52 protein-coding genes (2 of these 52 only partly in view) are annotated in these 56,527 nt (G+C 71.7%); 37 read left to right on the plus strand and 15 right to left on the minus strand.

What is annotated here, in order from left to right:
* The 4 genes in view from zwf to tkt are tightly spaced (at most 5 nt apart) and all read right to left on the minus strand, a layout consistent with a single transcriptional unit that may run on beyond the window.
* Nucleotides 1-1,031 carry the 5' portion of a glucose-6-phosphate dehydrogenase gene (zwf, locus tag BM085_RS14110; protein ID WP_245789312.1) on the minus strand. 700 nt of this gene lie to the left of the window's left edge, so 1,031 of the gene's 1,731 nt are visible here — the first part of the coding sequence; its start codon is at nt 1,029-1,031; the stop codon falls past the left edge of the window.
* Nucleotides 1,032-2,660, minus strand: coding sequence for a glucose-6-phosphate isomerase (locus BM085_RS14115; protein ID WP_093887459.1), 1,629 nt, complete (start codon nt 2,658-2,660; stop codon nt 1,032-1,034). It lies immediately after the preceding gene.
* 5 nt (nt 2,661-2,665) lie between these two features.
* The gene (gene tal, locus BM085_RS14120) at nt 2,666-3,769 is read right to left on the minus strand and encodes a transaldolase (RefSeq protein WP_093887460.1); all 1,104 of its coding nucleotides are present in this window, start codon (nt 3,767-3,769) and stop codon (nt 2,666-2,668) included.
* 2 nt (nt 3,770-3,771) lie between these two features.
* Nucleotides 3,772-5,805, minus strand: a complete 2,034-nt coding sequence (gene tkt, locus BM085_RS14125; protein ID WP_245789330.1) for a transketolase — start codon at nt 5,803-5,805, stop codon at nt 3,772-3,774.
* Nucleotides 5,806-6,190: 385 nt separating this feature from the next.
* Here tkt and BM085_RS14130 point away from each other — a divergent pair, with 385 nt between their 5' ends.
* Nucleotides 6,191-7,144, plus strand: coding sequence for a heme o synthase (locus BM085_RS14130; RefSeq protein ID WP_093887462.1), 954 nt, complete (start codon nt 6,191-6,193; stop codon nt 7,142-7,144).
* Between the two features lie 167 nt (nt 7,145-7,311).
* The gene (locus tag BM085_RS14135; RefSeq protein WP_177245103.1) at nt 7,312-8,529 is read left to right on the plus strand and encodes a PrsW family intramembrane metalloprotease; all 1,218 of its coding nucleotides are present in this window, start codon (nt 7,312-7,314) and stop codon (nt 8,527-8,529) included.
* Nucleotides 8,530-8,533: 4 nt separating this feature from the next.
* Here BM085_RS14135 and BM085_RS14140 read toward each other — a convergent pair whose 3' ends face one another.
* Both BM085_RS14140 and BM085_RS14145 read right to left on the minus strand, forming a co-directional pair.
* A complete protein-coding gene (locus BM085_RS14140) occupies nt 8,534-8,866 on the minus strand; it encodes an ElyC/SanA/YdcF family protein (RefSeq protein WP_093887464.1) in 333 nt (110 codons plus the stop codon).
* Nucleotides 8,867-8,881: 15 nt separating this feature from the next.
* Nucleotides 8,882-9,871, minus strand: coding sequence for a COX15/CtaA family protein (locus tag BM085_RS14145; RefSeq protein ID WP_093887465.1), 990 nt, complete (start codon nt 9,869-9,871; stop codon nt 8,882-8,884).
* Between the two features lie 209 nt (nt 9,872-10,080).
* On the opposite strand from BM085_RS14145, the gene BM085_RS14150 reads away from it, so the two are divergent.
* The 14 genes from BM085_RS14150 (at nt 10,081) to BM085_RS14215 (ending at nt 23,651) form a co-directional block, all read left to right on the plus strand.
* A complete protein-coding gene (locus BM085_RS14150) occupies nt 10,081-11,220 on the plus strand; it encodes an NAD(P)/FAD-dependent oxidoreductase (RefSeq protein WP_093887466.1) in 1,140 nt (379 codons plus the stop codon).
* Nucleotides 11,217-11,585, plus strand: coding sequence for a (2Fe-2S)-binding protein (locus BM085_RS14155; protein ID WP_051865150.1), 369 nt, complete (start codon nt 11,217-11,219; stop codon nt 11,583-11,585). The genes BM085_RS14150 and BM085_RS14155 overlap by 4 nt, the downstream gene beginning before the upstream one ends.
* Nucleotides 11,582-12,955 carry an FAD/NAD(P)-dependent oxidoreductase gene (locus BM085_RS14160; RefSeq protein ID WP_093887467.1) on the plus strand — a complete coding sequence of 458 codons (1,374 nt, stop codon included), beginning with the start codon at nt 11,582-11,584 and terminating at the stop codon, nt 12,953-12,955. Before BM085_RS14155 ends, BM085_RS14160 begins: the two co-directional genes overlap by 4 nt.
* 4 nt (nt 12,956-12,959) lie before the next feature.
* Entirely contained in the window at nt 12,960-13,853 is an 894-nt protein-coding gene (locus tag BM085_RS14165; protein ID WP_093887468.1) for a dihydrodipicolinate synthase family protein, read from the plus strand.
* Nucleotides 13,854-13,949: 96 nt separating this feature from the next.
* A complete protein-coding gene (locus tag BM085_RS14170) occupies nt 13,950-14,951 on the plus strand; it encodes a proline racemase family protein (RefSeq protein WP_093887469.1) in 1,002 nt (333 codons plus the stop codon).
* A gap of 5 nt (nt 14,952-14,956) precedes the next feature.
* The gene (locus tag BM085_RS14175) at nt 14,957-16,339 is read left to right on the plus strand and encodes an aldehyde dehydrogenase family protein (protein ID WP_245789331.1); all 1,383 of its coding nucleotides are present in this window, start codon (nt 14,957-14,959) and stop codon (nt 16,337-16,339) included.
* A gap of 168 nt (nt 16,340-16,507) precedes the next feature.
* Entirely contained in the window at nt 16,508-17,677 is a 1,170-nt protein-coding gene (locus tag BM085_RS14180) for a branched-chain amino acid ABC transporter substrate-binding protein (RefSeq protein ID WP_093887471.1), read from the plus strand.
* Nucleotides 17,674-18,567, plus strand: a complete 894-nt coding sequence (locus BM085_RS14185; protein ID WP_093887472.1) for a branched-chain amino acid ABC transporter permease — start codon at nt 17,674-17,676, stop codon at nt 18,565-18,567. Before BM085_RS14180 ends, BM085_RS14185 begins: the two co-directional genes overlap by 4 nt.
* On the plus strand, nt 18,564-19,529 hold the full coding sequence (locus BM085_RS14190) for a branched-chain amino acid ABC transporter permease (protein ID WP_093887473.1): 966 nt from the start codon (nt 18,564-18,566) through the stop codon (nt 19,527-19,529). The genes BM085_RS14185 and BM085_RS14190 overlap by 4 nt, the downstream gene beginning before the upstream one ends.
* Nucleotides 19,526-20,293, plus strand: coding sequence for an ABC transporter ATP-binding protein (locus BM085_RS14195; RefSeq protein ID WP_031167110.1), 768 nt, complete (start codon nt 19,526-19,528; stop codon nt 20,291-20,293). Before BM085_RS14190 ends, BM085_RS14195 begins: the two co-directional genes overlap by 4 nt.
* A complete protein-coding gene (locus BM085_RS14200; protein WP_093887474.1) occupies nt 20,286-20,993 on the plus strand; it encodes an ABC transporter ATP-binding protein in 708 nt (235 codons plus the stop codon). The genes BM085_RS14195 and BM085_RS14200 overlap by 8 nt, the downstream gene beginning before the upstream one ends.
* 26 nt (nt 20,994-21,019) lie before the next feature.
* On the plus strand, nt 21,020-22,036 hold the full coding sequence (locus BM085_RS14205; RefSeq protein WP_093887475.1) for a proline racemase family protein: 1,017 nt from the start codon (nt 21,020-21,022) through the stop codon (nt 22,034-22,036).
* Nucleotides 22,033-22,959 (plus strand): ornithine cyclodeaminase family protein, encoded by a 927-nt coding sequence (locus BM085_RS14210; RefSeq protein WP_093887476.1) that lies wholly within the window; start codon nt 22,033-22,035, stop codon nt 22,957-22,959. Before BM085_RS14205 ends, BM085_RS14210 begins: the two co-directional genes overlap by 4 nt.
* Nucleotides 22,960-22,970: 11 nt before the next feature.
* Nucleotides 22,971-23,651, plus strand: a complete 681-nt coding sequence (locus tag BM085_RS14215; RefSeq protein ID WP_093887477.1) for a GntR family transcriptional regulator — start codon at nt 22,971-22,973, stop codon at nt 23,649-23,651.
* A gap of 13 nt (nt 23,652-23,664) precedes the next feature.
* Here BM085_RS14215 and BM085_RS14220 read toward each other — a convergent pair whose 3' ends face one another.
* From BM085_RS14220 to BM085_RS14235, 4 genes are all read right to left on the minus strand, one after another.
* Nucleotides 23,665-24,582, minus strand: coding sequence for an EamA family transporter (locus BM085_RS14220; protein ID WP_177245104.1), 918 nt, complete (start codon nt 24,580-24,582; stop codon nt 23,665-23,667).
* Nucleotides 24,583-24,673: 91 nt separating this feature from the next.
* Nucleotides 24,674-26,119, minus strand: coding sequence for a glycosyltransferase family 39 protein (locus BM085_RS14225; protein WP_093887478.1), 1,446 nt, complete (start codon nt 26,117-26,119; stop codon nt 24,674-24,676).
* 81 nt (nt 26,120-26,200) lie between these two features.
* Nucleotides 26,201-26,917, minus strand: a complete 717-nt coding sequence (locus tag BM085_RS14230) for an ABC transporter permease (protein WP_093887630.1) — start codon at nt 26,915-26,917, stop codon at nt 26,201-26,203.
* 94 nt (nt 26,918-27,011) lie between these two features.
* A complete protein-coding gene (locus tag BM085_RS14235) occupies nt 27,012-27,920 on the minus strand; it encodes an ABC transporter ATP-binding protein (protein WP_093887631.1) in 909 nt (302 codons plus the stop codon).
* Nucleotides 27,921-28,323: 403 nt separating this feature from the next.
* Between BM085_RS14235 and BM085_RS14240 the strand changes: the two genes are divergently transcribed.
* From BM085_RS14240 to hisG, 12 genes are all read left to right on the plus strand, one after another.
* A complete protein-coding gene (locus BM085_RS14240) occupies nt 28,324-29,559 on the plus strand; it encodes a multidrug effflux MFS transporter (RefSeq protein WP_093887479.1) in 1,236 nt (411 codons plus the stop codon).
* Nucleotides 29,560-29,663: 104 nt separating this feature from the next.
* Complete coding sequence (locus BM085_RS14245) at nt 29,664-30,458, plus strand: helix-turn-helix transcriptional regulator (RefSeq protein ID WP_245789332.1); 795 nt, start codon at nt 29,664-29,666, stop codon at nt 30,456-30,458.
* Nucleotides 30,455-31,867, plus strand: a complete 1,413-nt coding sequence (gene sufB, locus BM085_RS14250; protein ID WP_093887481.1) for a Fe-S cluster assembly protein SufB — start codon at nt 30,455-30,457, stop codon at nt 31,865-31,867. The genes BM085_RS14245 and sufB overlap by 4 nt, the downstream gene beginning before the upstream one ends.
* A complete protein-coding gene (gene sufD, locus BM085_RS14255; protein ID WP_093887482.1) occupies nt 31,867-32,985 on the plus strand; it encodes a Fe-S cluster assembly protein SufD in 1,119 nt (372 codons plus the stop codon). Before sufB ends, sufD begins: the two co-directional genes overlap by 1 nt.
* On the plus strand, nt 32,982-33,299 hold the full coding sequence (locus tag BM085_RS14260; RefSeq protein ID WP_012892454.1) for a Rieske (2Fe-2S) protein: 318 nt from the start codon (nt 32,982-32,984) through the stop codon (nt 33,297-33,299). The genes sufD and BM085_RS14260 overlap by 4 nt, the downstream gene beginning before the upstream one ends.
* A 44-nt stretch (nt 33,300-33,343) precedes the next feature.
* Nucleotides 33,344-34,075: a Fe-S cluster assembly ATPase SufC gene (gene sufC / locus BM085_RS14265; RefSeq protein ID WP_218158721.1), complete on the plus strand. Its 732-nt coding sequence runs from the start codon at nt 33,344-33,346 to the stop codon at nt 34,073-34,075.
* Nucleotides 34,075-35,334 carry a cysteine desulfurase gene (locus tag BM085_RS14270; RefSeq protein ID WP_093887484.1) on the plus strand — a complete coding sequence of 420 codons (1,260 nt, stop codon included), beginning with the start codon at nt 34,075-34,077 and terminating at the stop codon, nt 35,332-35,334. The genes sufC and BM085_RS14270 overlap by 1 nt, the downstream gene beginning before the upstream one ends.
* Before the next feature lie 19 nt (nt 35,335-35,353).
* Nucleotides 35,354-35,791, plus strand: coding sequence for a Fe-S cluster assembly sulfur transfer protein SufU (gene sufU, locus BM085_RS14275; RefSeq protein WP_031172982.1), 438 nt, complete (start codon nt 35,354-35,356; stop codon nt 35,789-35,791).
* Nucleotides 35,788-36,153 carry a metal-sulfur cluster assembly factor gene (locus BM085_RS14280; protein WP_012892450.1) on the plus strand — a complete coding sequence of 122 codons (366 nt, stop codon included), beginning with the start codon at nt 35,788-35,790 and terminating at the stop codon, nt 36,151-36,153. Before sufU ends, BM085_RS14280 begins: the two co-directional genes overlap by 4 nt.
* 365 nt (nt 36,154-36,518) lie before the next feature.
* A complete protein-coding gene (locus BM085_RS14285) occupies nt 36,519-38,219 on the plus strand; it encodes a DEAD/DEAH box helicase (RefSeq protein ID WP_093887632.1) in 1,701 nt (566 codons plus the stop codon).
* A 560-nt stretch (nt 38,220-38,779) separates the two neighbouring features.
* On the plus strand, nt 38,780-39,043 hold the full coding sequence (locus BM085_RS14290; protein ID WP_012892448.1) for a phosphoribosyl-ATP diphosphatase: 264 nt from the start codon (nt 38,780-38,782) through the stop codon (nt 39,041-39,043).
* Between the two features lie 59 nt (nt 39,044-39,102).
* On the plus strand, nt 39,103-39,948 hold the full coding sequence (gene hisG / locus BM085_RS14295; RefSeq protein WP_093887485.1) for an ATP phosphoribosyltransferase: 846 nt from the start codon (nt 39,103-39,105) through the stop codon (nt 39,946-39,948).
* A gap of 83 nt (nt 39,949-40,031) precedes the next feature.
* On the opposite strand, the gene BM085_RS14300 is transcribed toward hisG, so the two are convergent.
* Nucleotides 40,032-40,874 carry a siderophore-interacting protein gene (locus BM085_RS14300; RefSeq protein ID WP_093887486.1) on the minus strand — a complete coding sequence of 281 codons (843 nt, stop codon included), beginning with the start codon at nt 40,872-40,874 and terminating at the stop codon, nt 40,032-40,034.
* 149 nt (nt 40,875-41,023) lie between these two features.
* Here BM085_RS14300 and BM085_RS14305 point away from each other — a divergent pair, with 149 nt between their 5' ends.
* Complete coding sequence (locus BM085_RS14305) at nt 41,024-41,422, plus strand: nuclear transport factor 2 family protein (protein WP_093887487.1); 399 nt, start codon at nt 41,024-41,026, stop codon at nt 41,420-41,422.
* Between the two features lie 306 nt (nt 41,423-41,728).
* On the opposite strand, the gene BM085_RS14310 is transcribed toward BM085_RS14305, so the two are convergent.
* Nucleotides 41,729-42,823, minus strand: coding sequence for an EAL domain-containing protein (locus BM085_RS14310; RefSeq protein ID WP_245789313.1), 1,095 nt, complete (start codon nt 42,821-42,823; stop codon nt 41,729-41,731).
* Nucleotides 42,824-42,957: 134 nt separating this feature from the next.
* Here BM085_RS14310 and BM085_RS14315 point away from each other — a divergent pair, with 134 nt between their 5' ends.
* From BM085_RS14315 to BM085_RS14335, 5 genes are all read left to right on the plus strand, one after another.
* A complete protein-coding gene (locus BM085_RS14315; protein WP_093887489.1) occupies nt 42,958-43,614 on the plus strand; it encodes an acVLRF1 family peptidyl-tRNA hydrolase in 657 nt (218 codons plus the stop codon).
* A 174-nt stretch (nt 43,615-43,788) separates the two neighbouring features.
* Nucleotides 43,789-45,387 carry an ABC-F family ATP-binding cassette domain-containing protein gene (locus tag BM085_RS14320; protein WP_031161665.1) on the plus strand — a complete coding sequence of 533 codons (1,599 nt, stop codon included), beginning with the start codon at nt 43,789-43,791 and terminating at the stop codon, nt 45,385-45,387.
* A gap of 114 nt (nt 45,388-45,501) precedes the next feature.
* A complete protein-coding gene (locus BM085_RS14325) occupies nt 45,502-45,717 on the plus strand; it encodes a helix-turn-helix domain-containing protein (protein WP_012892441.1) in 216 nt (71 codons plus the stop codon).
* A 131-nt stretch (nt 45,718-45,848) separates the two neighbouring features.
* A complete protein-coding gene (locus BM085_RS14330) occupies nt 45,849-46,658 on the plus strand; it encodes an enoyl-CoA hydratase/isomerase family protein (protein WP_093887490.1) in 810 nt (269 codons plus the stop codon).
* Nucleotides 46,659-46,709: 51 nt separating this feature from the next.
* Nucleotides 46,710-48,584, plus strand: a complete 1,875-nt coding sequence (locus BM085_RS14335; protein ID WP_093887491.1) for an ABC transporter ATP-binding protein — start codon at nt 46,710-46,712, stop codon at nt 48,582-48,584.
* 10 nt (nt 48,585-48,594) lie between these two features.
* On the opposite strand, the gene BM085_RS14340 is transcribed toward BM085_RS14335, so the two are convergent.
* The gene (locus BM085_RS14340) at nt 48,595-49,476 is read right to left on the minus strand and encodes a sulfotransferase family protein (RefSeq protein ID WP_093887492.1); all 882 of its coding nucleotides are present in this window, start codon (nt 49,474-49,476) and stop codon (nt 48,595-48,597) included.
* 72 nt (nt 49,477-49,548) lie between these two features.
* Here BM085_RS14340 and BM085_RS14345 point away from each other — a divergent pair, with 72 nt between their 5' ends.
* The 3 genes from BM085_RS14345 to BM085_RS14355 all read left to right on the plus strand — a co-directional run bounded on the left by BM085_RS14345 (nt 49,549) and on the right by BM085_RS14355 (nt 54,118).
* The gene (locus BM085_RS14345; protein ID WP_093887493.1) at nt 49,549-50,454 is read left to right on the plus strand and encodes a S66 peptidase family protein; all 906 of its coding nucleotides are present in this window, start codon (nt 49,549-49,551) and stop codon (nt 50,452-50,454) included.
* A gap of 39 nt (nt 50,455-50,493) precedes the next feature.
* Entirely contained in the window at nt 50,494-51,450 is a 957-nt protein-coding gene (locus BM085_RS14350) for a hypothetical protein (protein ID WP_093887494.1), read from the plus strand.
* A 256-nt stretch (nt 51,451-51,706) separates the two neighbouring features.
* Nucleotides 51,707-54,118 (plus strand): Hsp70 family protein, encoded by a 2,412-nt coding sequence (locus BM085_RS14355; RefSeq protein WP_093887495.1) that lies wholly within the window; start codon nt 51,707-51,709, stop codon nt 54,116-54,118.
* Between the two features lie 176 nt (nt 54,119-54,294).
* On the opposite strand, the gene BM085_RS14360 is transcribed toward BM085_RS14355, so the two are convergent.
* Together BM085_RS14360 and BM085_RS14365 are read right to left on the minus strand one after the other, a co-directional pair.
* Nucleotides 54,295-56,220: a dynamin family protein gene (locus BM085_RS14360; protein WP_093887496.1), complete on the minus strand. Its 1,926-nt coding sequence runs from the start codon at nt 56,218-56,220 to the stop codon at nt 54,295-54,297.
* Nucleotides 56,221-56,279: 59 nt separating this feature from the next.
* Nucleotides 56,280-56,527 carry the final stretch of a dynamin family protein gene (locus tag BM085_RS14365; protein ID WP_093887497.1) on the minus strand. Its footprint extends 1,585 nt past the window's final position, so the window shows 248 of its 1,833 coding nt (coding positions 1,586-1,833); its start codon lies off the right edge, out of view; its stop codon occupies nt 56,280-56,282.

A 56,527-nucleotide genomic window follows, 5' to 3' on the forward strand; every position in this document is an offset into this window, starting at 1 on the left:
GTCGGGTCCTCCATCGCCACCAGCGCCAGCAGCTGGAGCAGGTGGTTCTGGATCACGTCCCGGGCCGCGCCGATGCCGTCGTAGTAACCCGCCCGGCCGCCGATGCCGATGTCCTCGGCCATCGTGATCTGGACGTGGTCGACGTAACCCCGGTTCCAGATCGGCTCGAACAGGTTGTTGGCGAACCGCAGCGCCAGGATGTTCTGGACGGTCTCCTTGCCCAGGTAGTGGTCGATGCGGAACACCGAGCTCTCCGGGAAGACCGCGCTGGTGATCGCGTTGAGCTCCTGGGCGCTCTTCAGGTCGTGCCCGAAGGGCTTCTCGATCACCACCCGGCGCCAGGACCCCTCGGGTCCGTGCGCCAGGCCGGTCCGCTTGAGCTGCTCGACCACGACGGGGAAGAACTTCGGCGGCACCGAGAGGTAGAAGCCGTAGTTGCCGCCGGTGCCCCGGGTCTGGTCGATCTCCTTGAGCATCATGGCCAGGGCGTCGAACGCGCCGTCGTCGGTGAACTCGCCCGGGCAGAAGAAGATGCCCTCCGACAACTGCTTCCAGACCTCCTCACGGAAGGGCGTCCGCGCGTGCTCCTTGACGGCGTCATGGGTGAGCTGTGCGAAGTCCTGGTCCTGCCAGTCGCGGCGGGCGAAGCCGACCAGGGAGAAACCCGGGGGCAGCAGCCCCCGGTTCGCCAGGTCGTAGATCGCCGGCAGCAGCTTCTTGCGCGCCAGGTCGCCGGTCACGCCGAACAGCACCAGCACACAGGGCCCCGCCACACGCGGCAGGCGCTTGTCGCCCGGGTCGCGCAACGGGTTGGCGGCCACCACCTCGTCGGTGATGGAGGCGGTCGCGGCCGCCGAGGCGGCGGCCACGGGCTCCTCGGCATGCGCCCCGGCGGTGTGGTGCGCGCCGTCGGAGCGCACCGGGCCGGCCTGCGCCGCGTCACTCTGCGCGGCGTCACTCTGCTCGGCGTCGCCCTGCGCGGGCTCGGCCCGCACCGCGTCGGCCCGCACCACGGAGCGTTCCTTGCTCATTCAGACCTCCCGCGCTGCCGCGAGCAGACGTGCGACACCGGCCGCACGATCGGTCAGGTGCAGCCGTACGGTGGGACGCCCGCGGCTGGCCAGCGCGCCCTGGTCTCCCAGGGCCTGCGCGAGCTGGAGACGGCCCAGGGTGTACGGCTTGCCGGGCACCTCGACGTCCTCTTCCACGGCCCCGGTGATCTGCAGGAACACGCCGTTCTGCGGGCCGCCCTTGTGGTACTGGCCGGTGGAGTGCAGGAACCGGGGGCCCCACCCGAAGGTGATCGGCCGCTCGGTCCGGACCGCGAGCTGCGCGCGCAGCGTGGCCGGGTCGGCCGCGCTCCACGCCTCGGTCATCTCCTCGAACGAGGCTCCCTCGGCGTGGGGCGCGTCGAACGCCGCCTCCCGGTCGAGGTAGGCCATGATCGCGAGATAGCCGTCGGAGGGGATGGCCTCCAGCAGCCGGGTGAACACGTCGGACAGGTCCTTGGGGGCCTCCGAGCCGGGCAGCTCGCCGTACACCTCGACCGGGCCGTCGACCAGGATCGGCGTGCCGACCGGCAGCTCCGGCCGGTCGAGCAGCTTGCCGGTGTTCTCCTTGGACTCGGCCACGTTCGGCTGGTCGAACGGGTCGATGCCGAGGACGCGGCCGGCGACGGCCGTGGCGTACTCCCAGACGAGGAACTGCGCGCCCAGCGGGCCGCTGACGGTCAGGGCGCCGTCGGAGTCGATCCCGGCGACCAGCTCGTCCTCGGCCTCGCCCGGCTCGGCGCCGACGACCGGCAGGATGCCCTTGCCCTGCTTGCCGGTGGACTCGGCGACCAGCTGCTCGATCCAGTCGGGCAGGCCGTTGATCTCCGAGAGGCTGTCCTCCAGCACGAGCTTGTCGCGGCCGGAGAGCGCGGCGGCGCCGAGGGCGGCGCCGAGCTCCAGGCCGGGGTTGCCCTCGGCCTGCGACAGCAGCGGCTGCACGGCGGCGGCGTCGTCGAGCAGCCGCTCCACGTCGGCCCCGGCGAGCGCGCTGGGCACCAGGCCGAACGCCGTCAGGGCGCTGTAGCGGCCGCCCACGTTGGGGTCGGCCAGGAAGACCCGGTATCCCGCGTCCCTGGCGGTCTGCTCCAGCGGCGACTCCGGGTCGGTGACCACGATGATCCGCTCGGCCGGGTCGATTCCCGCGTCGCGGAAGGCCTTCTCGTAGATCCGCCGGTGGCTGTCGGTCTCGACCGTGCCGCCGCTCTTGCTGGCGACCACCAGGATCGTACGGTCCAGCCGGTCGTCGAGCGCGCGGCGCACCTGGCCGGGGTCGGTGGTGTCGAGCACGGTCAACGGCACGTCGGCGGTGGCGGTGATGACCTCGGGGGCGAGCGAGGAGCCGCCCATGCCCGCCAGGACCACGTGGTCCAGGCCCTCGGCGCGGACCCGTTCGACGAGCTTGCCGAGCTCGGGCAGCAGCTCCCTGCTGGTCTGGGGGAGGGTAAGCCAGCCGAGGCGGATCGCCGCCTCGGGCTCGGCCTCCGGACCCCACAGGGCGGGATCACCGGCGGCCAGGGCCTCGTGGACCCCTTCGGCCACGAGCCGCCCGGCCGTCTCCGCGGCCTGCTCGGCCGGCCTCTCCTCGCCGAACGTTACGGACACTGACATGGGGTTCACGCCTTCCGCAGCTCGGCGGAGACGGTGGCCAGGAGCTCTTTCCAGGACGCTTCGAACTTCTCCACGCCCTCCTCCTCCAGCACCCTCACCACGTCGTCGTAGTCGATGCCGGCCTCCTTGAGCGCGGCCATGGTGTTCCAGGCGTCCTCGTAGGAGGGGCGGATGGTGTCGCCGGTGATCCGGCCGTGGCCGGCCACGGCGTCGAGGGTCTTCTCCGGCATCGTGTTGACCGTGTCCGCGGTCACGAGCTCGTCGACGTAGAGGGTGTCGGGGTAGCTCGGGTCCTTGGTGCCGGTGGAGGCCCACAGCGGGCGCTGCGGGCGGGCTCCGGCCGCGGCCAGGGCCTGCCAGCGCGGGGAGTTGACCACGTCTTCGAAGGCGGCGTAGGCGAGGCGGGCGTTGGCGACCGCCGCCTTGCCCTTGAGGGCCTTGGCCTCCGGGGTGCCGATCTTCTCCAGACGCTTGTCGATCTCGCTGTCGACGCGGCTGACGAAGAAGGAGGCCACCGACTCGATGCCGGCCAGGTTCAGGCCGTTGGCCCGCGCGCGCTCCAGGCCCGTCAGCCAGGCGTCCATCACGGCGCGGTAGCGCTCAAGGGAGAAGATCAGCGTGACGTTGACGCTGATGCCCTCGGAGATCGCCTGGGTGATCGCGGGCAGGCCCTCGACCGTGGCCGGGATCTTGATGAGCAGGTTGGGCCGGTCGACCATCCACCACAGCGCGCGCGCCTCGGCGATGGTCTTGTCGGTGTCCTTGGCCAGACGCGGGTCCACCTCGATCGAGACCCGGCCGTCCACGCCGCCGGTGGCGTCGTAGACCGGCCTGAGCACGTCGGCGGCCCAGCGGATGTCGTAGGTGGTGATGGCGCGCACCGCCTCCTCCACGTCCACGCCGCGCACGGAGAGGTCGTGGAGCTGGGTGTCGTAGGCGTCGCCCTTGCTCAGCGCGGAGGCGAAGATCGTCGGGTTGGAGGTGACGCCGACCACGTACTTCTCGCGGATCAGCGACTCCAGGTTGCCGGTGCGCAGGCGCTCGCGGCTGATGTCGTCCAGCCAGATGGATACGCCGTGCTCGGAAAGGCTCTTCAGGATCTCGCTCATGATCAGTTTCCTGTCGTCTCGCCCTTGTCGGCCCCGGTCCGCGCGAGGCTGGCCTTAGCGGCGGCAGCCACCCGCTCGGCGGTGAGGCCGAACTGCTCGTAAAGGGTCTTGTAGGGGGCCGAGGCACCGAAGTGCTCCAGGCTCACCACTTCCCCTTCATCTCCCACGAACTGCCGCCAGCCCAGCGAGATTCCCGCTTCGACGGCGACGCGCGCGCGGACCGCCGGGGGCAGCACCGTCTGCCGGTAGGCCGAGTCCTGGGCCTGGAACCACTCCACGCACGGCATCGACACGACCCGGGCCGGGATGCCCTCGGCCTCCAGCAGCTCACGGGCCTGCACGGCCAGCTCGACCTCGGAGCCGGTGCCGATCAGGACCACCGCGGGCTGGCCGTTGGAGGCCTCCTCCAGGACGTAGGCGCCCCGGGCCACCTTCCCGGCGTCGGCGGTGCCGGCGTAGACCGGGAGGTTCTGCCGGGTCAGCGCGAGCGCGGCCGGGCGGTCGCCGTGCTCCAGCACGGTCCGCCACGCCGCGGCCGTCTCGTTGGCGTCGGCCGGGCGGACGACGTCCAGGCCCGGGATGGCGCGCAGCGCCCACAGGTGCTCGACCGGCTGGTGGGTCGGGCCGTCCTCGCCCAGGCCGATGGAGTCGTGGGTCCACACGTAGGTGACCGGCAGCTTCATCAGCGCCGCGAGCCGCACGGCCGGGCGCATGTAGTCGCTGAAGACCAGGAACGTGCCGCCGTAGGGCCGGGTGCCGTTGTGCAGGGCGATGCCGTTGAGGATCGACCCCATGCCGTGCTCGCGGATGCCGAAGTGCAGCGTGCGGCCGTAGCGGTTGCCGGGGAACTCCTTGGTCTGGTACTCCTCCGGGATGAAGGACGGCTCGCCCTTCATCGTGGTGTTGTTGGACTCGGCCAGGTCGGCCGAGCCGCCCCACAGCTCGGGCAGCACGGGCGCGAGGCTGTTGAGCACCTCGCCGGAGGCCTTGCGGGTGGCGACGGAGGCGCCGGTCTCGAAGACCGGCAGCGCCTCGGTCCAGCCGGTCGGCAGCTGCCGCGCGCTGATCCGGTCGAACTCGGCGGCGCGCTCGGGGTTGGCCGACCGCCAGCTCTGGTATGCCTTCTCCCACTCGGCGCGGGCGGCCCGGCCGCGGCCGACGACCTCGCGGGCGTGCTCCAGGACCTCGGCCGGCACGTCGAAGCTCTTGGCCGGGTCCTGACCCATGACGGTCTTGGTGGCGGCGATCTCCTCGGCGCCCAGCGCCGAGCCGTGGGCCTTGCCGGTGTTCTGCTTGTTCGGCGCCGGCCAGCCGATGATGGTGCGCAGGCGGATGAACGACGGCCGGTCGGTCTCGGCGCGGGCGGCCTCCAGGGCCTGGTGCAGCGCCTCGACGTCCTCGGAGTAGTCGCCGTTCTTGGTCCAGTCGACGGTCTGGACGTGCCAGCCGTACGCCTCGTAGCGCTTGGCGATGTCCTCGCTCAGCGCGATCTGGGTGTCGTCCTCGATGGAGATGTGGTTGCTGTCGAAGACGACGACCAGGTTGCCCAGCTTCTGGTGGCCGGCGATGGCGCTGACCTCGTGGCTGACGCCCTCCTCGATGTCACCCTCGGAGGCGATGCACCAGATCATGTGGTCGAAGGGGCTGGCGCCCGGCGCCGCGTCCGGGTCGAACAGCCCCCGCTCGCGGCGGGCGGCCATGGCCATGCCGACGGCGTTGCCGAGACCCTGGCCGAGCGGGCCGGTGGTGGTCTCCACGCCGATGGTGTGGCCGTGCTCGGGGTGGCCCGGGGTCAGGCTGTCCCACTGGCGCAGGGCCTTGAGGTCGTCCAGGGACAGGCCGTAGCCCGACAGGTACAGCTGGATGTAGAGGGTCAGGCTGGTGTGCCCGGCGGAAAGGACAAACCGGTCCCGACCCGCCCACGTGGGGTCCGACGGGTCGTGCCGCAACGTCTGCTGGAAAAGCAGGTACGCGGCGGGTGCGAGGCTCATCGCGGTGCCGGGGTGGCCCGATCCCGCCTTCTCTACCGCGTCCATCGCCAGGGCCCGTACGACGTCGACCGCCTGACGGTCCAGGTCGCTCCATTCAAGGGCTGGCACGAGTTCGCTGCTCAAGTGCTCGATCTCCGGATCTAGTCGTGTGATGGTGGCGCCGGTTTGGCATTTCCCGCCCACACCGGACCCTAACGGGTCGGCCTTGCTACCGTTGCGTAGGCCGATCCGGGGCGAGCCCGCAGGAGTGATGATCAGCGCGGACAGAACCCCCGTGAGGCGTCCCGTCGTGCCGTCTCCGCACCCCATGCCGGAACCGGCCACCCCAACAACTAGAGTTGAGCATTCAAGGCTGGCTGGTGCCCGCATTCACGGATTCGCTCTAATCAGAGGTTACGCGTTGACCCCGCACGTGCTGGAAGCGCCTTAGATGGTGCTGACCGACAAGCAATCGACGGCCCCGTCCGCGACGGGCACGGCTGACACCGTCACGCCGCGCTCGTTCGGCGACGTCGTGAAGGCCTACGTCGCCCTCACCAAGCCGCGGATCATCGAACTGCTGCTGATCACGACGCTGCCGGTGATGTTCCTGGCAGCCCGTGGCCTGCCACCGCTGTGGATCGCCGTCTCCACCCTGGTCTTCGGCACCCTGTCGGCGGGCAGCGCGAACGCGCTGAACTGCTACATCGACCGTGACATCGACGCCGCGATGCGCCGTACCCGGCGCCGTCCGCTGGCCCGCGACCAGGTCCCGCCGGCCAACGCGCTGATCTTCGGCGTCGTCCTCGGCGTGCTGTCGACTCTTGGCCTGGGCTTGACGGTGAATTGGCTCGCGGCCGGCCTGTCGCTGGCGGCGAACCTGTTCTACGTCCTCGTCTACTCGATGATCCTGAAGCGGCGGACCTCCCAGAACGTGGTGTGGGGAGGCCTGGCGGGGTGCATGCCGGTGCTGATCGGCTGGGCCGGCGTCACGGGCGGCCTCGACTGGGCCCCGGTGGTGCTGTTCGGCGTGGTGTTCTTCTGGACCCCGCCGCACACCTGGACCCTCGCCATGCGCTACAAGGAGGACTACGCCGCGGCGAAGGTCCCCATGCTCCCGGTGGTCGCCACCGAGCGCCGCGTGGTGCTGGAGAGCATCGCCTACACCTGGGCGACGGTGGCCTGCTCGCTGCTGCTGTGGCCGATCGCCGGGACCACCCTGCTCTATCCCGCCGTGGCCGTCGTCCTCGGCGCCGCCTGCCTGTGGGAGGTCTACCGTCTGCTCGGCCGGGTCAACGCGGGCAAGACCGGCGTGGATCTGCGCCCGATGCGCTTCTTCCACTGGTCCAACGCCTACCTGGCGCTGCTCTTCCTCGCCGTCGCCGTCGACTCGATGCTCGTCTGAGCGCTCCAGGTACGGCATGCGCCCGCTGCGGCCCGCCCTTTCCCGGCCCTCCTCCGCGTCCGTGACGCCCGGCCCCCCGATCCGCGCGACGGCGGTGTCCCCGGGTGGCCGCCGGCCGCGGGAGAGGGAGGGGGGACACGTCGTGTTTGATCGGTTACGGTTGCCACATGGCAAGCCGTGATCCTCGGTGGGTGTTCAAGGACCGCCCGTCTGTCGCACTGATCGCCGGTCTTGTCGTGACCGGTCTGTGCGCGCTGGCGTCGTTCTCGTTCGACGTGCTGAACGGTGATCCGGTCTACTTCTTCATCGCCCTGGCCCTCGCCCTGGCCCCGGTTCCGGTGCTGCTGGCCGCCGTGCTCGCACTGGACCGCATGGAGCCGGAGCCGCGCAGCAACCTGATCTTCGCGTTCGCCTGGGGGGCGGGCGTGGCGGTCCTGATCGCGGGCCTGGTCAACTCCTTCAACCTGGTCTACATCGAGAACACCGTCCAGCTGGGCTATGACAGCTCGCGCAACATCGCCGCCACCTTCGGCGCCCCCGTGGTCGAGGAGACGATGAAGGGGCTGGTCCTGCTGGGCCTGCTCAGGTTCAAGCGGGCCGAGCTCGACGGGCCCACCGACGGCATCATCTACGCCAGCATGGTCGGCCTCGGCTTCGCGATGAGCGAGAACGTCAGCTACTACGTGGCCGCGCTCGACGACATGGGCGCGCAGGGGCTGGCGGTGACCGTCGTGCTCAGGGGGATCCTGTCGCCGTTCGCGCATCCGCTGTTCACCTCGATGATCGGGGTCGCGGTGGCCTACGCCGCGCAGCGCCAGGGCCGGGTGCGGGTCGTCGTGATCGCGGCCGGCTGGATCGGCGCGATGCTGCTGCACGGGATATGGAACGGCTTCGCCTCCTACGTCGGCATCGGCGGCCTGGCCGTCGCCTACGTGCTGCTGATGATCGTGCTTTTCGTCCTCATCGGGATCGTCTTCCGCGACCGCAAGCGCATCGTCGCCCTCATCCAGACCTATCTGCCCGCCTACCAGGCGACGGGGCTGGTGGGTCCGCACGACGTCGCCATGCTCTCCTCGCTGCCGAGCCGCCGCCAGGCCAGGCAGTGGGCCAGGACGAACGGCGGCCGGGCCGGGCTGCGGGCGATGAACGACTACCAGCTCGCCGCCACCGAGCTCGGCCTGCTCCACGAGCGGGCCAGGCGTCACATGATCGGTGAGCGCACGTTCAACGAGGAGCAGCACGCGCTGCTGGAGTGCATGGCGGGTGCCCGCGCCCACTTCCCGGTGCCGGCCGGGCAGGCGCCCCCGGCCGCCCAGGGCTACGCCCCGCCCGGCCCCGCCCCGCAGCCTCCGCCGGGCGCCGGCCCGCACCCGCCCTACCGGTAGGGGCTCAGCCGGCCCGCAGGGCGTCGTCGAGGGTGGTCTCGCGCGGCCCGGGGAAGACGGGGGCGGCGTCGAGGACCACCGAGTCGAGGAAGCCCTTCGCCGAGGCGGCGAACTCACGGGCCGCGTAGGAGTAGGTGGAGGCCCACTGCCGGGCCGAGTCGTCGCCGACGCCGAAGGTCTCCAGGCCCGCCGTACGGCACAGCGCGACGGCCCTGGGCAGGTGGAAGACCTGGGTGACGACGGTCAGCCACGCCCAGGTCAGCGGGGCGACGGCGAGCACGCTCAGCAGCACCGCCGCCTGGTAGGAGCGGCGCAGGGTCGTGCGTGACAGCGGCATCCGGCCATTGTCCGGCTATGCGGGGACGGAGTCGAGCCTGTCCCCGCGGGCGGTCTGGGCGTCCAGCGGCCCCCGTGTCCGCATCGCGAACACCACCCGCAGCGTGCAGATCCACACCAGCGTCGAGCCGAGCACGTGCAGGCCGACCAGGAACGCGGGCACGGCCAGGAAGTACTGGACGTATCCGATGATCCCCTGCGCCAGCTCCACGGACAGCAGCGTCAGCGCCGCCCGCCGCGCGGGAGCGGGCGCGCCGGTCACGCGCAGTGCGAACAGCAGGGCGAAGGTGAGCCCGACCACGACGTAGACGACGTCGGCGTGGATCCTGGCCACGACCTCGATGTCGAACGGGAACCGGGAGGCCATCTCGTCTCCGGAGTGCGGTCCGGTGCCGGTCACCACCACGCCCGCGACGAGCAGGACGGCGACCGCGGCGGTGAGCACGTAGCCGAGCGTGCGGATGTCGCGGCGGACCAGCCGCTCCGGCGCCGCGTCGCCCTCCCGCGAGCGGGCGTAGAGGGCGACGCAGGCGGCGATCAGGCCGATGGAGATCAGGAAGTGCATGCCCACGGTGAACGGGTTGAGCACGCTGTGCACGACCACGCCGCCCCAGAGCCCCTGCGCGGCCACGCCGATCGGCTGCAGCCAGGCGAGCCGGACCAGGTCCCGGCGCCGGGGCAGCAGCCGCACCGCGGCGAGCAGGCAGGCCAGGCCGACGGCCAGGACCAGGAAGGTCAGCAGCCGGTTGCCGAACTCGACGGCCATGTTGATCGGGGAGATCTCGCCGTGGGCGATCGGGACGAAGCTGTCGGGGGTGCACCTGGGCCAGGTGGGGCAGCCCAGTCCCGACTTGCTGACCCGGACCGCCGCGCCGGTCACGGTGATGCCGGCGTTGACCACCACCGCCACCAGCGCCCAGCGGCGCAGGGTGGCGGCCGTGGGGGACCACAGGGACCGCGTCAGGTTCACGGTCTGCCGACGGGCCTGGTCAAGGAGGTGCTTCACGGCTCACATGTTAGGCGGCGAGAGGGACGGTCCCGTCGCGGGCCCATGCGCTCGCCCTGAGATGATCTGCCCCTGTCGGTACGGCTTGTGCGGTGTACCGCCGGGTATGGGTCGGCTGAACTGGCGGAACGGCGGGGAGCGCCCGATTGATCCGTGCAACAGTATGTGACATAGTACTGGTGGGTCAGGTTGCGGGAGTGAGGTGAGTCATGCCGGACGTCGTGGTGATCGGCGCCGGAGTCGTCGGGGCCGCGTGCGCGTACTACGCGGCGCGCGCAGGGCTGGACGTGGTCGTCGTCGACCGCGGGCCCGTGGCGGGCGGCACGACCGGCGCGGGAGAGGGAAACGTCCTGGTCTCCGACAAGGAGCCGGGCCCCGAGCTCGACCTCGCCCTGCTCTCCAACGGCCTCTGGCGCGAGCTGGCGGAGTTCGACGGCTTCGAGTTCGAGCCCAAGGGCGGCCTCGTCGTCGCCGAGACCGGCGAGGTGCTGGAGGCGCTCACCGGCCTGGCGGGCAAGCAGGGGGTCGAGCACACGGTGGTCCCCTCCGGCGGGCTCGACGACTACGAGCCCCACCTGGCCCAGGGCTTCGCCGGAGGCGTGTTCTACCCGCAGGACGCCCAGGTCCAGCCCATGCTGGCGGCGGCCAGGCTGATCCGGCGGGGCGCCGACCGCTTCGGCCGCGGCACCCTGATGCTGCGCACCGGCGTCACGGTCACCGGCTTCCTGCGCGACGGCGACCGGATCGGCGGCGTCACGACCGACCACGGCGACATCCTCGCGGGAGCCGTCGTCAACGCCGCCGGGACCTGGGGCGGCGAGGTGGCCGCCATGGCCGGCGTGCACGTCCCGGTCCTGCCCAGGCGCGGCTTCATCCTGGTCACCGAGCCCTTCGACGAGCCGCTGATCAGGCACAAGGTCTACACCGCCGCCTATGTCACCAACGTGGCCAGCGACTCGGAGGGCCTGGAGACGTCCGCCGTCGTGGAGGGGACCCCCTCGGGGCCGGTGCTCATCGGCGCGAGCCGCGAGCGCGTCGGCTTCGACCGCACGGTCTCGGTGCCGGTGCTGGAACGCCTCGCCCGCCAGGCCGTCGAGCTGTTCCCGGCGCTGGCCGACCGCCGGGCGATCCGGGCCTACTGCGGCTTCCGGCCCTACTGCCCCGACCACCTGCCGGTCATCGGCGAGGACCCCCGGGCCCCCGGCCTCCACCACGCCTGCGGCCACGAGGGCGCGGGCATCGGCCTGGCGCCCGCCACCGGCCACCTGATCGCCCAGACGCTGGCCGGTCACCGCCCCGACCTCGACCTCACGCCCTTCCGCCCGGACCGCTTCGAGGAGCGCCGATGAACCAGCCGTACGACCTCGTGCGAGCGCGGCCAGAGCCGGAGTTCGAGATCAGCGTGGACGGCGCCCCCGTCCCGGTGATCCCCGGCCAGACCATCGGCGCGGCCCTGCACGGCGCGGGCATCCGGTCGTGGCGCACCACCAGGATCGGCGCCCGCCCGCGCGGGCTGTTCTGCGGCATCGGCGTCTGCTTCGACTGCCTGGTCACGGTCAACGGCAGCCCGTCCCTGCGGGCCTGCCTGACGGAGGCCCGCCCCGGAGACCGGGTGAGCACCGGCGCGCGAGCCGGACAGGACGGGCCGGGCGGCCGGCCCGGGGACGGCGGCGGCCACGGGACGGACGGCGGGAAGACGGTGAACGGCCGGTGAAGCCCCGCTACGATCTCGCCGTCATCGGCGCGGGCCCGGCCGGAGTGGCCGGCGCGCTCACCGCCTCCTTCGCCGGGCTGGACGTCGTGCTGATCGACGCCGCGCCCAGGCCCGGAGGCCAGTACTTCCGGCACCTGCCGCAGGGCTTCAACGCCCAGGCGCCCGGGGCCCTCCACCACGGCCTGGACGGGTTCACCCGGCAGTGGGAGACGCTGCGCGCCCGCGCCGACGTGCTGCTCGGCCACAAGGTCTGGGCGGTGGAGCGCGCCGAGGGGACGGTGACCGTACGGTGCCTTGAGGGGGACCGCGAGGAGCGGCCCCGCACGGTCACCGCGCGCGGGCTGCTGATCGCCACCGGCGCCCACGACCGGCCCCTGCCGTTCCCCGGCTGGGACCTGCCCGGCGTGCTGACCGCCGGCGGCGCGCAGGCCCTGCTCAAGGGCAACCTCGTCGTGGCGGGCCGGAAGGTCGTGGTCGCCGGGACCGGCCCCTTCCTGCTCCCGGTCGCCGCCGGTCTGGCCGGGGCGGGCGCGGACGTGCGCGGCGTCTACGAGGCCAACGGCCGGCTCGGGCTCGCCAGGCACCCGCTGCTCGCCGCGGGCAAGGCCGGTGAGGCCCTCGGGTACGGCGCGACCCTGGCCCGGCACCGGGTGCCCTACCGCGGCCGCCACGCGGTGATCGCGGCGCACGGCGAGGACGCGCTGACCCACGTCACCGTGGCGAGGCTGGACTCCGCCTGGAGGCCGGTCTCGACGAGGACCGTCGAGTGCGACACCCTCGCCTACGGCTACGGCTTCGTCCCCCAGCTCGAACTGCCGGTCCAGCTCGGCTGCGCCACCCGCGCCGACGCCGACGGCAGCCCCGTCGTCACCGTGGACGGGGGGCTGCGCACCAGCGTGCCCGGCGTCTACGCGGCGGGGGAGTCCACCGGTGTCGGCGGAGCCGTGCTGGCCGAGGTCGAGGGGCGCATCGCGGGCCGGAGCGCCGCCGCGGACCTGGGCCGGCGCGTCCCGCCCCTGCCCCGCCTGTCCCGGCGCAGGGAGCGCCTGGCCGCCTTCGCGAAGGCGCTGCTGGAGGCCTACCCGGTACGGCCGGGCTGGCAGGGGTGGCTCCGTGACGACACGCTGGTCTGCCGCTGCGAGGAGGTGCCCCTGTCGGCCGTACGCGAGGCCCAGGACCTGGGCGCCACCGACGCGCGCTCCGTCAAACTGCTGGCCCGCCCCGGAATGGGCTGGTGCCAGGGCCGTATGTGCGGCTACGCCGTGGCATGCCTCGCCGGCGAGGATCCCGCGGCACCCCGGCGCCCGATCGCCCAGCCCATCCGGCTGGGCGACCTCGCCGCGCCGACCCGATCCCCCTTGGAAGGATGATTCAATGACGACCCGTGTGAAACCCTGGCGCGGCGTGATGGTGGCCACCGCGCTGCCTCTCCGTGAGGACCTCTCGGTCGACTTCGACGCCTACGCGGAGCACTGCCGATGGCTGGTCGCGGGTGGCTGTGACGGCGTGGTGCCGAACGGCTCGCTGGGGGAGTACCAGACCCTGACGCCCGAGGAGCGGGCCAAGGTCGTGGAGACCGCGGTGGCGGCCATCGGCGGCGACCGGATCATGCCGGGGATCGCCGCCTACGGGGCGGGCGAGGCCCGCCGCTGGGCCGAGCAGGCGCGCGACGCCGGCTGCCAGGCGGTGATGCTGCTCCCGCCGAACGCCTACCGGGCCGACGAGCGGATCGTGGTGGAGCACTACCGCGAGGTGGCCAAGGCCGGCGTGCCGGTGGTGGCCTACAACAACCCCCTCGACACCAAGGTCGACCTCACCCCGGCGCTGCTGGCCCGGCTGCACGCCGAGGGCCTGATCGTGGCGGTCAAGGAGTTCACCGGCGACGTCCGCCGGTCCTATGAGATCGCCGAGCTCGCCCCGGAGCTGGACCTGCTGGTGGGCTCCGACGACGTGCTGCTGGAGATGGCCCTGGCCGGCGCGGTCGGCTGGGTGGCCGGCTACCCCAACGCGCTGCCCGAGTCCAGCGTGGCCCTGTACAAGGCGGCCCTGGCCGGGGACCTGACCACCGCGCTCCCGCTCTACCGCGCGCTGCACCCGCTGCTGCGCTGGGACTCCAAGACCGTGTTCGTGCAGGCCATCAAGCTCTCCATGGACCTGGCCGGGCGGAAGGGCGGCCCGTGCCGGCCGCCGCGGCTGCCGCTGGTCGCCGAGGAGGAGGCCCTCGTCCGCGCCGCCACCGAGAAGGCCCTGGCCGAGGGCCTGCGGTAACCGCGGGCCGGTCGTCCGCACTCCGTGGCCGGGCGCACCATTGAGTGCGGCCGGCCACGGGGCCGAAAGGCAGCTCACCCCCTGCGAGGAGTATCAATGAGGACGAAACGGGTCTTCCACGCGGTGGACTCCCACACCGAGGGCATGCCCACCCGGGTGATCACCGGGGGAGTGGGAGTCATCCCCGGCTCGACCATGGCCGAGCGCCGCGAGCACTTCCTGGCCGAGATGGACCACATCCGGACCCTGCTCATGTACGAGCCGCGCGGTCACTCGGCGATGAGCGGGGCCATCCTGCAGCCGCCGACCCGGCCCGACGCCGACTACGGCGTGCTCTACATCGAGGTCTCCGGCTGCCTGCCGATGTGCGGCCACGGCACCATCGGCGTCGCCACCGTCCTGGTGGAGACCGGGATGGTCGAGGTGGTCGAGCCGGTCACCACCATCCGGCTGGACACCCCCGCCGGGCTGGTCGTCGCCGAGGTGCGGGTCGAGGACGGCGCCGCCACCGCGGTGACCATCACCAACGTGCCCTCCTTCAGCGCCGGCCTGGACCGCACCGTCAAGGTGCCCGGCATCGGCGAGGTCGCCTACGACCTGGCCTACGGCGGCAACTACTACGCGATCCTGCCGATCGAGTCGGTCGGCCTGCCGTTCGACCGGGCGCACAAGCAGCCGATCCTCGACGCGGGCCTGGCGATCATGGACGCGATCAACGGGCAGGACGAGCCCGTCCACCCGCTGGACGCGGGCATCCGCGGCTGCCACCACGTGCAGTTCACCGCCCCCGGCTCCGACGCCCGCCACTCCCGGCACGCGATGGCCATCCATCCCGGCTGGTTCGACCGCTCGCCCTGCGGCACCGGCACCAGCGCCCGGATGGCCCAGCTTCACGCCCGGGGCGAGCTCCCCCTCGGCGCCGACTTCGTCAACGAGTCGTTCATCGGCACGCGGTTCGTCGGCCGGCTCGTCGAGGAGACGGAGGTGGCCGGTCTGCCCGCGGTGGTTCCGACCATCACCGGGCGGGCATGGGTCACCGGCACCGCCCAGTACTTCCTCGACCCCCGTGACCCGTTCCCCGAAGGTTTCCTGCTTTGACACACGTGATCAATCTGATCGAGAGCCGTTCCCCGCACAACCCGGCCGACCTGGTCGCCTCCTTCCCCGCGGCGGGGGAGGCGGGCGTCCAGGCCGCGGTCCGGCTGGCGCAGGCCGTACAGCACGACTGGGCGTCAAGGAACGCCGCCGCGCGGGCCACGGCCCTGGCGCGGGCCGCCGACGCCGTGGAGGGGGCGGCCGACGAGCTGGCCGCCCTGGTGGTCCGCGAGGTCGGCAAACCGGTGACCGAGGCGCGCGGCGAGGTCGCCCGCTCGGTGTCGATCCTGCGCTACTACGCCCAGCAGGTGTTCGACCCGGTCGGCGCGGTCCACGAGCCGTCGGGCGCGGGACTGCTCTTCACCCGGCGGCGGCCGCTCGGCGTCGCCGGCCTGATCACACCGTGGAACTTCCCGCTGGCCATCCCGCTGTGGAAGGCCGCGCCCGCGTTGGCGTTCGGCAACACGGTCGTGCTCAAGCCCGCCCCGCAGGCGCTGGCGTGCGCGCTGCGCCTGGCCGAGCTGCTGAACCTCAACGAGTTCCAGGTCGTGCCCGGCGACGCGGAGGAGGGCGCCGCGCTGGTGGAGGCCGCCGACGTGGTCTCCTTCACCGGCTCCGCCGCCGTGGGCGCGCTGGTGCGCGAGGCCGCCGTACGGCGTGGTGTGCCGGTGCAGGCCGAGATGGGCGGGCAGAACGCCAGCATCGTGCTGCCGGACGCCAATCTGGAGGCCGCGGCCGCCCAGATCGCGGCGGCGGCGATGGGCTTCGCCGGGCAGAAGTGCACGGCCACCAAGCGGATCATCACGGTCGGCAACGGCGACGAGGTCCGCGAGGCCGTGCTCGCGGCGGTGGCCAAGCTCGGCTTCGGCGACCCGTCCGACCCCGGCACGGCCGTCGGCCCGCTGATCGACGAGGCGGCCCGCGACCGGGTCGTGGACGCGGCGGCGGGCGCGGTCGCCGCGGGCGGCCGGATCCTGACCGGGGGCCGCGCCGTGCACAGCCTTCAGGAGGGCGGGCTCGGCGGCTGGTATGTGGAGCCGACGCTCGTGGACGGCCTGCCGGCCGGCCACCCGCTGGCCTGCGAGGAGGTCTTCGGGCCGATCTGCGTGGTCCAGGACGCCGCCTCGGCGGACGAGGCGGTGGCGCTGGCCAACGGCGTCCGGTACGGCCTGGCCTCGGCCGTCTACACCAGCGACCTGGACCGGGCCCTGGACCTCGGCGCGCGGCTGGACACCGGCCTGGTCAAGGTGAACGCCCCGACCAGCGGCGTGGACTTCTACCTGCCGTTCGGCGGGGAGAAGGACTCCAGCTACGGAGGCCGGGAGCAGGGCAAGGCGGCCCAGGACTTCTACACCTCGACCCACACCGTCACCATAAGCCCGGCAGGCTGAGAGCCCGCCGTCCGTGAAGGGGCATCCCCGCCCGGGGGTGCCCCTTCGCATATGCGCACCACGGGAAGATCAAAGATGTGTGAAGTTTAACGGTCTTGTTTCGGCCCTTGACGTGGACATTCCACACCTAGTGCAATGTCACATATCATTATTTGTGAGGAGCCGCAAATGCGCGCCATCCCCCTGAAGTCCTTCGCTTCGCTGGCCGTCGTCGGCCTCCTGGCCACCGGATGTGGTCAGGGCCTGCTCGGCGGCGACGACGGCGACAAGGCCGCCACCGCGAACGACCCGATCGTCCTCGGCATGCTGATCCCCCAGTCGGGCAGCGAGGCCGCCATCGGTCCCTATATGAGCAACGCGGCACAGCTGGCGCTCGACGAGATCAACGCCAAGGGCGGAGTCCTCGGCCGCAAGCTGGAGCTGAAGACCGCCGACGACGCCTGCGACGCCCAGTCGGCGGCGGCCGGAGCCAACAAACTGGTCACCGAAGGCGTGGACATCTCGGTCGGAGGATACTGCTCCGGCGCCACGCTTCCCACCCTGCCCATCTTCGGCAAGGCTAACATCCCGATGATCATTCCGGCCGCCAACTCCCAGGAGCTGGTCGACCAGAAGCTCAAGCACGTCTTCCTGATCAACGGCACCGGCTCCCAGCAGGCCGGGGCGGCGGAGAAGTGGATCGCCAAGCAGGGCGCCAAGAGCGTCGTGCTGATGCACGACAACACCAGCTACTCCAAGGACATCGCGCTGCGCACCAAGGCGCTGCTCGACGCCCCCGGCGACGCCGAGGCCGTGCTCGTCGAGACGGTCACGCCCAAGGAGAGCGACTACAGCGCCAACATCACCAACGTGCTGGCCAAGAAGCCCGACTTCGTCTACTGGACCGGCTACTTCCAGGAGGGCGGCCTGATCGCCCGCCAGCTCCGCCAGGCCGGGTACAAGGGCTCCATCATGGTCGGAGACGGCTCGGTCTCGCCCAAGCTGGTCGAGATCGCCGGGGCCGAGGCCGCCGAGGGCGTCTACGCCACGATGACCCAGACCCCCGACACGCTCGAAGGCGCCGAGGGCTGGATCGCGGCCTACAAGAAGAAGTACAACGCCGACCCCGGCCCCTACTCCAACCAGGCCTACGACGCCGTGCGGCTGGCCGCCGAGGCCGTCACCAAGGCGGGCGGCACCGACGGCGCCAAGGTCGTCTCCGCGCTGGAGGCGATCGACGGGTTCTCGATGTTCTCCGGGCCGCTGAAGTTCACCCCCGAGCACACGCTGTCCAACGGCGGCTTCCAGATTCTCGTCGTCAAGGACGGCAAGATCACTCTGCAGGACTCTCTCAAATGACACAGCTCGTCTGGAACGGCCTGTTCGTCGGCTCGTTCTACGCCCTGGTGGCGCTGGGCTACAGCATGGTCTACGGGATCATCAAGCTGCTCAACTTCGCCCACGGCGACCTGTACATGCTCGGCGCGTTCGTCGGCTTCGCCATCCTCGGCGCGGTCGGCGGCGTGTCCTCCTCGATGGCCCTGCCGCTGCTGCTCGTGGTGCTCCTGGCGACCATGGTCCTCACCGGCCTGGCCGGGGTGGCACTGGAACGGGTCGCCTACCGGCCACTGCGCCGCGCGCCCCGGCTCTCCCTGCTCATCACCGCGGTCGGCGCGTCCTTCGCCCTGGAGTACGGCATGCGCGCCGCCGCCGGGGCCGACCCGCGGGTCTACCCGGTACGGCTCGGCGGCACCTCCGTGGAGGTGCTCGGAGCCCGGCTGACCCTGCAGCAGCTCGTCCTGGTCGGGGTGGCCGTCGTCCTCATGATCGGGCTCAACCTGCTGATCACCAGGACCCGCGAGGGCCGGGCCATGCGGGCCATCGCCCTCGACCCGCGTACCAGCTCGCTGATGGGCATCGACGTGAACGCGGTCATCTCCCGGACCTTCTTCATCGGCTCGGCCCTCGCCGGGGCCGCCGGGGTGATGGCGGGGGCCTACTACGGGAAGATCGACTTCCTGATGGGCTTCCTGATCGGGCTCAAGGCCTTCACCGCGGCCGTCATCGGCGGCATCGGCAACATCCCCGGCACCATGCTCGGCGGACTGCTGCTCGGGCTGCTGGAGTCGTTCGGCACGTTCTGGCTGGGCGGCGAGTGGCGCGACGTGTTCGCCTTCGGGGTGCTGATCCTGTTCCTGACCGTGCGGCCCACGGGCCTGCTCGGCGAACGTGTGACGGAGCGGGTATGACCGGCACGACGAAGGTCCGCCGGGTCGGCAACGCCAAGCCCCCGACCCGTGCCTCGAAACTGCTGCAGAACAGGTGGGCCGGGATCGCCGGCCTGCTGATCGCGCTCCTGGCGCCGTTCGTCAACGCCAGCGGCTACGCGCTGTCGGTCATGACCAGCGCGGCCATCTTCGTGATGCTCGCGGCCGGGCTGAACATCGTGGTCGGCTACTGCGGCCTGCTCGACCTCGGCTACGTCGCCTTCTTCGCGGTCGGCGCCTACACCAGCGGGGTGCTGTCCACCCGCCTCGACCTGCCGCTGCTGGTCACCGTGCCGGCCGTCATCGTGGTCACGGTCATCGCCGGGATCATCATCGGCGCGCCCACCCTCCGGCTCCGCAGCGACTACCTCGCCATCGTCACCCTCGGCTTCGGCGAGATCATCCGGATCACCGCGAACAACCTGGACGTCACCGGCGGGCCCTCGGGCATCTACGGCATCCCGCACCTGACCGACAGCCCGGTGGTCTTCTACTACGTGACCGTGGTGGTCGTCTCCCTGGCCGTCCTCGGCGCGGCCCGCCTGGGCCGCTCCCGGCTCGGCCGGGCCTGGCGGTTCGTCCGCGAGGACGAGGACGCCGCCGAGGCCATGGGCGTGCACACCTACCGGGTCAAGCTCGCCGCCTACATCGCCGGAGCGGTCTGGGGCGGCCTGGCCGGAGTCCTGTTCGCCGCGCAGCTGTCGGCGATCTCCCCGACCAGCTTCACCTTCCTGCAGTCCGCGCTGGTCCTGATGGCGGTCGTGCTGGGCGGCATGGGCTCGATCCCCGGCGTCGTCATCGGCGCCGTCGTGATCAGCATCCTGCCGGAGATCCTGCGCGACCTCGCCGACTACCGGTTCTTCATCTTCGGCGTCCTCCTCATCGCGGTCATGATCCTGCGCCCGCAGGGGCTGTGGCCCGCCCGATCCAAGGAGGTCTCGTGAGCCTGCTGAGCGTGGAGGACCTGCGCCTGTCCTTCGGCGGACTGCTGGCCATCGACGGGCTCACGTTCTCGGTGGGCGAGGCGGAGATCGTCTCCGTCATCGGCCCCAACGGCGCGGGCAAGACGTCGGCCTTCAACTGCGTCACCGGCTTCTACCGTCCCACCTCGGGCCGGATCACCCTGCGGGGCAAGGACCTTCCCGGGCTGAGGCCGTCCGCCATCGCGGGCCTCGGCGTCGCGCGCACCTTCCAGAACCTGCGCCTGTTCGGCGAGCTGTCGGTCCTGGACAACGTGCGGGCCGGATCGCACCTGTGGCTCAAGCAGAGCGTGTTCGACGCCCTGCTGCACACCCCCCGCTACCGCCGCTCCGAACGCGAGTGCACCGAGCAGGCCCACCACTGGCTGGACTTCGTCGGCCTGAGCGGCGACCGCTACAGCGAGGCCCGCAACCTGCCCTACGGCGAGCAACGCCTCACGGAGATCGCCAGGGCCCTGGCCCGCCGCCCCGACCTGCTGCTGCTGGACGAGCCCGCCGCCGGGCTCAACCACGGGGAGAAGGCCGAGATGCTCGACCTGATCCGGCGGATCCAGGCGCTGGGCGTGGCGATCGTGCTCATCGAACACGACATGGGCCTGGTCATGGAGGTCTCCGAACGCGTGGTCGTGCTCAACTTCGGCAAGGAGATCGCCGACGGCCGCCCGGAGGACGTCCGCCGGAACCCGGCCGTCATCGAGGCCTACCTCGGGAGTGACGCCCATGCTTGAGATCCACGGACTGGACGTCCACTACGGCGGTGTGCACGCCCTGCGCGGCCTGTCCCTGACCATCGCGCCGGGGGAGATCGTCGCCCTGCTGGGCAACAACGGCGCGGGCAAGACCACCACGCTGTCGGCGGTCTCCGGCCTGGTGCGCTCCACCGCCGGGAAGGTCGTCTTCGACGGGCGGGACATCACCAGGGACAGACCCCACAAGATCGCCGAACGCGGCCTGGTGCACGTCCCCGAGGGCCGCAGGGTCTTCAGCACCCTCACCGTGCACGAGAACCTGCAGCTCGGCGGCTACCTGGTCCGCGACCAGGCCGAGATCCGCAAGCGGATCGAGCGCGTCTACGAGCTGCTGCCCCGCCTGGCCGAGCGGCGCGCCCAGCAGGGCGGCACGCTGTCCGGCGGCGAGCAGCAGATGCTCGCCATCGGCCGGGCCCTGGTGACCGGGCCCCGGCTGCTGCTGCTCGACGAGCCCTCCATGGGCCTGGCCCCGCTGGTGGTCGCCTCGGTGATGGAGCTGATCGCCGGGATCAACGCCGAGGGCACCTCGGTGCTGCTCGTCGAGCAGAACGCCACCGCCGCGCTCAAGATCGCTCACCGCGGTTACGTGATCGAGAACGGCGAGTGCGTGCTGGACGGCCCCGCGGCCGGCCTGCGCGAGGACCCCCGGGTGGTCGAGGCCTACCTCGGCGGAGTGTGAGGCGGACTATGACAGGAGGGGGAACGATGGTTCACACGATCGACTACCACACCGGCGGCGAGCCGTTCCGGATCGTCGCCTCCGGCGTGCCCGACATCCCCGGCGGCACGGTCCTGGAGCGCCGCGAGTCGGCGGCGGCCCCGGAGATCGACGGGGTGCGGCGGCTGCTCTGCCACGAGCCGCGGGGGCACGCCGACATGTACGGCTGCTTCCTCGTCCCGCCGGACGACGAGGGAGCCGATCTCGGCGTGCTGTTCTGGCACAAGGACGGCTACTCCACCGCCTGCGGCCACGGCACCATCGCGCTCGGGGTCTACGCCGTGGACAGCGGCCTGGTCCGGGCCGATCCGGACGGGGAGACCGACGTCGTCGTCGACGTCCCGTCCGGCAGGGTGACGGCCCGGGTCCGCTGCGTGGAGGGCCGGGTCGAGGCCGTCACGTTCCGGAACGTGCCGTCCTACGTGCTCGCGCGAGACGTCGAGCTGGGCCCGCTCGCCGGGACCGGCCCGGACGCGCCCGCCGCGGGCTCCGGGATCGGCCGGCTCGCCGGCGTCAGGGCCGACGTCTCCTACGGCGGAGCCATCTACGCCTCGGTCCCGGCCGCGGCGTTCGGGCTGAGCGTGGCGCCCGAGCACCTCACCGAGCTGATCGCGCTCGGCCGGGCGGTGAAGGCGGCCCTGGCCGGTCACCCCGCCTCCCGGCACCCGGGCGACGACCGGCTGTCGGGGATCTACGGCGTCATCTTCTACGACGAGCTGGGCCCCGGCCACCAGCGCAACGTCACCGTCTTCGCCGACGGCGAGGTGGACCGCTCGCCGTGCGGCTCGGGCACGGCCGCCCGGCTGGCGCTGCTGCACGCCGACGGCTTCACCGGCACGCTCGTCCACGAGGGCATCGTGGGGACCTCCTTCCGGGCCCGGGTGGCCGAGGTGACCGAGGAGGGGATCGTCCCCGAGGTGGAGGGCATGGCCTACCGCACCGGGGAGCACCGGTTCACTCTGGACCCGCGCGACCCCGTCGGCACCGGGTTCACCCTCCGGTGAGCGCGCTGCCCTACCTGGACGGGGAGACCCTGCGCGAGCTGGTGCCGATGGCGCGGGCCGTGCAGGCGCTCCAGGACGCGCTGCTGGCGGGGCTCGACCCCGAGGACACCCCGCGGCGGCCCGTCGTGGAGGTACCCGCCGGGCAGCTGCTGCTGATGCCCGCCGCGTGGGGCCGTCACGTGGGGATCAAGGTGGCCGGGGTGGCCCCGGCCAACCCCTCGCGCGGACTGCCGCGGATCCAGGGCGCCTACCTGCTGATGGACGGCGAGAGCCTGGCTCCGCTGGCCATGATGGACGGCGTCGCGCTCACCTCGCTGCGCACCCCCGCCGTCTCCGCGCTGGCCGTACGGCATCTGGCCGAGCCCGGCGCCTCGGAGATGGCGGTGTTCGGCACGGGACCGCAGGCGTGGGGGCACGTGGAGGCCTTCCGCGCGGTCCGGCCGGTGGAGCGGGTGAGCGTGATCGCCCGGGACGCGGCGAAGGCCCGTGCCTTCGCCGCCCGGTGCGCCGCCGAGGGCCTGCGGGCCGCTACGGTGGCCGATCCCGGACAGGCCGACCTGATCGCCTGCTGTACGACCGCCAGGACTCCCCTGTTCGACGGTAGGCTCACCCGGGATGACGCGACCGTGGTCGCGGTCGGCTCCCACGAGCCGGATGCCCGGGAGGTCGACGACGATCTCGTCGCGCGTGCCACGGTGGTCGTCGAAGCCCGCAGTGCCGCTCTCGCCGAGGCGGGAGACCTGATCATCCCGTTGCGGAACGGTACGATCACCATTGGTAACCTCGCCGGTAACCTCGGGGAGCTGGTCGCCGGCGCGGTGCCTCGCGGTCCGGGGCCCCGGCTGTTCAAGAGCGTGGGCATGGCGTGGGAGGACCTGGTGGTGGCGGCCGCCGCCTACGAGGCGTGGATGCGAGTGAGATGAGAGGCGCGGGAATGGCTCCTTCGGCGGAGGACCGGCTCGACCTGCCGGTCGTGGGCGAGCGGCAGAGCCTGCGGGAGCAGGTGGCCCACGCGCTGCGGGCAGCCCTGATCACCGGTGAGATGCGGCCGGGGGTGGTCTACTCGGCGCCGGTGCTGGCCGCCCAGTTCGGCGTCTCGGCGACGCCCGTGCGCGAGGCGATGCTCGACCTGGCCAAGGAGGGCCTGGTCGAGGCGGTGCGCAACAAGGGCTTCCGGGTCACCGAGCTGTCCGACCGCGACCTGGACGAGCTCACCGAGATCCGCCGGCTCATCGAGGTGCCCACGGTGGCGCGGCTGGCCGACCGGGCCCGCGCGGACAGCTTCGATCTGCTCCGCCCGGTGGCTCAGCAGATCGTCGCCGCGGCCGAGCGCGGCGACCTGCTCGCCTACGTGGACGCCGACATCCGCTTCCACGTGGAGCTCCTCGCACTGGCGGGCAACGCGCACCTGGTGGAGGTGGTGCGCGACCTGCGCAAGCGGGCCCGCCTGTACGGCCTGTCCGCGCTGTCGGCGCGCGGTGGGCTGGTCGACTCCGCCCGCGAGCACCTCGACCTGCTCGACCTGCTCTCCGCGGGAGACGCCGGCGGTTCCGAGCGGCTGATGCGCAACCACATCCAGCATGTGCGGGGCATCTGGGCCAGCAAGCCGGAGTAGCCGGCCCCCGGTTTCAGCGGCGGGCGCGGGTCGCGCCCACGCTGGCGACGACCACGCAGCCGATCGCGGCCCATTCGCGCACGTCGAGCACCTCGCCCAGCACGAGCAGGCCGACCATCGCGGCCACCGCCGGCTCCAGGCTCATCAGGATGCCGAACACCTGCTTCGGCATCCTGCGCAGGGCCTCCAGCTCGATCGAGTAGGGGATGACCGACGACAGCAGGCCCACCCCGAGCCCGATCAGCAGCAGCTCGGGCTGGAGCAGGTCGGCGCCGCCGGTGCCGATCCCCACGGGGGCGATCAGCAGGAACGACACGATCATCGCGAAGGACAGGCCGGTCGTGCCGGGGAAGCGCTGGCCCACGGCGGCCGAGAGCAGGATGTAGCCCGCCCAGCAGACCGCCGCTACCAGGGCGAATCCGATCCCGGCCCAGCTGATGCGCGAGGCCGCCGTCCCCCAGGGCGCCAGCAGTACCACGCCCGAACCGGCCAGCGCGACCCAGAGCAGGTCCAGGCGGCGGCGCGAGGCGGCCACCGCGACCCCGAGCGGCCCGAGGAACTCGATCGCCACCGCGATGCCCATGGGCAGCCGGGCCAGTGCCTCGTAGAACGACAGGTTCATCACACCCAGCGTCACGCCGAAGGCCACCCCCAGCCCGACGTCCACGCGGGTCAGCCCCTTCAGCCGGGGCCGGGCGACCACCCCCATGATGAGCGCGCCCATCGCGATCCGCAGGAACACCACCGCGCTGGGCGGCAACTGGGAGAAGAGGTCCTTGGCGAAGCCCGCGCCCACCTGGACCGACAGGATCGCCAGCAGCACCAGGCCGGACGGCGGGATGGCGTCGGAGGCGGCCCTCAGCAACGCTCCCGGCCTGGGCAGCCCCGGCTTGTACGGCTCGGCGGGCCCGGGCAGGGCTTCGGCGGTCATCAGACTCCTCATGCCAGGGGCTACACGGTCTTTCACACCTTACTAAGCGCGGCGTGGCCCCCGGAAAAGACGTCCGCGATGCGAGATCGGCCTACCGGGTGTAGAGGGCCACGGTCATGCCGGGCGCCCGTCCCACCTGCCACGACCGGTCCCGGGTGAACCCCGCCCGGACCAGCGCGCCGGGCCTGTCGCTTCCCGAGCTCGCGCTCCCGCGCTTCCCGCGCCAGAGTACCCAGACCCGCTCGCGCCCGTCGAGGACGGCGGTGACGTCGGTGCGCTCCGGGTAGTCGAAGGAGTCCGGCCGGGGACGGGCGCCGGTGAGCAGCACGTCGTCGGGCAGGCTCCGCCCGCCGTAGTAGAGCATTCCGGTCCGCAGCCACGACCCGTTGTACATGATCGCGTCACCGGGGCGGGCGTCGGCCGAGATGATCCGCACCGCGAGGGGGAAGTTCTCGCGGTGCCCGTCCTCGCGGCGGACGGCCAGTTGCCCGGGGAGTCCGGCGGTCAGGACGGTCGTCAGGGCGAGCACGGCGAGCAGGCGGGGCATCGAGGCGAGCGCGAGACCGGCCAGCAGCGCGTAGGCGGGCACCGTCGCGAACAGGTAGCGGTCGACGTAGACGGGGGAGAGCAGGTGGGACAGGGCGAACAGCAGGACGGGCGGCAGCAGGGCCCAGCCGGCCAGCAGCGTGGTCCAGAGCCGGTGGGCGCGGTCCCGCCGCAGCAGGAGCAGGGCGGCCGGCGCGAGGGCCAGCAGGACGCAGCCCGCCGGCACGGTGCCCCCGACCGTCCTGGGCAGGGCCAGGAAGACCGCCGGCCCCGGCATGTCGATCCACCTGATGGCGTGCCGCTCGGTGAAGCCGACCACCGCCCAGACGGCTCCCGGAACGCATCCCACGGCCAGGGCGGGCAGCATCCTGGCCAGGGCGCCCCGGCCGTGCAGTGCCAGGGCGAGCACGTGGGCGGCCAGCACGAGCAGGGCGAACACCTGCGTGCAGCCGAGCAGGGCGACGGCCGCGGCGTATCCCCACCGGCCGCCGCGCCGTCCCGGTTCCTCGATCGCGCGGTGCAGCGCCCAGGCGGCCAGCACCGCGGCGGCGGCCGCGAAGGCGTAGGGGCGGACGTTCTGCCCGTGATGGGAGACCGACGGCAGGAACACGTACACGGCGGCGGCCGTCACCCCGGCGGACGGGGAGTGCAGGCGCCGTCCCAGGCCGGCGATGAGCGCGGCCGCCGCGCCCGTCGCGACCGCCGAGGGCAGGCGCAGCCACCACTCGGCCTGTCCGAACCCCGCCCACAGGTGCATGAACGCGTAGTAGGGCAGGAAGTGCCCGTCGACGTGCTGCGCGAGCTCCCACAGGCCCGCCGCGCTCCGGCGGGCCGCGCTGAGGGTGGCCAGCTCGTCCGACGACTGGGAGACCCTCGACGAGCCGGCGACGGCGACGATCGTCGCGGCGAGGCCCGCGGCCGGACTCGGCCAGAACGGTCCCGTCCGCCGTGCCGCCGGTGGCCGCGGAGCGCGCGCTCCGGTGATGATCACTCAGGGGATGCTAAGGGTCCTTGATCATTCCGGATGGCGCGTCCGGGTAATGACTGTCCGCGGGATGCCAAAACTTTCCGCTCACTCCCAGCGGAACGTCCGGGAGGTGATGAGAAGTGAGACCGCCGCCCACCCCGCCAGGATCGCCGCCGCGGCCACCGGCAGGCCGGCGCCCTCGGTCAGGACCGAGCGGAGCCCGCCGGTCAGGGCGGAGATCGGCAGCAGTTCGAGCACCGGCTGCACCGAGTCGGGGAACTTCGACATGGGGAAGATCACACCGCCGCAGCCGAGCAGGACCAGGTAGACCAGGTTGGCCCCGGCGAGGGTGGCCTCGGCGCGCAGGGTGCCCGCCATCAGCAGGCCGAGCCCGCTGAACGCGGCGGTGCCCAGCAGGATCAGCGGGAGCGCGGCCAGCGGGGAGCCCGCCGGGCGCCAGCCCAGGGCGAGCGCCACCCCGCTGATGACGGCCACCTGGATGACCTCCACGGCCACCACCGCGAGCGTCTTGGCCAGCATCAGCCCGGTCCGTGACAGCGGGGTCGCGCCCAGCCGCTTCAGCACGCCGTAGCGGCGCTCGAAACCGGTCGCGATGGCCTGCCCGGTGAAGGCCGTCGACATCACCGCCAGCGCGAGCACGCCGGGGGCGATGAAGTTCACCCGGGGGCCGCCGCCGACGTCCACCAGCGGCGCGGCGGAGAACCCGACGAGCAGCAGCACCGGGATGATCATCGTGAGCAGGAGCTGCTCGCCGTTGCGGAGCATCGCCCGGATCTCCGCGCCCGTCTGCGCCAGCACCATCCGGGGCAGCGGCGCGGCCCCCGGGGCGGGGGTCAGGTCCAGGGTCGTCACTGTGCTCTCCTGCGGTCTGGCGCGGGCCGTGCTCGGCGAGGGGTCATCGGAGCTCCCGGCCGGTCAGCTCCAGGAAGACGTCTTCCAGGGTGCGGCGCTCGATGCTGAGGTCGTCGGCGGTGACGCCCTCGGCGGCGCACCAGGCCGTCACGGTCGCCAGCAGCTCGGGGCCGACCTGTCCCTCGATGATGTAGTGCCCCGACGGCGACTCCTTGGCCGCGCTGCCGGCGGGCAGGGCGGTGAGCAGCTCGTCCAGGGTGAGCCCCGGCCGGGCGCGGAAGCGGAGCTGCCGCTCGGCGCCGGTGAGCGAGGACGGCGTGCCCTCGGCCACCACCTTGCCGTGGTCGATGATCACGACCCGGTCGGAGAGCTTCTCCGCCTCGTCCATGTGGTGGGTGGTGAGCACCACCGAGACACCGCAGGCGCGCAGGTCGCCGACCAGCTCCCAGCACGCGTGCCGGGCCTGGGGGTCCAGCCCCGCGGTCGGCTCGTCGAGGAAGACCAGCTCGGGGCGGCCGATGACGGCCGAGGCCAGCGACACGCGCTGCTGCTGGCCGCCGGAGAGCCTGCGGTACGGCGTGCGGGCGTGCCCGGTCAGCCCGAGCCGCTCCAGCAGCGCCGCCGGGTCCAGCGGGTGGGCGTGGAAGCGGGACATCAGGCGCAGCCACTCACCGCAGCGCATCGCCGGGGGCACGCCCCCGGCCTGGAGCATCACCCCGACCCTCGCCCGGAGCTCCGGGCGGGAGGGGTCGAGCCCGAGCACCTTCACGATGCCGCCGTCGGCTCGGCGGAATCCCTCGCAGATCTCGACCGTCGAGGTCTTGCCCGCGCCGTTGGGCCCGAGGATCGCGGTGACCGCGCCACGGGTGGCACTGAGGCTGAGGCCGTCGATCGCCGTCGATCGGCCGTATCTCTTGACCAGATCGATGATCTCGACGGCTGGGGATTCCATGGCCACGAGTTTAGGGACTGCGCCGGACGGTCACGTTCCCGGACCTGCCGCCCGGAGCCTCCCCTGCCCGGTGAAAGGCGTCGGGCGGATCCCGCCGAGCCCCCTGATCGCCCACCGGGCGGCCCAAGCCGCCCATGTGACGCTGCGTGTGTCCCGGATCACGACGTGAGGAGGTTCGGCGTGTCCGAACGGCGCGCCCCCGCCCGGCTGACGGGCCGCGGGCATGGGCACGGCACGGTCCCGCCGGGCCGGGCGCGAGAGTGACCCCACGACGCCCTTCCGGGGCAGGTAGATCTTTTTTGTGGAGTTTCCTAAACATGGGAATTTGCGTGACCTGATTGCGGTTGGAAACCCCTGGCCCTCATGGGCTCACTGTGGCCTGTGAAGGTAAAGGGGATCTGATATGACCGCGGCGGTCGCCGAGCCGGAGGTCGCGCCGGTCACGCGGCGCAGAGGACTGCTACTGCTCGTCCTGGGGGCGCTGTCGGCCATCGGCCCGCTCTCGATCGACATGTATCTGCCCGCGTTCCCCGCCATCGCCGGGGAGATGGGCACGGGACAGGCCCAGGTGCAGCTCACCCTGACCTCCTGCCTCATCGGCCTCTCCGTCGGACAGGTCGTCGCCGGGCCGCTCAGCGACGTGCGCGGCCGGCGGATGCCGCTGCTGATCGGCATCGCCGCCTACGCCGTGGCCTCCCTGCTGTGCGCGTTCTCCCCTTCCGTCTACGGGCTGGTCGGCTTCCGTCTGCTGCAGGGCGTGGCGGGCGGCGCCGCGCTGGTGATCGTCCGTGCGGTCGTCCGCGACCTGTACGAGGGGGCGGCCATCGCCCGTATCTTCGCCACCCTCATGCTCGTCAGCGGTCTCGCGCCGATCCTGGCCCCGATCGCGGGCGCGCAGCTGCTGGAGCACACCTCCTGGCGCGGCGTGTTCGTCTCGCTGAGCGTCGCCGGACTGCTGCTGCTGGCCGCCGCCCTGTTCGGGGTGCGCGAGACGCTTCCCCGCGAACGGCGGGAGAGCGGCGGCCTCCGGCACACCCTCGTCACCTTCGGGCACCTGCTGCGCAACCGGTGCTTCATGGCCAGCGCGCTGGCCGGCGGGCTCGGCTTCGGCGGCATGTTCGCCTACATCTCCGGCTCGCCGTTCGTGCTCCAGCAGGTGTACGGCGCCTCGCCGCAGACCTTCTCGATGGTGTTCGCGCTGAACGCGATCGGCCTGACCGTCACCGCGCAGATCGGCGGCCGTCTCGCCGGGGGCAGGGTGGCTCCGGCGCGGCTGATCCTCATCGGGCTGTTCATCTCCGTGGCCGGGGTGGTGGCACTGCTGGCCGCCGTGCTGCTCGGGCTGCCCCTCGCCGTCCTGATCGCCGGGCTGTTCGTGATGATGTGCGGGGCCGGATTCGTCCTGCCGGGCGCCGGCGCGCTCGCGCTGGCCGGCCAGCCCCAGCAGGTGGCGGGGAGCGCCTCGGCGCTGACCGGAGTGCTGCAGTTCGCCATCGGCGCGCTCGCGGCGCCGCTGGTCGGGCTGGGCGGGGAGGACTCGGCGCTGCCGATGGCCGTCGTCCTGGCCGGGCTCACCCTCGCCTCGCTCGTCGCCTTCGTCGGCCTGCGGAAGCCCGCGAAGGACGTTCCCGCAGGTTAGGTAAGGCTTGCCTGCGTGACAAACCGCATTCGGCTGGACCGCCCATCGGTTTGTATGCGGGGAAGGAATTACGCCACACTGATGTTGTGAAATACGTGAGCCAGATGCCGGGCACCGAGGAGACCGCCGCCGTGCGGCTCTCCGGCGTGTCCGCCGAGCGCAGCACGCGTGCGCGTGTCGCCCGGCTCATCCTGGAGCACGGCCCCATCACCGCCGCCGCCCTCGGCGAACGGCTCGGGCTCACTCCGGCCGCCGTCCGCCGCCATCTGGACGCGCTGCTCGCCGAGGGGATGATCGAGCCTCGTACGGCCCGGCCCCGCGGTCAGCGGGGGAGAGGGCGACCGGCGAAGCTCTTCGCCATAACCGACGCCGGGCGCAGTGCCTTCGAGCACGCCTACGACGGGCTCGCCGGAAACGCGCTGCGCTTCCTGGCCGAGCGCGTGGGCCAGGAAGCGGTGGCCGAGTTCGCCCGGTCGCAGGTGTCCGGCCTCGTCGGGCGGCTGCAGCCGGAGATGCGCAAGGTCCCCGCCGACCAGCGGGTCCGCGTCCTGGCCGAGGCCCTGTCGGCCGACGGCTACGCGGCCTCGGCGAGCAAGGCCAGTCTCGGTGGCGAGCAGTTGTGCCAGCACCACTGCCCCGTGGCGCATGTGGCCGCGGAGTTCCCGCAGCTCTGCGAGGCGGAGACCGAGGCGTTCGCGCAGATCCTCGGCACACCTGTCCAAAGACTCGCGACCATCGCCCACGGCGACGGGGTGTGCACCACCCACGTGAGTCCGCACAGAGCGGTCGAGCCGGACGCGCGGGAACGGGAAGCGAACCGGCGGGCACCCGAGCGATCGCGACCATCCATAAGGCAACAAACGATCGATGACGAATCGAGCAAGGAGACCGGAAGGTGACTGTCACCGACCGCCCGGAGCTGGAAGGCCTCGGGAATTACAAGTTCGGCTGGGCCGACTCGGACGCTGCCGGATCGACGGCCCGCCGTGGCCTGTCCGAGGAGGTCGTCCGTAATATCTCCGCGCTCAAGAACGAGCCGGAGTGGATGCTGGACCTTCGCCTGAAGGGCCTGCGCCTGTTCGGCAAGAAGCCCATGCCGAACTGGGGTTCCGACCTCAGCGGAATCGACTTCGACAACATCAAGTACTTCGTGCGCTCCACCGAGAAGCAGGCGGCTTCCTGGGAAGAGCTGCCCGACGACATCAAGAACACCTACGACAGGCTGGGCATCCCCGAGGCGGAGAAGCAGCGCCTGATCGCCGGTGTCGCCGCCCAGTACGAATCCGAGGTCGTCTACCACCAGATCCAGAAGGACCTCGAGGACAAGGGCGTCATCTTCGTCGACACCGACACCGCGCTCAAGGAGCACGAGGAGCTCTTCAAGGAGTACTTCGGCACCGTGATCCCGGTCGGCGACAACAAGTTCGCCGCGCTGAACACCGCCACGTGGAGCGGCGGCAGCTTCATCTACGTGCCGCCGAACGTCAACGTCGAGATCCCGCTCCAGGCCTACTTCCGGATCAACACCGAGAACATGGGGCAGTTCGAGCGGACCCTGATCATCGTGGACGAGAACTCCTACGTCCACTACGTCGAGGGCTGCACCGCGCCGATCTACTCCTCCGACTCGCTGCACAGCGCGGTCGTGGAGATCATCGTGAAGAAGGGCGCCCGCTGCCGCTACACGACGATCCAGAACTGGTCGAACAACGTCTACAACCTGGTCACCAAGCGCGCCGTGGCCTACGAGGGCGCGACCATGGAGTGGATCGACGGCAACATCGGCTCCAAGGTCACCATGAAGTACCCGGCCGTCTACCTGATGGGCGAGCACGCCAAGGGTGAGACGCTGAGCGTCGCCTTCGCCGGCGAGGGCCAGCACCAGGACGCCGGCGCCAAGATGGTGCACCTCGCGCCGAACACCAGCTCCACCGTGATCTCCAAGTCCGTCGCCCGCGGCGGCGGCCGTACCTCCTACCGCGGTCTGGTCCAGATCGAGGAGGGGGCGCACGGCAGCGCCAGCACGGTCAAGTGCGACGCGCTCCTGGTCGACCAGATCAGCCGCTCCGACACCTACCCCTATGTGGACGTGCGCGAGGACGACGTCTCCATGGGACACGAGGCCACCGTCTCCAAGGTCTCCGACGACCAGCTCTTCTACCTGATGAGCCGCGGTCTGAACGAGGACGAGGCGATGGCGATGATCGTGCGCGGCTTCGTCGAGCCGATCGCGCGCGAGCTCCCGATGGAGTACGCCCTCGAACTGAACCGCCTCATCGAGCTGCAGATGGAAGGAGCCGTCGGCTGATGGGTCTCGAAACCAAGCCCCTGTCGACCCTCCACGAGAAGGCCTCCTACAACGTGGAGGACTTCCCGGTCCCGACCGGCCGCGAGGAGGAGTGGCGCTTCACCCCGCTGTCGCGGCTGAAGGGCCTGCACAACGGCGCCGCCGCGGCCGGTGGCGTGCTGGTCCACGTCGATGCGGCCCCCGAGGTCACGGTGGAGACCGTGGGCCGCGACGACCAGCGCCTCGGCAAGGCCTACGTGCCCGCCGACCGGGTCAGCGCCCAGGCCTTCGCCGTCTTCGAGAAGGCCACCGTCCTGACGGTCGCGCGCGAGGCCGTCGCCTCCAAGCCGACCGTGATCACGCTCACCGGCTCCGGCGCGGGCGCCGCCTACGGCCACATCCTGGTCAAGCTGGAGCCGATGGCCGAGGCGGTCTTCGTCCTGGACCACCAGGGCAGCGCGGTCTACGCCGACAACGTCGAGTTCGTCGTGGGCGAGGGCGCCACGCTCAAGGTCATCAGCCTGCAGGACTGGGCCGACGACGCCGTGCACGTCTCCCACCACCACGCCCTGCTCGGCAAGGACGCGACCTTCCGCAGCTTCGTGGTCACCCTCGGCGGCGACCTGGTACGGCTGTCGCCGTCGGTCTCCTACAGCGGCCCCGGCGGCGACGCCGACCTGACCGGCCTCTACTTCGTGGACGCCGGGCAGCACATGGAGCACCGCCTGCTGGTGGACCACTCCCAGCCCAACTGCAAGAGCAACGTCGTCTACAAGGGCGCGCTGCAGGGTGAGGACGCCCACGCCGTGTGGATCGGCGACGTCATCATCCGGGTCGAGGCCGAGGGCACCGACACCTACGAGCTCAACCGCAACCTCCTGCTCACCGACGGCGCCCGCGCCGACTCGGTGCCGAACCTGGAGATCCTCACCGGCGAGGTCGCCGGAGCGGGACACGCGAGCGCCTCGGGCCGCCTGGACGACGAGCACATCTTCTACCTCCAGGCCCGCGGCATCCCGTTCGACGACGCGCGACGCCTGGTCATCCGGGGCTTCTTCGCGCAACTGCTGGAGAAGATCGAGCTTCCCGAGCTGCGTGAGCGGGTGCTCGGCAAGGTCGAGGCGGAGCTCGAGAAGTGACGTTCGAAAAGGTCTGCAAGCTCAGCGACATCCCCGACGACGGCGTGATCGGCCTGGAGGTGGGGCAGACCCCCGTCGCCCTGGTCCGCCGGGGCTCGGAGGTCTTCGCCCTGCACGACGTCTGCTCCCACGCCGAGGTGAAGCTCAGCGAGGGCGAGGTCTACGACGAGACCCTGGAGTGCTGGCTGCACGGCTCGTGCTTCGACCTGCGCTCCGGCAAGCCCACCGGCCCGCCCGCCACCAAGCCCGTTCCCGTCTACCAAGTCAAGATCGACGGCGATGACGTCCTCGTCTCGCTCTCGAAGGAGTCATAACAGTGTCTGATTCGAGCCGAGTCCGCTCGGGATCCACCCTTGAGATCCGTGACCTGCACGTCGCCGTCGAGGACAAGGAAATCCTGCGCGGCGTCAACCTGACCGTCCGGTCCGGCGAGACCCACGCCATCATGGGCCCCAACGGCTCGGGCAAGTCCACGCTCGCCTACGCGATCGCCGGCCACCCGAAGTACACCGTGACCGGCGGCCAGGTCCTGCTGGACGGCGTCGACCTGCTGGAGCTGTCGGTCGACGAGCGCGCCCGCGCCGGCCTGTTCCTCGCCATGCAGTACCCCGTCGAGGTCCCCGGCGTCAGCGTCTCCAACTTCCTGCGCTCGGCGGTCACCTCCGTGCGCGGCGAGGCCCCCAAGCTCCGCGAGTTCGCCAAGGACCTGAAGGCCGGCATGGACGCCCTGTCCATCGACGCCGCCTTCGCCCAGCGCAACCTGAACGAGGGCTTCTCCGGCGGCGAGAAGAAGCGCCACGAGATCCTCCAGCTCGAGCTGCTCAAGCCGAAGATCGCCGTCCTCGACGAGACCGACTCCGGCCTCGACGTCGACGCGCTGCGCGTGGTCTCCGAGGGCATCAACCGCTTCCGCGACTCCGGCGAGACCGGCGTCCTCCTCATCACCCACTACACCCGCATCCTGCGCTACGTGAAGCCGGACTTCGTCCACGTCTTCGCGGGCGGCCGGATCGTGGAGCAGGGTGGCCCCGAGCTCGCCGACAAGCTCGAGGCCGAGGGCTACGAGGCCTACACGAAGGCCTCGGTCTGATGAACACCGGCTTTGACGTGGAGAGGATCAGGAAGGACTTCCCGGTCCTCTCCCGCGAGCTGTCCGGCGGTCGGCCGCTGGTCTATCTCGACTCGGGCAACTCCGCGCAGAAGCCCACCCAGGTGATCGACGTCATGCGCGAGCACCTGGCCATGCACTACAGCAACGTCGGCCGGGCCATGCACGCGCTGGGCGCCGAGTCCACCGAGGCCTACGAGAACGCCCGCGATAAGATCGCCGCCTTCGTCGGCGCGCCGAGCCGCGACGAGATCGTCTTCACCAAGAACGCCTCCGAGGCGCTCAACCTGGTGGCCTACGGCTTCGGCAACCCCACCAACGACGACCCCCGCTTCCGTCTCGGCCCCGGCGACGAGATCGTCATCTCCGAGATGGAGCACCACTCCAACATCGTGCCGTGGCAGCTGCTCGCGCAGCGCACCGGCGCCACGCTGAAGTGGTTCTCGGTCACCGACGAGGGCCGCCTGGACCTGTCGAACCTCGAAGAGCTGGTCACCGAGCGCACGAAGATCGTTTCGATCGTGCACCAGTCCAACGTGCTCGGCACGGTCAACCCGGTCGCCGAGGTGCTCGCCAGAGCCCGCCAGGTCGGGGCGCTGATGATGCTGGACGCCTCGCAGTCGGTGCCCCACCAGCAGGTGGACGTCGCCGCGCTCGGCGTGGACTTCCTCGCCTTCACCGGGCACAAGGTCGTCGGCCCCTCCGGCATCGGCGTGCTGTGGGGTCGCGGGGAGCTGCTGGAGGCCATGCCTCCCTTCATGGGCGGCGGAGAGATGATCGAGGCGGTCTGGATGGACCACTCGACCTATGCCCCCGCGCCGCACAAGTTCGAGGCGGGCACCCCGCCGATCGTCGAGGCCATCGGCCTCGGCGCCGCGGTCGACTACCTGTCCGCGATCGGCATGGACGCCATCGTCCGGCACGAGCGTGAGCTGACCGGCTACGCGCTCGGCGCGCTGCGGGAGGTCCCCGGTCTGAGAGTAATCGGCCCGCAGAGCCTGGACCGGCGCGGTGGCACGGTGTCGTTCACCCTTGAGGGGATTCACCCGCACGATGTCGGGCAGATCCTGGATGACAACTTCGGTGTGGCGGTACGCGTGGGGCATCACTGCGCCCGCCCGCTGCACCTGAGGTTCGGGATTCCCGCCACCACGCGGGCCTCCTTCTACCTCTACAACACCCCGGCCGAGATCGACGCCCTGGTCCGCGGCCTCCACCACGTGCAGAAGGTGTTCGCCTAGCCATGCCGGAGCAGTTGAGATGATCGCCGAGTCCATGTACCAGGAGTTGATCCTGGAGCACTACAAGCACCCCCAGGGACGGGGGCTGCGCGACCCGTACGACGCCGAGGTCCACCACGTGAACCCGACGTGCGGCGACGAGATCACCCTGCGTGTGAAGCTGGGTGACGGCGGCAAGGTCGAGGACGTCTCCTATGACGGCCAGGGCTGTTCCATCAGCCAGGCCGCCGCCTCGGTGCTGCACGAGCTGGCCGCCGGCTCGACCGTGGACGAGACGCTCGCGGTGGTGGAGGAGTTCACCCGGCTCATGCAGAGCAGGGGCCAGGTGGAGGCGGACGAGGACGTGCTCGGGGACGCGGTGGCGTTCGCCGGGGTGGCGAAGTTCCCGGCCCGGGTGAAGTGCGCGCTGCTGGCCTGGATGGCCTACAAGGACGCGGTTGTGAGGAGTTCTACATGAGCAAGCCTGTTGAGACGCCGACCGCGGCGTACGACGGGGAGACGACCCTTGACGAGGTCATGGAGGCCCTCAAGGACGTCGTGGACCCCGAACTCGGCATCAACGTCGTCGACCTCGGCCTGATCTACGGGGTCAACCTCGACGCGGCCGAGGCCGGCACCCCGCCGATCGCCACCATCGACATGACGCTGACCAGCGCGGCCTGCCCGCTGACCGACGTCATCGAGGACCAGGCGCACTCCGCTCTGGACGGCATGGTCTCCGACGTGAAGATCAACTGGGTCTGGCTCCCGCCGTGGGGCCCGGACAAGATCACTGACGATGGGCGCGAGCAGTTGCGCATGCTCGGTTTCAACGTCTGATCTCCCCTTTCCGGTACGGCTCGCGCCTTCCGAGGTACGGGCCGTACCGAATTGTGTGAGAGGATGCCCGATGCCGGGAAGAAAAGCTCGGCTCGGAGCGTTGGCTCTACCAACGGGCAAGCGTCCACATGATGTCGGACGCCCCGGACCACCTGGCGCTGCGAAGGCCGGGTATGCTTGATCGTGGTTTGACTGCGTGCGGGTAAGCTAGACCCGCCCCGTGCGGTGCGCCTCGACTTGCACCGCACTACCGCCCCGAAGTGGGCGTTGATTCAGTGTGGCCTCATGCCACGCGCTCCAGGCTCGTCCTTTCGCAGAAGTGACGTGCCCCGTTCTTCTATCGAAAGGCACGAACCTTCGTGACCATGCTTGACGCTGCCCTGCCCGAAATCACCGTTCTTCCCGAGGTTCCCGCCGGGCCGTCCGAGTTCATCCTCCTCGGCCTGCCGAAGCCGCTGGTGACCGGGCTTTCCCGCCAGGGCATCGACAGCCCCTTCCCCATCCAGCGGGCGACGATCCCCGACATCCTCGCCGGTCATGACGTTCTCGGCCGTGGCCAGACCGGCTCCGGCAAGACGCTGGCCTTCGGCCTGCCGATGATGACCCGCATCGCCGGGAGCAAGGCCCGCCCGGGCCGTCCCCTCGCCGTCGTCCTCGTGCCGACCCGCGAGCTGGCCATGCAGGTGACCGACGCGCTCGAGCCGCTCGGCCGGGGCCTGTCCCTGCGGATGAAGACCGTCGTCGGCGGCATGTCGATGGGCCGGCAGATCGAGGCGCTGCGCCGCGGCGTCGAGGTCGTCGTGGCCACCCCGGGCCGGCTGACCGACCTGATCCAGCAGGGCGAGTGCACGCTGGACGAGGTCCAGGTGACCATCCTGGACGAGGCCGACCACATGTGCGACCTCGGCTTCTTCCCGGTCGTCAGCGCGATCCTGCAGCAGACCCCGGGCGACAGCCAGCGCCTGCTGTTCTCCGCCACCCTCGACGGCGACGTCGACAAGCTCGTCCGCCGCTTCCTCACCGACCCGGTGACCCACTCGATGGCCCCGGCCGCCTCCTCGGTCGACACCATGGAGCACCACGTGCTCGAGGTGCACCGCGACGACAAGTTCCCGGTGACGGCCGAGATCGCCAACCGCGAGGGCCGCACCATCATCTTCGTGCGCACCCAGCACGGAGTGGACCGTCTCTGCAAGCAGCTCGCCCAGGTCGGCATCAAGGCCGGCGGCCTGCACGGCGGCAAGCGCCAGAACCAGCGCACCCGCATCCTGGCCGAGTTCAAGGAAGGTGCGATCAACGTCCTGGTCTGCACCGACGTCGCGGCCCGCGGCATCCACGTCGACAACATCAGCCTCGTGCTGCACGTCGACCCGCCGCAGGACCACAAGAGCTACCTGCACCGCGGCGGCCGTACCGCCCGCGCCGGGGAGAAGGGCACCGTCATGACGCTGGTGCTCCCCAACGAGCGCCGCTCCACCGACGCGATGACCCGCCGTGCGGGCATCAAGCCCTTCCGTCTCAAGGCCACCCCGGGCCACCCGCGCCTGGAGGAGGTCGCCGGTGCGCGTCAGCCCAGCGGCGAGCCGATCCCGGTCTGGGAGCCCTCGGCTCCGGCCGCCAAGCAGCGCGAGCGCCGCGGTTTCGGCGGCAACGGCGGCGGTGGCCGCGGTCCGCGCCGCTTCCGTGACCGTCCCGCCCACGGCGGCGAGGGCTACCAGCCCCGCGAGCGCTCCGCCGGTGACGCCGGCCGTGGCGAGCGCGGCGGCAACGCCAGCGTGAGCGACGTGCGTGGCCAGTACCGCTCCGAGCGTTCCAGCGGCTACCGCGGCGACCGCCCCACCGGCGGCGGCTACCGTGGTGACCGTCCCGCGGGCGACCGCGAGCCCTTCCGCGGCGACCGTCCCGCCGCCGGCGGCGGTTACCGCGCCGGCGAGCGGCGTGAGCCGTTCCGCAGCGGTGAGCCGTTCCGCGCCGAGGGCCGTTCCGACAGCCGCGGTGACAGCCGTGGCGGCGGCTTCCGCGGTGGGCGCCAGGGCGACCACGCCGGGGGCCGCTACAGCCGCTGAACCACGCCCGCGGGCCGCTACGGCGGCTGACCGGCAGGCCGCCACGGCGGCCGGCCGGACCCGCGGACCGACAACGCGGCTGATCAGGCCGACAGGCCGCCACGGCGGCCGGTCGGCCCAGCTGACCCCGGAGGGGCCGCTACGGCATTCGCCGTAGCGGCCCCTTCGTCGTGTCCGGGGGCCGGCGGTCGCGCCGCCGGCGGGCATTCCGGAACGCGCCCGCCGGCGCCACGACCGCTGGTGGGCCACGCTGCCCGGTGCCGAGGTCCGGGTGCTCCCCAGGCGATGAGGCGGTGCCCGCCGCAAGCCGCTGTGGTACGCGCTGCGCCGCGTTCACGCCGACCGGCTGCCATGGGCCCAGGCCGGGCCGTGGTCGTCGCCAACGACAGCACAGAGCCGTGGACGGGCGTGCTGAGGCTGCTGGGGTCCGGCCGGTCCCGCGCCGCGTCAACGAATGACCGGAGGATCGCCAATCCCTGTCCAGAGCGTGGACGCGCACACCTGCGGTCCTGAAGGCCCATTAGTCTGGGAGGGCACATCCGACGACGCCGAGAGAGATCATGAAGACCTTCGAAGAGCTGTACGCCGAGCTGTCCGACAAGGCGCGCACCCGGCCCGAGGGGTCGGGAACCGTGGCCGCGCTGGACGCCGGAGTCCATGCCATCGGCAAGAAGGTCGTGGAGGAGGCCGCCGAGAGCTGGATGGCGGCCGAGCACGAGTCGAACGAGCGGGCGGCCGAGGAGATCTCCCAGCTCCTCTACCACGTGCAGGTCCTCATGATCGCCAAAGGGATCGGGCTGGACGAGGTCTACAAGCATCTGTGAGCCGGTGCGCCCGGCTCCAGCCTCGTAGGGACCGACATCCACGTAAGGATCTTCACACCATGCTCCGTCTGGCCGTTCCCAACAAGGGCGCCCTCACCGAGGCCGCCCAGACGATACTCAAAGAAGCCGGATACCGCGCCCGCACCGACAGCAAGGAGCTCGTGGTCGTCGACCCCGACAACTCCTGCGAGCTGTTCTTCCTGCGTCCCAAGGACATCGCCGTCTACGTCGGCGAGGGCACCCTGGACGCCGGGATCACCGGCCGCGACATGCTCCGCGACTCCGGCGCGCAGGTCGAGGAGATCCTGCCGCTCGGCTTCGGCAGGTCCACCTTCCGCTTCGCCGCCGACCCGGGCGCCTTCTCCTCCGTCGCCGACCTCAAGGGCAGGCGCATCGCCACCGCCTACGCCGGCCTGCTGGAGTCCTACCTCGGCGAGCAGGACGTCGAAGCCCGCGTGATCAAGCTGGACGGCGCGGTCGAGACCGCCGTCCGGCTGGGCGTGGCCGACGCCGTGGCCGACGTCGTGGAGACCGGCACCACGCTGCGCAACATGGGCCTGGAGGTGTTCGGCGAGCCGATCGCCCGCTCCGAGGGCGTGCTGATCAAGCGGATCGGCGGCGTGGAGACCCCGGGGCTGCGCCAGCTCGTCCGCCGCCTGCAGGGCGTGCTGGTGGCGCGCGACTACGTGATGATGGACTACGACATCCGGGCCGAGCGGATCGAGGAGGCCATCGCCCTCACCCCGGGCATGGAGGGCCCCACGGTCTCCCCCCTGCACCGGGAGGGCTGGGTCGCCGTCCGCGCCATGGTGCCGCGCAAGGGGCACCAGCAGGTGATGGACCAGCTCTGGGAGATCGGCGCGAAGGCCATCCTGGTCACCGCCATCTTCGCCTGCCGCCTCTGAACGGCGGCCCGCCCGGGGCGGGGCCGAACTGGCACATGTCACCGCCGACCCCGGATCATGCGCACTGACGGCGGGTTCGGGGCTCAGGACGACAGCGCCGCGGCCTCCTCCTCCTCGATCTGCCGGTTCCACTCCTTCTTGGAGGACCGCCAGGCCTCGTCGTCGCGGCCGAGGCGCCAGTAGCCGGAGATGGACAGCCGCGGCAGCGGGATGCCGCGCTCGGTCCGCAGGTGGCGGCGGAGCTCCTTGACGAAGCCGGCCTCACCGTGGACGAAGGCGTGCGGGGCGCCCGCGGGGAAGTCGAGCCCGCGCACGGCGGCGACCAGCGCCTCGCCGATGGGCGCGCCGCCCCGGTGCAGCCAGACGATCTTGGCGTCGGCGGAGGTGTCCAGCGGCTGCTCCTCCTCGGGGCCGGCCACCTCCACGAACACGTGGGCCAGGGCGCCGGCGGGCAGGCGCTCCAGCGCGGCGGCGATGGCGGGCAGCGCGCTCTCGTCGCCCACCAGGAGGTGCCAGCCGGCCTGCGGGTCGGGCGCGTAGGCGCCGCCGGGGCCGAAGAAGTGGATCTCGTCGCCGGGCCGCGTCCGGGCGGCCCAGGGGCCGGCGAGGCCGCTGTCGCCGTGGTAGACGAAGTCGAGAGTCAGCTCCACCGCCTCCGGGTCCCACGCGCGGACGGTGTAGGTGCGGGTGGTGGGGAACTGCTCGCGGGGCAGATCTCGCTGGATCGCCGCGAGGTCGAACGGTTCCGGATAGGTCACCCCGTGCGGGGCGAACAGGAGCTTCACGTAGTGGTCGGTGAACTCGCCCGCGCCGAACCCCGCGAGCCCGTCGCCGCCCAGCACCACCCGGATCATGTGCGGGGTGAGCCACTCCACCCGCTTCACCTCGCCACGAGTCGTCTTCCGCGCGGGCCTGTCATCCGCCATATGCCACTCCCGGTCAACTCATATTAGGTAACCCTAAGTTGTAGCATACGGGCATTTCGGGAGTAGGGGCCGTCTCTGCGGGCTTGCCATCGGGGCGGGCGGTGTGCGCATAGTTATAGAGATTACTCTCTAAAACTGTTGGAGGTATCGTGAACGCCGTCGAGCGGCTCTACAAGGGGTTCGCCGCGAGTGACCCGGGGGAGATCCTCGCCTCACTGCACCCGGACTTCACCGGGGTGGTGAGCGCGGGCATGCCGCTGGGCGTCGGAGGCGTCCACCGGGGGCCGGAGGCGATGCTCCGCGACTGCTGGGGGGTCGTCTTCCAGCACCTCGACACCGGCCCGCAGCCCGAGGAGCAGGTCTGGTCGGGGGCCGGCCGGGTGGTGGTGCTCGGTCACTACCGCGGAACGGCGCGGGCCACCGGCCGTGCCCACGAGGCGGCCTTCGTCCACGACCTGCACCTGAGGGACGGTCTGATCGTCAAGCTCGTGCAGGTCACCGACACCGCCAGGTGGGCCGAGGCGCTCACCGGCGAATCTACAACGTAAAGGTCCGGCGCCGTCGGGCGGCGAGTCGCCAGACGGGGCCGGACGCGACAGGCGGGCGTCCCGATGGGATGCGAAGACCTCCGGGTGGAGCCCGGAAACCTCCGGCACCTCGGGGCTCCTCGCCGTCGATCGAGCCCACTCGATCAAGGGCCGCGCTCCGTCGGTGAGGTCTCCACACGCCATGGCGATGGCCTGCCGGACCCTGGAAACCACAGCGCAGCGAATCCCTCATTCCGTGCAAGACCTCACCCTCGCTTCGGGCCGAGGCCTGCCGACCCGTTTGAAGATCCGAAGTCCGTACCGGCCCTAGCGGGCCGCGGCCACCTGGCGGATCAGGTCGGAGACCCGGACGATCCCCATGCAGCGGCCGACCTCGTCCACGACGACCAGGTCGTCGTAGACGCGTTCGGCGTCGCGGCCGGCGACCTGCATGGCGGCGATGGCCGGAGTGGTCTTGGGGACCGTGCGGGCGGAGTCCGCCAGGCGCCCGGCGGGCTTCTTGCCGTGCAGGGCGTGGCCGAACCGGCCGGCGATGGACAGCAGGAAGCGGCTGCGGTCGAGGCTGCCCTTCGGACGCTGGTACTCGTCCACCAGGATCACGCTGGTGATGGAGGGCTCGCTGCCGAAGGCCCCGACCGCGTCCTCCGCGGTGGCCTCGCAGGGGAGGGTCACCGCGGGCAGCAGGAACTCCTGGACGCGGGGGCCGAGCAGGGCCTGGACCGGCTCCTGGGCGAGGATCGGCAGCGGCACGTGGACCCGGCCGGACGGGCCCGGGACCAGCAGCGGGCCCTGCGCCAGCCGTACTCCCCAGCCGCGGGCCGCGGCGAGCTGGGCCTCCTCGGTCACGCCCGGGGCCAGAACGTGCGCGCCCACCTCGCGGGCGAGCCTGGCCAGCCCCTCGGCGAGCGCCGCGCGGCGCGGGTCGCGGGGGATGCGTGCCATGAGCTCGGGGGAGAGCGCCGCCAGGTACGGCGCCGCGTCGGTGAGCAGGTCCATCGGGATGTGGCCGGTTCCCAGGTCGCCGACCGCGATCAGGTAGCCGATGGCGCGCAGGCCGTCCAGGCCGGTGATCAGGGCCCGGCGTTCGGCTTGGGAGAAGCCGCCCCGGAGCATGAGGATCACTTCGCGGGGGCGCCGCCCGGTCACGCGCAGCGCCTCGTGGAGCGGCGCCAGCGCGGCCGAACCGCCGATCACCGCCTCCGCCGGCAGGCCGAGCACCAGCGGGAGCAGGGTCTCATTGCGGGCCGCGCCGAGGAGCGTCCCGGCGAGGGAGGCGACGTTGCCGTGGTGGTCGCCGATCGCCTGGAGGGCGATGACGCCTCCGGTGTCGAGATCGACGATCGGTGTGATGTCCACGTTGGCCGCCGCGGAGGCCGGGAGGAGGTGCGTTCGACTCGCCACGTACAGAGGATGAACCACTCTCAGCAATCGCATAAGCCACGTTCAGTGATGTTCACCGATATTTCGCTGTTCGTTGGAGTCGGCGGCCACAGGGCCCGCGGGCGGGGGAGGCTCGGGCGGTAGTGTCCCGTCCCATGACGTCACGACCTGCCAAAGGAGGGGGGCGCTGGGTCTCGGTCGGCCCCGAGCGCCTCGGCCGCTGGGTGGACGGCTTCGTCGAGCGGCACGGCCCGCTAGACGTGACGGTCGCCGACGGGGTCGTGCGGCTGCGGGGCGCCGACGGCGCGGTGGCCGAATGCCAGGTGCCGTTCCCTCCGCTGACCTCCGCCGGCGGCGGGCCGCTGGCGCGCCTCATCACCCACGCGCGCACGGAGCGCCGGATCGGCGTGCTGCTGGTACGGCTCGGCGGTCACGCGGCCGGGATCTTCCAGGGTGACGAGCTCGTCTCCTCCAAGGTGGGGTCGCGGCTGGTCCACGGCCGCAGCGCGGCGGGCGGCTGGTCCCAGCAGCGCTTCGCCCGGCGCAGGGAGAATCAGGCCGGCCAGGCGCATGACGCGGCGGCCGAGGTCGCGTTGCGGGTCCTCGGCCCGCACGTGGCCGAGCTGGAGGCGGTGATCTTGGGCGGTGACCGGCGCGCTGTGGACGCTCTGCGGCCCGACCGCAGGATCGCCGCGATCTTCGCGCTGGAGACCGGGCCCTTCCTGACGGTCCCCGATCCCCGGCTGGTCGTGCTCCGGGACACCCCCGCTCAGTTCAGAGCGGTCCGCATCAAGGTGATCGACCCCGAATAATCATGCAGAAGCGGCCATGTGTGCGCCGTACACTGATCGGTATGCGCACTTCCGATTGACGCCGCCCTGATGAGGCGAGACAGCCGAACCGAGAGCCGGAGGAGACAGGGCGCGGCGGGTTCGGCCACAGCGAGGTGAGCCGGTTTATTTCCAGTCTGGGAGTGTTCTCCAACCATGATCGTAGCTTCTGACATCGAACTGCGCGCCGGGGCCCGGCTGCTCATCGAGGGCGCGTCGTTCCGGGTGAACCCCGGTGACAAGATCGGGCTCGTCGGCCGTAACGGGGCGGGCAAGACCACCCTGACCAGGGTGCTCGCGGGTGAGGGGGCTCCCGCCGCGGGCACCGTCTCCACCACCGGCGCCGTCGGCTATCTCCCGCAGGACCCGCGCACCGGCGACCTGCAGGTGCTCGCCCGCGACCGGATCCTGTCCGCGCGCGGGCTGGACGACGTGCTGCGCGAGCTGCGTGAGGCCGAGCTCGGCATGGCCTCCGAGGACGAGCGCAGGAGGGACCGCGCGGTGCGCGCCTACGGGCGTCTGGAGGACCGGCTGCACGTGCTGGGCGGATATGCCGCCGAGTCGGAGGCGGCCTCGATCGCCTCCAGCCTCGGGCTGCCCGACCGGGTGCTGGGCCAGCCGCTGGAGACCCTGTCGGGAGGGCAGCGCCGGCGGGTGGAACTGGCCCGGATCCTCTTCAGCGGGGCGGAGACTCTCCTGCTTGACGAGCCGACAAACCACCTCGATGCAGACTCAATCGGGTGGCTTCGTGATTTTTTACGATCGCATCAGGGCGGCTTGATCATTATTAGCCATGATGTCGGGCTTCTTGAAGCGACGGTAAACAGGGTTCTGCACCTGGACGCCAACCGCGCGACGATCGACACCTACAACGTCGGCTGGAAGACCTACCTGGCCCAGCGGGAGACCGACGAGAAGCGCAGGAGGCGCGAGCGCGCCAACGCCGAGAAGCAGGCCTCTGTGCTGATGTCGCAGGCCGACAAGATGCGGGCCAAGGCCACCAAGGCCAAGGCGGCGCAGGACATGCAGCGCCGCGCCGAGCGCCTGCTCTCCGGCCTGGAGGTCGAGCGGCGCAGCGACAAGGTCGCCAAGCTGCGCTTCCCCGAGCCCGCGCCGTGCGGGCGGACCCCGATCGCCGCGCAGGGGCTGTCGAAGTCCTACGGCTCGCTGGAGGTCTTCACCGACGTGGACGCGGCCGTGGACAAGGGGACCAGGGTCGTCATCCTGGGCCTGAACGGTGCGGGCAAGACCACCCTGCTGCGGATCCTGGGCGGCATCGAGCAGCCCGACACCGGCGCCGTCAGGCCCGGCCACGGCCTGAAACTGGGCTACTACGCCCAGGAGCACGAGACGATCGACCCGGACCGGACCGTCCTGGAGAACATGCGCTCGGCCGGGGGGATGCTCGCCGACGTCGAGCTCCGCAAGGTCCTGGGCTCGTTCCTGTTCACCGGCGACGACGTGGACAAACCCGCCGGAGTGCTCTCCGGAGGCGAGAAGACCCGGCTGGCCCTGGCCACTTTGGTGCTGTCGGCGGCCAACGTCCTGCTCCTCGACGAGCCCACCAACAACCTCGATCCGGCGAGTCGTGAGCAGGTTCTTTCGGCACTAAGGTCCTATTCTGGGGCGATTGTGCTCGTCACGCACGATGAGGGTGCTGTCGAGGCTCTACAACCAGATAGGGTGATCTTGCTGCCTGACGGAGTTGAAGACGCTTGGAGCGACGAATTTTCCGATCTTGTGGCACTTGCCTGATCTTAATTTGAGCGGGTACGGATCTTTTCCCATGGAGTAGGTAGCCGATCTCGCTGAAATGACTGATCATGGCGTGAGTAACGCTGCGGAAGTCTGGCACTACAGGAGGTACTCGTGGCCGAGACTCTTAAGAAAGGCACCCGGGTAACCGGGGCCGATCGCGACAAACTGGCCGCCGATCTAAAGAAGCGCTACAGCGCCGGTGAGAGCATCCGGGCGCTGGCCGCTTCGACCGGCCGGTCGTACGGCTTCATCCACCGCATCCTGAGCGAGTCCGGTGTGACTCTGCGCGGGCGCGGCGGCGCCACCCGAGGTAAGTCAAAGCGCTGACCCCGCCTCGGAACGCGCGTCCGCAGCCGCTCGTCCCCATGCTGAGACGTCCCGCTCGAGCCTGTAGAACCTCATTCTAGAGTGCCGATAGGCTCGGGCGAGACGGCAGACGACAGGTGGGAGAACGGGTGATGGCGGAAGTGGCGTTCGGGGGGAGTGCGGAGAAGATCTCCCTCGAGGAGGTCGGTCTGCGCTTCGAGGTGGACGGCGAGATCGCGACGATCACGCTGGACCGGCCGGAGAAGAGGAACGCTCAGACGTTCGCGACCTGGTCGGCGCTGGCTCAGATCGGTGACACCCTGCCGCAGCAGGTGAGAATCGTCGTGATCAGAGGTGAGGGGCCGTCCTTCTCGGCAGGCATCGACCTGCGGATGTTCACCCCCGAGGGGGTTCCCGGTCAGGGCTCGTTCGCGGCCTCGGCGGCACTCGACAGCTCGGCCTTCGAGCAGCGGATAGCGCAGGCCCAGCAGGGTTTCCTGTGGCTGCGACGTCCCGACATCGTCTCCGTCGCGGCCGTTCAGGGCCACGCGATCGGTGCCGGGTTCCAGCTTGCGCTCGCCTGTGACCTGCGAGTTCTCGCCGACGACGCCAAACTCTGCATGAAGGAGCCCGCACTCGGGCTGGTCCCCGACCTGACCGGCACCAAGCCGCTGGTCGACCTCGTGGGGCTGTCCCGTGCCGTCGAGATCTGCCTCACGGCCCGTACCGTGGGAGCGGAGGAGGCGGCCAGGCTCGGGCTGGCCGAGCTGGTCGTCGCGCCGCAGGAGCTTGAGGGGGCCGTACGCGACCTGACCGCCGCGCTGCTGGCCACCGGCCGGGACGCGGCGACGGCGACCAAGCGGCTGCTCCAGGGAGCCTCCGGGCGCACGCTGGAGGAGCAGTGCGCGGCCGAACGGCGTGAGCAGGTCGTGCGGATCAAGTCGCTGTTCGCCGGAAGCTGACGGGGGAATGGAGGTGCCTCTCCCGGTGCTCGCACCGGGAGAGGAGGCCAGATGGCGATGATGGGTGGGGGCTTCGGCCCGCAGATGATGCGCTCGCTGCGGCGTGACAGCTCCGTGACCAAGGAGCGTCTGACGCCGGGCACGGTCAGGCGCATCGCCCGCTACGCGCGGCCGTTCTCACGGCACATCTCGGCCTTCCTCGCGCTGGTCGTGATCGGCTCGGGCATCGTGATCGCCAACCCGCTGCTGATGAAGGCGATCATCGACAACGGGATCATCCCCAAGCGGCCCGGGGTCGTGGTCACCCTCGCCGTGGTCATCGCGGTCCTGGCGGTGGCCGACGCCGGGCTCACCCTGGCCCAGCGCTGGTTCTCGGCGCGGGTCGGCGAGGGCCTGATCTACAACCTGCGCACCGAGGTCTTCGACCACGTGCAGCGCATGCCCGTGGCGTTCTTCATGCGGACCCAGACCGGCGCCCTGGTCTCCCGGCTGAACAGCGACGTGATCGGCGCGCAGCGGGCGCTGACCAGCACGCTGTCGTCGGTCGTGTCCAACGTGGTCATGCTGGTGCTGGTGCTCGGCGCCATGCTGGTGCTGTCCTGGCAGATCACGGTCGTCGCCCTCGTGCTGCTGCCGATCTTCATCTTCCCCGCCAAGTGGGTCGGCCGGAAGATGTCCGGGCTCACCCGCGAGCAGATGGAGCTCGACGCCGAGATGAGCTCCATGATGACCGAGCGCTTCAACGTCGCCGGCGCGATGGTGGCCAAGCTGTACGGCCGGCCGGACGAGGAGGCCGCCGCCTTCGGGCGCAGGGCCGGGCGGGTGAGGGACGTCGGTGTCACGGTCGGGATGTACGGGACGGTGTTCCGGGTCGCGCTCGGCCTGGTCGCGGCGCTGGCGACCGCCCTGGTGTACGGCGGGGGCGGGCTGCTGGCCGTCGGCGGCGTCTTCGAGATCGGCACCCTCGTCGCCCTCACCGCCCTCCTGATGCGCCTGTACGGCCCGCTGACGAGCCTGTCCAACGTGCACGTCGACGTGATGACCGCGCTGGTCAGCTTCGACCGGGTCTTCGAGGTGCTCGACCTCGAGCCGATGGTCGCCGAGCGGCCCGGCGCGCGGGCCGTCCCCGACGGCCCGGCCTCCGTCGAGTTCGACGCCGTCCGGTTCAGGTATCCGGCGGCCTCGGAGGTGTCGCTGGCCTCCCTGGAGGCGGTGGCCCGGCCCGACACCGGTCCCAGCCAGGAGGTGCTGCGCGGGATCACCTTCACCGCCCGGCCAGGAGAGATGATCGCGCTGGTCGGCCCCTCCGGCGCGGGCAAGACGACCATCACGAGCCTGGTCTCCCGCCTCTACGACGCCGACGAGGGCGCGGTCCGGATCAACGGCCTGGACGTGCGCGAGGCCACCCTCGACTCCATCCGCGACACCGTGGGCGTGGTCATGCAGGACGCTCACCTCTTCCACGACACCATCGGCGCCAACCTCGCCTATGCCAGGCCCGGGGCCACCGAGGAGGAGATCTGGGAGGCGCTGCGCGCCGCGCAGATCGCCGATCTGGTCGAAGGACTGCCCGAGGGGCTCCAGACCGTGGTGGGCGACCGGGGCTACCGGCTGTCGGGTGGTGAGAAGCAGCGCCTGGCCCTGGCGAGGCTGCTGCTCAAGGCGCCCCGGGTGGTCGTGCTCGACGAGGCCACCGCGCACCTGGACTCCGAGTCCGAGGCCGCGGTCCAGCAGGCGCTCAAGATCGCGCTGGCCGGGCGGACCTCGCTGGTCATCGCCCACCGGCTGTCCACGATCCGCGAGGCGGACCAGATCCTGGTGGTCCAGGACGGCCGCGTCGTGGAGCGGGGCCGTCACGAGGAGCTGCTCGCCAGGGGCGCGGTCTACGCCGAGCTCTACCGCACCCAGTTCAGCTCGGAGCTGTGAGCCCGGCCGGTCACTGGTAGCCCAGGCGGCTGAGCTCCTCGCGCGCGACCTTCTCCACCAGTTCGGCGTCCTGGCCCCGCAGCCGGGTGCGCCAGGCGCCCACCTTCGGCGCGCTCCCGCCGTACAGGGCGACCTTGGAGACCCGCGTCTCCAGGAAGGCCGAGAGCCCCTCCACCGTCTCGGCGGGGGAGGAGACCAGGTCCTCGTAGCGCAGGGTCAGCAGCTGCTCGCGGGGGAGCTCCTGGCGGAGGGTGGCCGACAGCCGGACCGCGCTGCGCCAGCGCAGCGCGCACTTGCCGGCCGTGGGCATCGCCTTCCAGCGGTCGCGGTGCTCTGCGGAGTTGACGCCGAGGAACGGGTTGGGGAACTCCGTCTCGTCGCTCAGCATGACCGGCTTGAACCACGACAGGGTCGCCGGGTCGGCCAGCATGTCGGCGGCCACGTCGCGGCCGTCCCTGATGAGCTGGACGAACCGGGCGTCGGGGAAGGCCTGCAGCAGCACCGAGGCGCTGTAGAGCAGGTCGGGGCTGGCGTCGCCGAACCGGGCCACCGCGCCCGGCGCCGCGCACGGACCCTCCCCGGTCACGCCCCCCGCCTCCCGGCACACCGCCGGGCAGTCGAGGCACGCGCCCGGGACGATCTGCCAGGCCTCGGCCAGGGCGTCGCGGAGCACGCGGGTGGCGCCCATGCCCCGGCCGGCGATGGACGGGCGCCGGGCGAAGGCGTACACGACATGGGCCACCGAGGGACGCCCCATCGTGACGTGGAAGCCGGGGGAGCGCTTCAGGGCACGGGCAAGCAGATCCGCGCCGGAGTGAGGGGCGGAGAGCACGAACACCGGCTGGCGGACCTTGATCCCGTTGACCACGAGGATGTGGGTCGGAGGTCGCATATGTGAGCCCAGTGTGGCACCGTTTGGGAGGTGAACGAACCGGCCACGTCCATCGCAGCCCGGCCAGAAGGCATGATCGTCCCGCCTCCGTTGCGCGCCGGCGACGTGGTGGCGCTGGTGGCTCCGTGCGGGCCTCCCGATCCGGTACGGCTGGCGCGCGGCGCCCGCGTCCTCGAAGGACTCGGCCTGAAGGTCGTCACCGGGGCCCACGCGCTCGACCGGGACCGCTATCTGGCCGGATCCGACGCCGACCGGGCCGCGGACCTGCAGGAGGCCTGGTGCGATCCCGCCGTGGCCGCGGTGATCTGCGCCCGGGGCGGTTACGGCGCCACCCGGATCCTGGACCTGCTCGACTGGGACGCGCTGCGGGCCGCCGGGCCCAAGACGCTGGCCGGCTCCAGCGACGTCACCGCGCTGCACCGGGCGTTCGCCGTCGAGCTGGGCATCGCCTCCTGGTTCGGGCCCATGCCCGCCTGCGCCACGATCAGCGACCCCGGCGGGCCGGAGCCCCGCTCCTTCGGGCACTTCAGCGCGGCTCTGTTCGGCGGCGCGCCGCCGATCACCGGCGATCGGGTGATCGTCGCGGGCGATGTCGTCGCCCCGGTCACGGGCGGCAATCTCAGTCTGCTGGCCGCGCTGTGCGGCACGCCGTACGGACTGCGGGCGCGCGGGCGGATCGTGCTGCTGGAGGACGTCGGCGAGCAGCCCTACCGGATCGACCGGATGCTCACCCAGCTTCTGCGGTCGGGGGCGCTGGACGGCGCCGCCGGGTTCGTCCTGGGCTCCTGGGAGGGCTGCGGCGATCCCTACCCGACGCTGGAGGAGCGGCTCGCGCCGCTCGGGGTGCCGGTGATCGCCGGACTGCCGGTGGGGCACGGATCACCACAGTTCAGTGTGCTTCTAGGGGCACTTGGTGCTATTGATGCAGAATCGTGCTCTCTGACCGGCTCAATCATCGACCCCGTGGAGGCAGTCTAGGTGCGGACCTAGGAGGAAACCGGCAGAGGGGATGCATGCGTGAGGCTGTTCCGGCGGCACCGTGACCGGCAGACCAACCGGCATCGTGACCGGCAGGCCGAGAGGCCGTCGCGTCCGGTCGAAGAAGTGGATCTCGACTCCCTGCTCGCGCTGGTCGCCGAATCTCTGGGATACACCTGCTCTTTCGCCCCCGACGGAGGCACGCTGACGCTGTCGGGCCCCCGCCGGATCGTGGTGCGGCTGACCGGGCTGCACGCGGAGGCGCGCCGGCGCTCGCGGGAGGACTGGCCGATGCTCGTCTCCGAGCACCTGTCCCACGCCCTGGCGACGGTGGACGAGCCGTTCGACGCCTGTGACCTGGCCCAGGTCCGCCCGCTGCTGCGGACCCGGATCCGGCTCTCCGAGGATCTGGGGACGGCCCGGGTGGTCGGCCGTCACCTCAGCACCGACCTGGTGGAGGTGCTCACCGTCGGACACGGCGCCGCCGGACGCCCGGTCCGCCCGGAGGAGGTCGGCTGCTGGCCGATCACCGCCGCCCAGGCGCTGGACCTGGCCGCCGGCAACGTCCAGGTCGACGAGCCGCTCTCGGTCACCGAGGCCGACCTCGGCGGGGTGGCGATCCGGCGGCTGAGCGGCCCCGCCGCGAGCGCCGCCGCCCACCTGCGCCGCCTGGACGACTACCTGGCCGTTCCCGCCGACGGCGTGCTCGTCGTGCTGCCCGACCCCGCCACGCTGGTCGTCCACGCGGTCGAGGGCATCGGTGTGGTCCGCGCGATCGAGCGGCTGCGGCTGCTGGCCCTGCGGGAGTTCGACCGGGGCGCCGGCGCGCTCAGCCCGCAGGTCTACTGGTGGCACGACGGCCGCCTCACCCTGATCCGGGCCGACCTGGTCAGCCAGGAAGGGCAGACCCGGCTGGTGGTGGCCCCGCCGCCGGAGTTCGCCCGGGTCCTCGCCGCCCTGGCCGTCCGCTCCGAGGGCGGGGCCGGCGACACCTGACGGCACGCCGCCGCGGGGCACCGGGAAGATCACCGGATTCCCGCGGGTCGTGGTGAAGGACTATCGCGGGTTGTGGTGACGGACCACCGTGGTCTGTGGTGACGGATCACCGCGGGCCGTAGGAACGTGGCCGCCCGCTCCGCACCGGCCCCGATGATTCTCGCGCGTCCCTGGACCGTTCCCGGCGTGCCCGCCCGCGCTCCCGCCGTGGTCTGTGGATGCGAGATGATCGGGTCCGTATCTGCGAGGAGGGGAAATGGCGCAGTGGTGCCTCGGTGTCGATCTCGGGACGAGCTTCTCCGCCGGGGTGATAGCCGCCGAAGGACGCTTCGACGTCCTGGAGGTCGAGGGAGAACGGCGCATTCCCTCCGCCGTCATGCTCGACGAGCACGGAACTCTGGTGGCCGGCCGGATCGCCCAGCGGGGGATCGCGGTCAGCCCCGAACGCGTCGAGCGCAACCCCAAGCGCTACGTCGGCCGCGGCCGGATGCTGCTCGGCGGGGTCCCGGTGGACGTGACCGACGCCATGGCGGCTCTGCTCGAGCTGTTCGTGACCGAGGGGCAACGGCGGTTCGACGGTGCGGCGCCCGACTGCGTCGCGCTGACCCACCCGGTGGCCTGGGGCGCGGACCGCAAGGCCGTGCTCCTGGCGGCGGCCAGGAAGGTCGTGCGCGGCGTGCGGATCGTGCTCATCGACGAGCCCGTGGCCTCGGCCCGCTACTTCGCCTCCGCCGGGAGAGCGGCGGGCGGATCGCACCTGGCCGTCTACGACCTCGGCGGCGGCACGTTCGACGCCGCCGTGCTCAGCGTGGACGGCGGCGACTTCAGCGTCCTGGGGGAGCCGGGCGGCAGCGACGAGATCGGCGGTGAGGGGTTCGACGAGCAGGTGTTCGCCTTCCTCGGCGCCCAGATCGAGCGCCTCGACCCCGAATGGTGGCAGCAGGTGACCACGAGCCCGGAGCGGCGCTACGTGAGCTACGCCGCCGACCTGCTCAAGATGGCCAGGGAGGCGAAGGAGTCGCTGTCGAAGTTCGACACCTCCTCCCACTACGTGGTCGGCATCAACGAGGACGTGCACATCAGCAGGACCGACCTGGAGGATCTGATCGGAGGGGAGATCGTCAGGACGGTCGACATCCTGGACGAGACGATCCGTGGCTCCGGGATCCGGGAGGAGGAGCTGGGCGCGGTGTTCATGACCGGTGGGGCCAGCCGGATGCCGCTGGTCCAGAAGGTCGTGCGCGAGCGCCTCGGAGACCGGGTGCGGACCTACGACGACCCGAAGATCGTCGTCGCCTACGGTGCCGCGCAGCTCGCCTGGAAGCTCAAGGTCGAGCATCGCGACCCCGCCCGGAGCGCCGGCCCGATGCCGGGCGGGCCCACCGGAGGTCAGGCGGTCGTCCCCGGTGGGGAGGGCGCCCCCGCCGGCGGTCCCACGGTCAAGGGGATCGAGAAGGTGCTGGACGGCGTGCTGGAGGCGCGTGCGGAGGCGGGCCGGGTCTTCGTCCACCAGGCTTTCGACAGCGGTCACCTCCTGCGCAGGCTCGACGGGATCGAGGGCCGCCACGACCGCGAGCTCGGGTTCGGCCGGCTGGTGGAGTGGGCGGCGTCGCGTGAGGGCGTCGTGGCGGTGGAGCAGGTCGGGCCGGCACAGGTGCTGGTCCGCACGCTCAGCTCCGAGCTGGCCATCCGCGCCACCCATCCGCTGCAGATGTGGGGCGACCCCACCGTGATCGCCCACGGCCGTACGGCGTGGGTCTTCTTCCAGCCCCGGCAGACCGTCGCGGTCGACACCACGGTGGGCCTGCCCTGGGGGGAGACCGGGCACCTGGCGATGATCGAGCTCGACCTGGGTGGTGGGTTCTTCTTCCAGGCACCCCCGGCCCGCGACCTGGGCCCGTATGCCCGGTGGTTTGTGAACGAGGACAACCGGCTGCGCCGCCTGCTCGACCAGGAGGGGCCCAGCGGCACCGAGCCGTCCCCCTCCGTGGGCGCGCCGGGCTGCACGGTGGTCCTCGGGCAGTTCAGCAGCAACAAGCCGATATTTCAGAACCGGCACCAGGACTTCAGGCCGTGGCAGGTGCTGTGCCTGGTCGATCCCGGCGGCACCGTGCGCCCCACGGTGCGGGAGCCGGGGCGGAGCTGGCTCCACCAGGTGGTCCTGCACAACGGCAGATGGTTCACCTCCAGCTCGGCGGGGCTCGAGGCGGACACCGCGGACGGGCAGACCAAGCTGGTCATGCCGCGGCCCCCGGCCGGCGCCCTGCGCTGGTTCCCCGCCGGCAACCAGATCTACGCGGTCGGCGCCGACCAGGTGAGCCCCGCCCGGGGCTGGTCGGTCAGGATCTTCGACCAGCGGTCCCACACGCTGGAGTTCCTGATGGGCAAGCAGTCGGCGACCCTGGCCGGCCATCTCACCTCCCGTCACCGCTGGGAGCGCCCGAGACTGGTCGCCGACGGCGACTCGATGTGGATGACCATGCAGGACGCGGGCCGCAGCAGGCTCCTGCACGTCACTCCGGGCGGGGCGCGGGAGGTGCATCGCACCCCGGGGATGTTCGAGCCGGTCGCCCGGGTCCCCACGGGGCTGCTCTGCCTGCACCGTCCCGCGGACGCGGCCGGGACCACCCGCGACCGGCCCGCCACCCTGGTGCACCTGCCGCTCTGACGGTCTCCGGCCGCCACCGGCTGGCGCCTCTGGTGCATCTGACGGTCTCCGGCCGCCACCGGCTGGCGCCCCTGCCGCTCTGACGGTTTCCGGCCGCGACCGGCCCGCGCCTCTGGGGCGTGTGCCGCTCCGGCGGCCCCTGTCCCGGGCGAGAGGCGGCGCCGGGGGAGGGCGTGTCAGTTCCCGGGGGTCCCGGCAGGGGCGGCGCCCAGGGCGGCCACCGCGGCCGCGAGCTCCTTGCGCAGCTCGTGTCCGCGCGTGGTGAGGGAGGCGATGGCGGTGATCCGATCCTCACCGGACTGCCGCGCCCTGCGCCGGTCGGCCGCCGAACGGGTGGAGGCGGTCTTCAGCTCGGCGCGCCTGCCCTCCAGCTCCTTGCGCCGCCGCATGAGGCTCTCGTCGGCCGTCTGCTCGACGCCGACCCGCCAGGTGGCCACCATCCGCTCCAGGTCGAGCGTCATCTCCCGGGCGACCACCGCGAACTGGTCGCGGAGCGCCCCTCGGATCGCGGCCTGGCTGCGCTGCACCTTCTCCAGGGAGCGCCGTCCCAGGAAGATGGCCGCCCCGATGGCCGGGGCGACCAGGATGAAGCCCACCGGGCCGAGCAGGGCGGCGGCGAGGCCGCCGAACGACAACCCCATCGATGAGGCGGGCAGCACGTCCCGGACCAGGTCCACATGGCCCGGGTCGTCGGCCGCCAGATCCCCCTTGACCTGGACCTGCGTCAGGCTGGGCATGGCCCGGCCGTCGGCGGCGAGCTCCACCGGATCGAGGCCGAGATCGCGGGCGAAGGCGTTCAGGGTGCCCTTCGCCAGGTTCTCCACGTCGTAGACGATCTGCGACCAGACGGCCTCCAGCGAGCGCTGGACGCTCTCCGGCAGCTCCGCCATGTATTTGTCGAGCTGGGCCTGGGTCTTCAGCGTGGCGATCGCGTTCTCGTACGGCTGGCGGATCTCGGCCACCCGCGCCGCCACGATCCCCGCCACCTCGCGCCCGAGGAAGGTGTTGGCCACCGCGCCCGCCCTGCGGCGGCCGGCCAGCTCGGCGAGCCCCGTCAGCTCGGTCTCCACCTCGGCGAGCCGGGCGGTCACGTCGCCCTCGTCGTCCGAGCCCGCGGCGACGTCGTCCTGGGCCCCGGCTGTCAGCGCGTCCAGCACCGACAGCGCGGCGGCGACCACGGTGGCGCCCCGGGCCGAGTCCCTGCCCTCGGCGAAGCCGCGCAGGTGCCGTTCCAGCACGTCCATGCCGCTACGCGCGCGCAGCGTGTCCGCGCGCTCCTGGCGGCCCTCCCGCCGTCTGGCCTCGGCGGCCTCGGCGAGCTTGGAGCTCACCGGGATCCAGGGCGCCTCCAGCAGTGGGCACAGCGTCGCCGCCCTGGCCGGGTTCTCCGCGACGGCCTGGGTCACGAAGGTCCTCAGCCGGGCCTTGTTCTCCTCCTGCAGGCTCTGCCAGTTGGCTGAGTCCTCAACCTTGGTCAGCACGAACACGATCGCCTGAACCCGCTCGGCGGCCTCGGCGAGGAACTCCAGCTCGTGCCGGAGCACCGGCTGGTCCTGCGCGCTGAGCGTGAACAGCAGCGCGTCGGCCCGCTGGAGCATGGCGACGGTGACCTGCCGGTGCCCCACGGTCAGGCTGTCCACCCCGGGGGTGTCGAGCAGCCGCAGGCCGGCGAGCAGGGGGGTGTCGAGGGTGACGTCCACGCTGACGACGTCACGGCGCTTGCCGGCGTCGCCGCGCATCGAGGCGTAGTCGGGGATCGACTCGACGGTGATCGGGGTCTGGACCGGCCCGCTGTCGGTGCTGCGGTGCACGACGGCGGTCAGCGCGGGGCCGCGACGCAGGGACAGGAAGCAGTTGGTGGCGACGTCGGCGTCGACCGGGAGCAGGTCGGGGTGGCCTACCAGCGTGTTCAGCAGGCGGCTCTTGCCGCGCTTCTGCGCCCCGGCGACCACGATGTCGGTGCACTCGTCCTTCCAGCGGCCCGCGCACGCGGCGAGCACCTTCGCCAGGTCCTCCCTGCCGCACCGGCCGGCCAGCGCGTGAACCTCGTTGGCGTAGCGGAGCAGCCGGGCCACAGGGCCGTTCGGGCCGGGAGTCGTCATGATGTCGTCGTCTTTCCTGTCGGGCGGGGGAAGGGGGAAGGCGCCGGTGGCGCTGTCGTTCAGGGGCCGTCTTGGTGGTGCCGCTCCCAGACGTCCTCGCAGGCGTCGCAGAGAGCCTCCGCCGCCCGCCGCTGCCGCAGGGAGAGCGGCCGGTGGGCGAGGACACGGAACCGGGCGCCCAGGGCGGCGGCGTAGCCCGCGAGCTCGCTGCCCGGGGTTCCGGGGGGCGCGCCGAGCTGGGTCGCCAGCTCGGCGCCGGCGAGCAGGGTCTCCATGGCGCGCCGGTCGCCGGCCGGGACCATCGGGG

The sequence above is a fragment of the Streptosporangium canum genome (assembly GCF_900113865.1).
GTDB classification, from domain to species: Bacteria; Actinomycetota; Actinomycetes; order Streptosporangiales; family Streptosporangiaceae; genus Streptosporangium; species Streptosporangium canum.

Excerpts from the sequence above, each read along its gene's own strand:
- BM085_RS14280 (WP_012892450.1), top strand. The coding sequence starts at position 35,788 with ATGAGCAAGCCTGTTGAGACGCCGACCGCGGCGTACGACGGGGAGACG.
- tal (WP_093887460.1), bottom strand. The coding sequence starts at position 3,769 with ATGAGCGAGATCCTGAAGAGCCTTTCCGAGCACGGCGTATCCATCTGG.
- BM085_RS14130 (WP_093887462.1), top strand. The coding sequence starts at position 6,191 with ATGGTGCTGACCGACAAGCAATCGACGGCCCCGTCCGCGACGGGCACG.
- tkt (WP_245789330.1), bottom strand. The coding sequence starts at position 5,805 with ATGGACGCGGTAGAGAAGGCGGGATCGGGCCACCCCGGCACCGCGATG.
- BM085_RS14180 (WP_093887471.1), top strand. The coding sequence starts at position 16,508 with ATGCGCGCCATCCCCCTGAAGTCCTTCGCTTCGCTGGCCGTCGTCGGC.
- BM085_RS14285 (WP_093887632.1), top strand. The coding sequence starts at position 36,519 with ATGCTTGACGCTGCCCTGCCCGAAATCACCGTTCTTCCCGAGGTTCCC.
- BM085_RS14135 (WP_177245103.1), top strand. The coding sequence starts at position 7,312 with ATGGCAAGCCGTGATCCTCGGTGGGTGTTCAAGGACCGCCCGTCTGTC.
- BM085_RS14115 (WP_093887459.1), bottom strand. The coding sequence starts at position 2,660 with ATGTCAGTGTCCGTAACGTTCGGCGAGGAGAGGCCGGCCGAGCAGGCC.
- sufU (WP_031172982.1), top strand. The coding sequence starts at position 35,354 with ATGATCGCCGAGTCCATGTACCAGGAGTTGATCCTGGAGCACTACAAG.
- BM085_RS14240 (WP_093887479.1), top strand. The coding sequence starts at position 28,324 with ATGACCGCGGCGGTCGCCGAGCCGGAGGTCGCGCCGGTCACGCGGCGC.
- BM085_RS14300 (WP_093887486.1), bottom strand. The coding sequence starts at position 40,874 with ATGGCGGATGACAGGCCCGCGCGGAAGACGACTCGTGGCGAGGTGAAG.
- BM085_RS14150 (WP_093887466.1), top strand. The coding sequence starts at position 10,081 with ATGCCGGACGTCGTGGTGATCGGCGCCGGAGTCGTCGGGGCCGCGTGC.
- BM085_RS14155 (WP_051865150.1), top strand. The coding sequence starts at position 11,217 with ATGAACCAGCCGTACGACCTCGTGCGAGCGCGGCCAGAGCCGGAGTTC.
- BM085_RS14330 (WP_093887490.1), top strand. The coding sequence starts at position 45,849 with ATGGCGGAAGTGGCGTTCGGGGGGAGTGCGGAGAAGATCTCCCTCGAG.
- BM085_RS14340 (WP_093887492.1), bottom strand. The coding sequence starts at position 49,476 with ATGCGACCTCCGACCCACATCCTCGTGGTCAACGGGATCAAGGTCCGC.
- BM085_RS14355 (WP_093887495.1), top strand. The coding sequence starts at position 51,707 with ATGGCGCAGTGGTGCCTCGGTGTCGATCTCGGGACGAGCTTCTCCGCC.
- hisG (WP_093887485.1), top strand. The coding sequence starts at position 39,103 with ATGCTCCGTCTGGCCGTTCCCAACAAGGGCGCCCTCACCGAGGCCGCC.
- BM085_RS14320 (WP_031161665.1), top strand. The coding sequence starts at position 43,789 with ATGATCGTAGCTTCTGACATCGAACTGCGCGCCGGGGCCCGGCTGCTC.
- BM085_RS14200 (WP_093887474.1), top strand. The coding sequence starts at position 20,286 with ATGCTTGAGATCCACGGACTGGACGTCCACTACGGCGGTGTGCACGCC.
- BM085_RS14335 (WP_093887491.1), top strand. The coding sequence starts at position 46,710 with ATGGCGATGATGGGTGGGGGCTTCGGCCCGCAGATGATGCGCTCGCTG.
- BM085_RS14220 (WP_177245104.1), bottom strand. The coding sequence starts at position 24,582 with ATGACCGCCGAAGCCCTGCCCGGGCCCGCCGAGCCGTACAAGCCGGGG.
- BM085_RS14235 (WP_093887631.1), bottom strand. The coding sequence starts at position 27,920 with ATGGAATCCCCAGCCGTCGAGATCATCGATCTGGTCAAGAGATACGGC.
- BM085_RS14190 (WP_093887473.1), top strand. The coding sequence starts at position 18,564 with ATGACCGGCACGACGAAGGTCCGCCGGGTCGGCAACGCCAAGCCCCCG.
- BM085_RS14270 (WP_093887484.1), top strand. The coding sequence starts at position 34,075 with ATGAACACCGGCTTTGACGTGGAGAGGATCAGGAAGGACTTCCCGGTC.
- BM085_RS14185 (WP_093887472.1), top strand. The coding sequence starts at position 17,674 with ATGACACAGCTCGTCTGGAACGGCCTGTTCGTCGGCTCGTTCTACGCC.
- BM085_RS14290 (WP_012892448.1), top strand. The coding sequence starts at position 38,780 with ATGAAGACCTTCGAAGAGCTGTACGCCGAGCTGTCCGACAAGGCGCGC.
- BM085_RS14245 (WP_245789332.1), top strand. The coding sequence starts at position 29,664 with ATGCCGGGCACCGAGGAGACCGCCGCCGTGCGGCTCTCCGGCGTGTCC.
- BM085_RS14230 (WP_093887630.1), bottom strand. The coding sequence starts at position 26,917 with ATGGTGCTGGCGCAGACGGGCGCGGAGATCCGGGCGATGCTCCGCAAC.
- BM085_RS14165 (WP_093887468.1), top strand. The coding sequence starts at position 12,960 with ATGACGACCCGTGTGAAACCCTGGCGCGGCGTGATGGTGGCCACCGCG.
- BM085_RS14205 (WP_093887475.1), top strand. The coding sequence starts at position 21,020 with ATGGTTCACACGATCGACTACCACACCGGCGGCGAGCCGTTCCGGATC.
- BM085_RS14345 (WP_093887493.1), top strand. The coding sequence starts at position 49,549 with ATGATCGTCCCGCCTCCGTTGCGCGCCGGCGACGTGGTGGCGCTGGTG.
- sufD (WP_093887482.1), top strand. The coding sequence starts at position 31,867 with ATGGGTCTCGAAACCAAGCCCCTGTCGACCCTCCACGAGAAGGCCTCC.
- BM085_RS14360 (WP_093887496.1), bottom strand. The coding sequence starts at position 56,220 with ATGACGACTCCCGGCCCGAACGGCCCTGTGGCCCGGCTGCTCCGCTAC.
- BM085_RS14140 (WP_093887464.1), bottom strand. The coding sequence starts at position 8,866 with ATGCCGCTGTCACGCACGACCCTGCGCCGCTCCTACCAGGCGGCGGTG.
- BM085_RS14315 (WP_093887489.1), top strand. The coding sequence starts at position 42,958 with ATGACGTCACGACCTGCCAAAGGAGGGGGGCGCTGGGTCTCGGTCGGC.
- BM085_RS14215 (WP_093887477.1), top strand. The coding sequence starts at position 22,971 with ATGGCTCCTTCGGCGGAGGACCGGCTCGACCTGCCGGTCGTGGGCGAG.
- BM085_RS14170 (WP_093887469.1), top strand. The coding sequence starts at position 13,950 with ATGAGGACGAAACGGGTCTTCCACGCGGTGGACTCCCACACCGAGGGC.